Raw genomic sequence first — 49,078 nt, 5'->3', positions numbered from 1 at the left:
CCGCGCCGCGACATCCGCCACTTCAGCCGCCTTGCCCATTCCTATTTCCGTCAGGCGGTTTCCCGCCGCCTTGATGAGCCGCGCGGACAAGTCCTCCGACGGGTTGTCCAGCGTCCCTCCGATATTCACATTGGCCCATGCCAGATTGCCTCCCGCTCCCTGGCGGGAAACGGAAAACACATCGGAAAAACCCGGAAGAGCTTTCCACAGGCCGTCGGCCCGCAGCCCCACCTGCAGCCTTCCGGTCAGCGCCCCCCCTTTCCCGATTTCCAGCCAGCCTTCCACCCTCACCAGGTTTTCACTTTCCACCAGAATATTGGAAATATGCCAGGCGGATTCCTGATAGACGAACTGGGCGGACGCCTCGTGCAGGGGAAGATTCCGAAATCTGGAAGAACCGCAGAACAGAGCCAGCCGGTCTAAAACGGGAAGGCCGGTCAGCATGCCGCCCTGCAACCTGGCAAGTCCGGCCACATGGGTTACGCCGTCCCGTCCGCCGCGCAGGTCTATTCCGCCGCTCACGCTGCCATGGACATGCTTTCTCCAATGGTCTTCCAGGATGGAAGAGACAGGGACACCGTTCACCACCACATTCGCCGTCCAGGAGGAGGAAGAGCCGTCCCAGTCCCCCTTAATGTCCAAATAACCGCCGGCATCCGTAGTCAGGCGGCAGGACGGAATGTTCACCCTTCTGCTGGAATGGTTAAACTGCGCTGTACCGGACATCAGGGAAAACTCCGGGCATCCCTGGAAAGGAAGAAGCAGCTTTCCCCCGCGCACATCAAACCTGTACTGGCTGGAACCGGCGTCATAGGCGCTCTCCACGCGGGCCCCGTCCAAAACATACAGCCGGCCGGCCTCCCCATAGGAAACGGACAGGGAATCAATGCTCCCCTTTTCCAGACGGAACGTATCCGGAAGAATATTCTCTTCCGCCCAGCTCCTGGGCCCTTCCGGCTTTTCCCTGAAACGGAAAGACACGGGAGCGAGATGAAGCTTCAGCTCCGCAATATTGACGGAGGTAATGACAAAAGCGCGCTTCAGCAATTCCCAGCGGCTGAATTCCGTCTCAATATTCCTGGCCTGAAGGGAAGTCAAAAACTCATGCCCCTCCATTACTACGCCGCCGCACCGGATGCCGGAACCGTCCCAGTCAAGGGGATCTATCCTGGCTGTCTCCACATTCATATCATCAACGGCGGACTGTTCCAGCATGGCTAAAAAACCATCGCTCTTCAAGTAGGCCCTGACATACAGATAAGACCCCGCCACCGCAGCAGCAGCCAGAACAAGCAGCCCCAGCACGCCCCACAACAGCAGTTTTTTCCAGACGCTGCCGGTACGGGGCTTTTTCCTGCGTATCCTCCTTATTCTGGACATGATTTCAGCCTATATCAAATCCGGCTCCGGTCAAGCCTCCGGATTGCCTCCCAACTTGCCGCAGACTGCGGGAAACGGGCATCCGCGCAGTCCTTTCCGCGCCTATCGCGGACCGTGGTACACCTTATGCCTTCCGGACGCCATGGTGATGAAAAGCAGAAACAGGGCATAAGCCGCCAGAAACCCCATGGGAATGACCGCCCCATGTTCCCCCCGCCCCAGCGCTTCAATGGGCGCGGCCTGCTTCACCCAGATATTCTGCGCCAGCCAGGCCAGGAAAATCGCCAGCAGCAGCGTAGGCGTCACAAACTTCATGATGAAACGGTAAATTCTGGGAATGCGGATGACGGAACCGTCCTCCAGATCCTTCAACCCCCGGTCCACCCCCAGTTTCCAGGAAAACAGAATCATCATCACCATGGCGCTCACAAAGAAGCACAGCGTGCCCAGAAAGAAATCATAAGTATCCATCGCCAGCAGGTTGCCGCTGTACCAGGCAACGACAAACGTACCCGTAGCCGTAAAAAAGCCCTGCACCACCACAGCCATTTTGCGTTTCAGCCCCATGAATTCCTCAATAAAGGATAGGCCCACCTGCATCATGGAAATGGAGCTGGTCACCGCCGCCACCGTCAGAAGAAGGAAAAACAGGCTGCCGAATACCACGCTGGATCCCATTTTTGCAAAAGCCTGCGGAAGCACCATGAAACCCAGCGCGAAGGTCCCCTGCCCGGCGGCTCCGGCCACTCCCAGGAACGCCACGGCGGCGGGAACCGTCATCATGCCGGCAATGCCCACCTCGCACACTTCATTGGAGGCGGCGGCCGAAAAGCCGCTCAGCGCGATATCCTCCTTCTTTTTTACATAGCTGGCATACGTCAGAATCAGCCCCGTTCCTACGGAAAGGCTCAGGAAAACCTGTCCGGCAGCCGCAATCCAAAGCTCAATGTTTTTCAGGCCGTCCCACAGGGTCACCTCAGTCAGCCTCCGGGTTCCTCCGGACATTTCCACCTGCCGCACGGCTTCATCCATGGCTCCCGCCTGGGAGGCCGAGACCATGGAAACCGTCTTCCAGTCCCCGCTGTTCCGGTCCAGCTCCTCCACCAGCACCTTGCCGGGATTCCACATATACCCCAGCCCCTGTTCGATGCTGCGGTCCGGATAAGAAGGATCCGGCGTGCCGATGCACAAAATGCGCACCAGCAGCACCAGGGAAATCAGAAGCAGCAACGGCATGAACCAGCGCGAAAACATTTCGATGCCCCTGCTGATGCCCCGGTAAATAATCCCCAGGTTCAGAAGGATGACCCCGCTGACGATCCAGAGCAGCCCGTTGTCCGACAACAGGGCGCTCCCGTCGCCGTACATGCCCGTGAAACTGAAAAAAGTCTGCGCCGTCCCCTCCGCCGTGGCAAAAACCTCCGGGCAGGTGAGCATCTTCCAGAAATAGCCGCAGCACCACGCTTCCACCACCATGTAATAAAAGGCCACGGAAGAAGGCCCCAGAACCGCCAGCACACCCAGGAACTTCCACAGCCTGGACCCTTTGGTCAGGTACCAGAACACGCCGGGGGCGCAATGGGCGCCCATCTGGCCGCCGCGCCGCCCGATGGACCACTCCGCCCACGCCACGGGCACGCCCACCAGAACCAGCATGAGGCCGTAAGCCACCATGAAGGCGCCCCCTCCGTATTGGGCAGCCAGCCCCGGAAAGCGCAGAAAATTTCCCAGCCCGACGGCACTGCCGGCCACAGCGAGAATCACGCCTATTTTTCCGGACCACTCGTCTTGTTGCGCCTTTGAGGATGACATGGAGGGAATACTGACAAAAAAAGCTTCATTTTCAAGAGAAAACAGGCTCTTTTGGAACGAACGGGATATCATTGCCGCTTGACTTTCGTCCGTTTTTTGGAATCATTCTTTTAGAACCAAACCAAAAAACAACCATGCTTCTCATAGGAAAACCGGCACCTCATTTCAGCGCTAACGCAGTAGTAAACGGTACCATCGTACCGGATTTCAGCCTTGACCAGTTTAAGGGCAAAAAGTACGTAATCCTGTTCTTCTACCCGAAGGATTTTACCTTCGTGTGTCCTACCGAGCTAATCGGCTTCCAGGAAGCCCTGGGCGAATTCGAAAAGCGTGACGTGGCCGTCGTCGGCTGCTCCACAGACAGCGAATTCTCCCACTGGGCCTGGGTCAACACCCCCCGCAGCCAGGGCGGCATTCAGGGCGTGACCTACCCCATCGTCTCCGACATCAACAAGACCATTTCCGCCGATTACGGCGTGCTGGCCGGGGACGAGGAAATTGACGAAGACGGCAATGTGGAAGTCAACGGAGAACTGATCGCCTACCGCGGCCTCTTCCTGATTGACAAAGACGGCATCGTCCGCCACCAGCTCATCAATGACTTCCCGCTGGGCCGCTCCATTGATGAAGCCATCCGCGTGGTTGACGCCCTCCAGCACTTCGAACTGTACGGGGAAGTCTGCCCCCTTGGCTGGCACAAGGGAGACGCGGCCATGACCCCGTCCCACGAAGGCGTGGCCTCCTACCTCAGCAAGTAAGCAGCCCCCCGGCAATATTTCAAGGCCGCTCCCCTCTCCGGGGAACGGCCTTTTTTCATCCCCGCCTTCCCCTCTTCCCAACCAGGCGCCATATCCGGCCATGCATCCGCCGCCTTTCTTGCGCCGGAAACCGCTCCCCTTCTGCGGGATGAACCTGTGCGTCCGCCGCGCCTGAACACCGTGCCCTTTCCGCAGCCGGAGGAACTGTCATAAACCGGGGGGAATACGCGCGCGCCCCTTGAGCCGGGAAGAAGCGTCTGCTACATCCTTCATATGAATCTCATGGCAGACGCATCCTCCAGGGAAGATATCTGGACAAAAACCATGGACTTCCTGAACATGCCGGACTGGCTCAAGCTGGAAATGGTGCAGTCCGTGGGCGCCAAAATCCTGCATGTGGCGGTCTGGCTGGTGATCAGCTGGATACTCCTGAAACTGTTCTGCCAGGTGCTCCGGAAAATCACTGTGCTGAAAATGTCGCCCCAGGCCTCCCGCCTGACGGTAAAAATCGTCAAAAACGCCGGCTACATTATTATAGGCGTGGAGGCCTTTGCCCTGATGGGGTTCGATATCCTGACCCTGCTGGGAGCGGCCAGCATCATCGGCGTCGCCGTAGGCTTCGCCTCCCAGACTTCCCTGTCCAACATCATCAGCGGCCTCTTCCTGGTAGGGGAAAAGCAGATCAACCTGGGGGATATGATTGAAGTGAATGGAATCACCGGGAACGTGGACTCCATCAACCTGATGTCCGTCCAGCTCCGGCTGCCGAACAATACCATGGTGCGCATCCCCAATGAAATGATCATCAAGAATCCGGTCAGCAATATCACCCGTTTTTCCACACGCCGGTGCGACCTGAGCCTGGGCGTGGACTATAACTGCGACATTGAGCATGTCGTAAACGTCCTCCGGGAAGTGGTCAAACAAAACAAATTCTGTCTGGACGACCCCGCACCCCTCATCTCGTTTTCAGGGTTCCAGGACTCTTCCCTGGGCTTTACCGTAGGGGCCTGGTGCCAGAAAGACAATTTCCTGGACTGCCAGAAAACGCTCGCTCATGACATCAAGCGCCGCTTTGAGGAAGAAGGCATTTCCTTCCCCTTCCCCACCCGCAGCCTGGAGAGCAGAAGCCCCATCAAGGTGGAAATCTCCGGACCTCCGGAGAAAAATCAATAAGGAAGCTCTTTTTGCTTTCTTTTTGCCCCGTGAAATTTCAATCTTGTCTGCGTAAAATCCGCATCTATGTCTGACACATCCGCACCAGCCTATCGAAGAATCCTCCTGAAACTCAGTGGGGAAGCCTTGCGCAGCCCCGGCAGCATGGACAACATTTCCCCGGAAATCGTCGCCCGCATTGCTGAAGAAATCGCCCAAGCGCACCGCGCCGGCGTCCAAATAGGCCTGGTCGTGGGCGGCGGCAATTTCTGGCGCGGGGCGAAAGCCAGCGTGCGCGGCATGGACCGCGCCACGGCGGATTACGTGGGCATGCTCGCCACCGTGATGAACGCCCTGGCCCTTCAAAGCGCGCTGGAACGCGCGGGAGTCCCCTGCGTGGTGCAATCCGCCATTGAAATGAAAAATGTCGCGGAATCCTTCATCCGCCTGAAGGCCCGCTCGTATCTGGACAACAATAAAATCGTCATCTTCGCCGCCGGCACCGGCAACCCGTTCTTTTCCACGGACACCACGGCTGCCCTGCGCGCCAGCGAAATCAATGCGGAAGTGGTCATGAAGGCTACCTCCGTAGACGGGGTGTATGATGCGGACCCCAAAAAAGTCTCCGACGCCAAGCGATTCGACACCATCTCCTATCAGGAATGCCTGGAACGCCAGCTCAAAGTAATGGACTCCACGGCCTTCACCCTGTGCATGGACAACAAGAAGCCCATCATCGTATTCGACATGCATACGCCGGGCAACATCACGCGCGCGCTTCTCGGAGAACCGATCGGCACCACCATCAGCTGAACCCCGCATTCCTTTTCAACCCACCAAAAACACTTAGCACCCACCATCATCATGGACGCAGAAACATTATTATTGGAAACGGAGGAATCCATGCTTAAGGCCGTGGACTTCGCCAAACAGGAATTCTCCGGCGTACGCACGGGCAAAGCCTCCCCCGGCCTCGTGGAAAACCTGGACGTGCATGTCTCCAGCTACGGCTCCGTCATGAAACTGAAGGGCCTGGCCGTCATCAGCACGCCGGAACCCCGTCTCATCCTCATCCAGCCCTTTGATCCGAGCACCGTTCACGACATCGGCCGCGCCATCAATGAAAGCAAGCTGAACCTTAATCCCCTGGTGGAAGGCCGTTCCATCCGCCTGCCCATTCCCGCCCTCACGGAAGAACGCCGCAAAGACCTTGTGAAGCTTGTCAAATCCCAGGCGGAAGAAGCCCGCGTGCGCGTGCGCGGCGCCCGGAAAGCCGCCATGGATTCCGCCAAAAAGCTCAAGGCGGAAAACATCGTTACGGAAGACGGCCAGCGCGATCTGGAAACGCAGATCCAGAAGCTGACGGACAAATACGTGAAGGAAATTGACGAGCTGGTGGCCGTCAAGGAAAAGGATATCATGACCATTTAACCCCATCCCCAACCATTTTACGACAATGACAGACAACGTAACCAACTTCCTCGCCTCCGGCATCGAAATCAAGGGAACCATCCGTTTCCAGAATGACATGCACATCGACGGCAAAATCGAAGGCGAAATCATCTCCGACAAGGGAAAAGTCACCATCGGTGAAACCGCCCAAATCAAGGGAGACATCACTGCCGGAGACGTCCGCATCTACGGCAACGTGGAAGGCAAGGTCACCTCTGACCGCTGCGAACTCAAGCAGCAGGCCCGCGTCGTCGGGGACATGAAGACACGCAGCCTCGCCATGGAGGAAGGCGCCCACCTGCTGGGCCGCACGGAAATCGGCTAAAAAACAGCCGCCCTGTTCTTCCCTGGCGTGCCTTGTACGGGCCGCTTCTCCAAAAGCGTAAAAGCACGCCGGGGTTTCTCAGGGGGCGGCGAAAATGAAGAACGGAAAAAGGTACCGCCCTTTTTTCCAAATACCGTTCCCGCTCCGGAAGCGGAATTGCTGGGAGTTCCCGGATCATCTCCCGTTCTTCAGGAAGCGGACGGATGCCGTTTTACACAAATACCCTACGGCAGAAAAACCGCTTCTTTCTTCTGTCCGAACCATCGCCGGATACCGCGCAGGCGCATCGCCGCCTGCGTTTTTTATTGAGTCTCCACGCTCTCTCCCCGCCTCCGGCGAAACATCCGTAACCGGAGCAGGCGGAACTTGCCCTGGTGCAGAAAAGCCCCATCGGGCAAGCTCCCCAACTCCCGTAAACATGGAAAAACGTTTCCCCGGCAGCCACGGGAGCCTGTCTTCCGAAGCCATGCGGCAACAAAACTCTTCTGCCGCGAAACAGAAGATACGGGAATAAAAACGGAAAATGTCCCGGATTCTTGAAAGGCCGGCATCCATTGCCGCTCCGGCGCCGTTTCCGGAAATTTGCCTGGCCGCGCAAAAAGCCGTCCCTATCCCCCGCCTCTTTATCTGGAGCTTTATATTTGGGGCTTTACAAAAAACGAGCGAAGAGCTACATTCTTTTTGTCAAATATCAGACTATCAAATATCATACTTTACCCATCTCCGCCTATGAACAAAGAGAGCGTCAATATCCACGTAAACAACTACTGCCGGCTGCGGGACAAACAATATGCCGTCTATACGGAATACGCCAGAAAACACGGGTTAACCACCAAAGAGCTGTTTATTCTGGATATCATCTATTTCGCTCAAAGCGGCTGCACGCAGGCTGGGATTTGCGAACGCCTCTCCGCCACGAAGCAAACCGTCAGCGCCGCCATCAAAAAATTCTGGAAGCTGGGGTACCTTTCTTTTGAAGAATCCAAAACCGACCGGAGAATCAGGCTGGTACGCTTCACCGCAGCCGGAAAGGAATACGTGGAACGCATCATCCCCCCTGCCGCGCAGGCGGAAAACGACGCCATGGCGGAATTGAGCGGAGAACAGCAAGCGGAACTGGTCCGTTTAACCGACCTTTTTTCAGAACAAATGCGTCTGAAATTTCAATCCATCAACAAAAACACGCTATGATTATCAATACAGGAGGACGGACAGACACCGTCCAGTATTACACCCGCTGGCTGCTGAAGAGGTTTGAAGAAGGCTATGTCCTTTCCCGCAATCCCCTGTTCCAGCATAAGGTGACCCGTTATGAACTGACGCCGGACCAGGTGGACTGTGTTGTGTTCTGCTCTAAAAATTATGCTCCCATTCTTCCGCATATCAACAGCATCGCCGAGCGTTTCCATACCTACTTCCACTATACGATTACGGCCTACGGAAAGGAAATTGAACCGGGTGTTCCCGGCATTGATGAAAGCATGGCCACGCTGGCAAAACTTTCGGAAATTGTCGGAGCAAACCGCATCGCATGGCGGTATGACCCGGTATTGCTGACAAATGAATATACCGTCAGAAGGCATCTGGAGACCTTTGAACGCATGGCGTCCTTCTTATCCGGCCACATCGACCGCTGCATTTTCAGCTTTGTGGAAATGTACAGGAAGCTGCAAACCAACATGCCGGAACTAATCCCCCTCACGGAAAAAGACAAGGAGGAGCTGGCGGCCGGGCTGGGAGCAATCGCGGCCAAATATAAAATCCCCATTCAAACCTGCGGAACCAATGGCGATTACACGCGTTACGGCATTTCATCCTCCGGCTGCATGACCCTGAACATTCTGGGACAGGCCAACGGCGTTCAATTCCGCAACCTGAAACATCAAGGAATGCGGCAGGGCTGCCATTGCATTGAGAGCCGGGACATAGGAGCGTATGACACCTGCCTTAACGGCTGCAAATACTGCTATGCAAATACGAACCGGCAAAAGGCCCGTGAAAATTACAAACTCCATGACCCGGACTCTCCGTTGCTGCTGGGGCATCTGCGCCCTTCCGATACCGTGCAGCAGGGAATGCAAAGGAGCTTTTTAAAACCATGAACGCTGATGCAATCAAAGTAAGGGAAATTCAGGTAAAGAGCATCCTGTCAACGTCAAATCTGCCTGTGACCGATTACTCGGTCAATCCTTACGTGGGCTGCCCCCACGCCTGTAAATACTGCTACGCCTCGTTCATGAAACGGTTCACCGGTCATCCGGAACCATGGGGAACCTTTCTGGACGTCAAATACTGGCCGGAAATACGCAACCCCGGGAAATACGCGGGAAAACAGCTGTTTATCGGTTCCGTGACCGACCCTTACGGACCTCAGGAAGAAATCTACAAAAGAACAAGGGCGCTCCTGGAACAGCTTCAAGGCAGCGGCGCGGAAATCAGTATAGCTACAAAATCCGATTTGGTGCTGCGGGACCTGGATTTGATAAAAACATTTCCCCATGCCCGCGTTTCCTGGTCCGTCAACACGCTTGACGAGCGCTTTCAGGCAGATATGGACATGGCGGTGAGCATCTCGCGGAGGCTGGCCGCCATGAAGGCCTTCCATGAGGCAGGAATCCGCACCACCTGCTTCATCTCCCCCATTTTTCCGGGCATTACGGATATTCCGGCGATTGTGGAGCAGGCTGAAGACAAATGCAACCTGATCTGGCTGGAAAACCTGAATCTGCGGGGCAGCTACAAATCCGTAATTCTGGAGTACATCAACAAACGCTATCCGCACCTGGTGCCCCTCTATCGGGAAATTTACCAGAAAGGCAGCCGCGGCTACTGGGAAGGACTGGACGCAGCAATACGGCAGCTGGCGGAAAAACGGGGGTTGCCGTACCTGCGCAATGACGATTCCATGCACCGGCCGTTCAACGAACCGCCGGTTATCGTGAATTACTTTTACCATGAGCAGATCAAACGTTCCGGCATGAAAAGAGGGGCGCTTCCGAATCCGCCGCCTCCCGCGGCGGCCTCCAGCCGTTGATGTCAAAAACGCCTGATAACCCTGCATGGACTCCCAACAGCAACGCAGCCGGCCGGCACAGAATGAGTAACGACACTTCCCGCTCCAATGACGCAGCCTTTTCCTATCCTCACACCTGGCAGTAGAATGCTGCCGCCTCCAATCCATACCTGATCCTCAATTTCTATTGGCAGTGCATAGGTGCGGAAAAATGTTCCCTTACCTTTTTTCCACCCCGTCACAAGGCGTTCCTGGGGCAAGACCGGATGCGAAGCCGTATAAATCTGAACATTGGACGCAATCAACACCTGGCTGCCAATGCGGATGGGCACATTATCCACCAAAGTGCAGTTCATGTTGATGACCACGTTGTTCCCTAAAAAGATGTTTTTCCCGTAGTCGCAATGAAAGGGCGTATCTATCATCACGTTATCCCCAATCCCACCCAGTAATTCCCGGAGAATTTCACTTCTTCTCCGCGTATCACTATATGCGGAAAAATAATATTCCCTTGTCAATTCCCTCGCCCGGGCGATTTGCCTTAGCGCATCGGGATGCGCCGTTTCCAAAAAATCTTCCGCTTCATCACACATGGCTTTCCTCCTGGCGGAAACTGTTTTCAACGACGCCCGGCAGAAGCTCATAAATGGAACAGCCCGCTTTTTTCTCAAAGAACGCCTTGAGCTGCAGAATTTTTTTCCACCGGTCCACCGTAAACGGATGCACTCCATACCGGAGTGTCACATCTACAAACCGTTTTTCCAAAAGGCAGAAACCTGTCGGCATGGCCAAAGCGTCACATAACTGGACCAGGCGGTCGTAGTCGTCATAGACCGCGTTCTCTACAAAATTTTTCATGAACAGGTAATCCTCCCCACTCACGTCAAACGTGCCGATGGAAGTATTGATATCCTGTATCATAAACGCATGGGAAATACAAATCTGCGCCGCCTTTTTCCAGCCTCTTGCCGCACAATAGCGGTACCCGTCTATCAAATGCTTTTCGGAACTTACTCCGGCATACCGTCCAATATCATGCAACAGCCCCAGGACATAAGCTTTTTCACCGGATAACCCTTTACAGTGCGAGGCTATATTTTTACAGGCTTCCGCCACATAGCGGGAATGTTCCGCCCAGCCCCCCGGGTTGGATTTATACGCTTCCCTGATTGCCCGTTCCGCAGTTTTCCTGTCCGGCTCCATCTCAGTCATGGCTGCCACTATAGCGCATCACCACTAAAATAAAAATCACGATTCCGCTACACCCCTCCCCCAGCCTTCAGATGATGTAACGCAAAAATATTCCTTTTTATTTAATCCTGCCTTTTTCCCGGACAGGGAAAAAGGAAATGATTTTCCGGGGAATTACTCCCCGGCAGGCGAACGCACGATGGACCAGGAACGCGGCTGGGCGGGATCCAGCACCTTCCTGATAAAGGCGTTCATCCGGGCCAGATCCATATTCCTGATAGCGTCCGTCTGCTGTTCAAACGCTTCCAGAGGCAGACCGAACAGGATATCCAGCGCCAGCATCTGGCACAAAGTTCCATTCGACTGCATGGCCAGCAGACGGGAAGACAGGGCGGCCGCCCTGGTGCGTTCCAGTTCCTCCTCCGTCATGCCCTGTTCATCAATCATCTCCAGTGTTTTTTCCAGCCTCCGCCCGGCTTCCTCCAATTGTTCCGGGGAGGTGCCCAGATAGAAGCAGATGCCTCCGGCATCCATGCCGATGAACAGGGAAGAACTGGCATAATAGGCCAGTCCGGCCTCCTCCCGGATATTGGTGAAAACGGGACCGGCCATATCACTGCACCAGGACTGGAACAGCAGAGCCTGGGCCATCTCCGGGGAAGCCACGTCCACGCCCGGCACCCCCACTACCAGCACGGCCTGCTGTTTATCCAGAACGGCCACTTCCCGGCCGGCCCGCAGCGCGGGCGTGGGAGTCAGGGCTGGAGGCGTTCCCGCCCTCATGCCTCCCAGATGTTTTTCCAGAAGAGGCAGGACCTCCTCCTTCCTGACATCTCCGGAAATGCAAATCACGGCGTTGGAAGCGCAGATAATGCGTTCATACTGTTTTTTGATGTCCTGAACCGTCAATGAAGACAGGCTTTCCGGCGTGCCGGAAGGGGAATTCCCATAGGAAACATGCCCGTAAGCCACCTTCCGCTCCTGCCGGAACGCCACGGAAAGAGGGTCTTCCATATCCTCCTCCGCATCCGCCACAAAAGATTCCTTTTCCCTCAGAAAGGCGTCTTCCGGGAAAGACGGATTCATGACCACATCCGCCATCAGCTCCAATCCGGCGTCCAGGTCTTCCGCCAGAACCTGACATCCCACGCTCAGGGAATTGTTACCGGTGGACGTGTTGATGGCTCCCCCGATGTCCTCCAGAAAACGGGCTATATCCGCCGCGGAACGGGTGGAGGTTCCTTTCAGCAGGCACTCGGACATCAGGTCCGTCACCCCGGCGTCATGCTCATTCTCCGCACGGCATCCAGCCTTGAACGCCATGCAGGCATAGGCCAGCGGCAGGCGATGGTCTTCACGGATCACCACCTTCATGCCGTTGCCAAGAACATGCTCGCTCAGGGCCGTTCCCGCAGAGGCGGAGGCCCTTTCTTCATCCCCGGCGTTGCTGCCCGGGGGGTCCAGGCTGACTTCCGTCACATTCGGGGAAGACAGCCAGGTGGAACAAACGCGGTGCAAATCTTCCGTAGTCACCCGTTCAATAGCTTCCTGCCATTCGGAAGACAGGTTCAAATTGCGCGAGCCGAACCAGTCCGCCCCCATTTCCGAGGCCACCCCGGAAGCGGAACTCCTGCGGCGCAGGCGACTGACCCGGGTCTGTTTGCAAACTCTCTTCAGGTCCTCCGTAAAATCCTCTTCCGCCAGATTGCGAAGCTCCTGAAGCACCAGGTCCCGCACCTTGTCGCGCTGGGCGCGGTCCACGTCCATGCTGATGGTAAACGCCCCTTCATCCGTCTCAGACTGGTTGGAATGCACCTCAATGCTGTACACCAGGCCCAGGCGGTCATGGAACTTTTCATAAAAACGGGCGGAACGTCCGCCTCCCAGAATGCTGGACAGCGCGGAAAGGGCTGGCGTATCCGGATGGGCGGAACAGGGCAGGCGCCAGGCAAGGTGCAGCTTGGAGTAAGGCACGGCAAACTCCTTCCGCACCCTGCGGGAACCGAACTGGTGAGGTTCATGGGGAATGGGTTCCCGGTTCAGGGGACGGGATTTCAGGTCTTCCACCAGCAATTCCAGATGGGAAAGAATCTCCGCGGCATCCACGTCCCCCGCGATGGAAAGAACCACGTTGTTCGGGACATAACGGCTGGCATGGTAATCCAGCACGTCCTGCCGCGTCAGGCAGTCAAAGGCGGCGCGCTCACCCAGCACGGGCCAGCGGCGGGGATGCTTAAGATACAGCGTCTGCATCAGAAGCTGGTAGGCCACGGAATCGGGATCATCCGCATACATGGCCATTTCCCGGTGCACCACCTCCTTCTCCCGCTCCATCTCGTCTTCCGGGAACGTGGGAAAAAATACAAGCTCCGTCAGAAGATTCAGGAAAATCTGCCAGGACTCCGCAGGGCCGTCTATATAGTACACGGTGCGGTTCACGCTGGTGTACGCATTCCAGTGGCCGCCGCGTTCCTGCACCTTGCGGGCCAGTTCCTGCCCGGAGAAATGCGCCGTTCCCTTAAACACCAGATGCTCCAGCAAATGGGAAAGTCCGCTCCCCTGCCAGTGCCCCTCATTCATGGACCCCGTGCCTACCCAGTACTGGAGGGACACTACGGGATGAGACTTGTCCTCCTTAATCAAAACCGTCAAACCATTTCCAAAACGGCGCGTCACAGGTTCCTTGGCTGAACTCATGTTCCCTACCGTGCCTCAAGAAGGCGCCCCATGCAAGCCGGCGCTCCGTACGTGCCCCCGGACTGTCAAACTTACCCCGGAGGCCAAAAGCGCGTCCTCATCAAAAAAACCGCCCTAAAAAGAATCCTCTCCGCGTATTTTTTTGAACAAAAATCACTCCCTGCCGCTCTATCTGTCGTAGAACGGCAGCTCTTCTGCCGCTGCATTACCAACACCACACAACCTCACATATCATTATATGAAAAAAATCCTCGCTGTAGCAGCCTTTGCTTTCGCCTTCAGTGTCAACGGTTACGCTCAGGAAGCCGCCGCTCCGGCGGAGTCCCCCGCCCCCGCTGCCCAGAAGTGCTGCAAGAAAGACAAAAAGTGCCCCAAGAAATGCGCCAAGGAAGGCAAATGCCCAGAAAAATGCGGCCAGCCTTGCAGCAAAGGGGAAAAGCCCTGCGACTGCCCCAAAAAGGGAGAAGCCCCCAAGGCCTGACCCAACGGACCGTTAACATAAATAAGAACCCTTGCCGGAACCTTCCGGCAAGGGTTTTCTCCGCCGGAAGAGGGCAGCCGCACCCCTTCCGTTGACTGCGAAATTACTTGATCTTAACCTTCAACCCATTTTATAAATCGTCATCATGAAAACAGCTTCCATTCTTACCATCGGCTGTGCAGCCATGGCGCTGTCCATTACTTCCTGCACCAACTTCGGTTCCCCGAACACCTATAACCTGAACGAAATCGGCGGAGCCCAGGAAACCTATACCGGCACGGTCACCAGCGTGGAAAACGTCAAGATCCAGGCCAATAACGCCAACACCGGCACCGGAATCGGCGCCGTGGCGGGCGGGTTGACCGGCGCCATGTTCGGGGGCGGCAACGCCAAATTCGCGACGGCGGCGGGCGGCGCCATTCTAGGCGGCATTGCCGGCAACCAGATTGACAAGGCCGTCAACAACACGACCGGGGAACGCATCACCGTGCGTCTGGACCAGAAGAGGAACGGCACCCGCAACTACACGGTCGTCCAGGTCGCCAGCAGGAACAACCCGATTCAGGTCGGGCAGCGCGTGCGCGTGATCATCGGCAACAACGGTTCCCGCGTGCTGGCCTATTAATTGGACATCCACTACTGACCAAGCTATATACCGGCATGATCTTCGGCACCTTACCCGGCGGCGCACCTGTAGAATTGTTTGAACTGTCTTCCGACAAGCTGACGGTACGCATCAGCAACTACGGGGGGCGCATCATCTCCGTCGTCAAGGACGGCATGGACATGATCGTAGGGCCCAAGCACTTTGAAGACATGCTGAAAGACACCTGTTATTGCGGTGCGATTTGCGGCCGTGTCGCGAATCGCATCGCAAAAGGCAGGTTCTCCATTGACGGGGATTCCCGCACCGTGGCCGTCAACAACGGCCCCAACCACCTGCACGGCGGCATCCAGGGGTTCGACAGCAAAGTCTGGCAGGTGCAGGAAGCCGGGCGCAATACGCTGGTGCTGACCCTGCACTCCGCAGACGGTGAGGAAAATTACCCCGGCAACCTGGAAGTGGTAGCCACCTACACCGTGGTGGAAGAAACCCTTCATCTACGCCTGGAAGCGTATGCGGACGCGGCCACAATCGTCAACCTCACCAACCACGCTTACTGGAACCTGTCCGGCAAACCCACCATTGATTCCATGACCCTGGAGGTACGGGCCTCCGCCTATACTCCGGTGGACGCGACCAATATCCCCGACGGCCGTATTCTTCCCGTGGAAGGAACGGACTTTGACCTGCGGAAAGCAGCCCTGCTGGGGGAACGCAACTCCGCCGCCCACCCGGACACCGCCGCCGGACTGGACCACAACTACGTGCTGGATTCCGAACCGGGCGACAAAATCGCCGCCATCCTTCTTGACCCGGAATCCCGGCACCGCCTGATTGTGGCGACGGATGCTCCCGGCCTCCAGGTATATACCGGGGAATACCTGCCCCAGGCGCGCCAGGGAATAGCGCTGGAAGCCCAGGGCTTCCCCAATGCCGTCAATACCCCCCACTTCCCCAGCGTCATTCTGCGTCCCGGCCAATCCGCCACGCGCAGCATTACCTGGACTGTCAGATAGGCGGCATGCCTGAATCCCGTTTCCGAACAAAAAACGGCGCTTCAACAACGCCCGCTGCGGGCTTTCCTGTGCAGGCACGCGGCATCAGGAGGCCGCGTAAAGCCCTTCCGCCGCTACCTTTTGGAGCCCTTCCGCGATGCGTTCCAGGGAACGGCTTACAAAAACCAGATCCGCAACGGAAACCAGATTGTCCTGATATTGCTCAGGCAAGCAGGCAAATGCCTCCGTCAGGGACGCCGCATGCTCCGCCAAATCCTCCAGCGCAGGGACAAGCTCCGCCAGAGCCTCCCCGTCCCAGGAGGAAACAGCCTTATTCACAGCCCTGAACCGCTCCGCCATTTCCCGATAGACAGGATCCGCCAAGGCAGCCTCCCGGATGCGCGGGCGCTTATTCAGCCTGTTGGCCCTTTTGGCGATGGTCACGGCCTCATCACCAATCCGTTCATACATGGAGGACATGCGCAGGGAAGCCAGCACCACTTTGAGGTCGGAAGCCACCGGACTGAAAAAAGCCAGCAGATGCAGCCCTTCCCTGTCCACCGTCATTTCCAGCTCGTCCAATTCTTCGTCATCAGCAATAACCCGGTTGGCGGAAGACTCATTCTGCTGCAAAAGGCTGGCGACGGCCAAATCAAGGGCGCTCTGCGCCTTATAGGCCATCTGGAGCAAATACGTATTCAGGGAGGAAAGGGCGGCGTCAAACTCCCTCAGGGTGTGCGCGTCGTGATTCATGATTCGGAATATTGGCTTGATGATTGGATAAGGTTTTGCCGGCATGATAAAAAAGATGCTGCCTGCGCAGGCTGTTCTTTCTGGCGGCACTGGCAGCCAGCCTCCGTCCAGAGCCGGGAAAATGGGGAACACGCCCGGTTCCATTTTTGGAAATATTCTTTGAAAAAATCATAATCGTCTCTCTGTTAACTGAATCTTCCCGTAATGTAATCCTCCGTTTCTTTCAGGGAGGGATTGGAAAAAATCTTCTCCGTAGCATCAAATTCCACCAGCCTGCCCAACATGAAAAAACCGGTCAGGTCCGAAACGCGCGTGGCCTGCTGCATATTATGGGTAACCACAATGATGGTAAACTTGTCCTTGAGACGGTGCATCAACTCTTCCACCCTCACCGTCGCAATGGGGTCCAGGGCGGAACAGGGTTCGTCCATCAGCAGGATGCGCGGCTTCACGGCAATGGAACGGGCAATGCACAGCCGCTGCTGCTGGCCGCCGGAAAGACCATTGGCGGAAGCATGGAGACGGTCCTTTACCTCATCCCAAAGAGCGGCATGCCGCAGGCTTTCCTCCACAGCCTCGTCCAGAATGCCGCGTTTTTTTACCCCCGCCAGCTTCAATCCGTAGGCTACATTCTCATAAATGCTCATCGGGAAAGGGTTGGACTTCTGGAAAACCATGCCCACCTCCCGGCGCAGACGAATGGTATCCAGGGAAGGAGAAGTCACGTCCACCCCATCAATGCGGATGGAGCCTCCCGTAACGCGCGCCTCCGGAATACGGTCATTCATCCGGTTGATACAGCGCAGCAGCGTGGACTTCCCGCACCCGGAAGGGCCGATGAACGCTGTCACCCTGTTCCTGGGGACTTTCATGGTGACGTTGAACAGGGATTGCTTGCTCCCATAACAAAAATCCAGGGAATCCACCTCTACGGCGGTCTGGTCGGCTGCTGCTGGATGCGGAGTCATGTTCTTCTAATGGCGCGTCCTGCGCCTCTGGACGCATGGTATCCCAAAAACAGGGCTCCCTGGCTACTCCGGGTTTGTGACGATTTCTTAACCAGGATTCTCTTCCTCACCATGGGGGCGGGAGGGTATCACTACCCCGTCTTCCGCCATGAACGGCCCCGCCGGACGGAAACGGAAGACGCAACACACCAAAAAAGACGCCATGAAATTTGTCGCCAAAATCCTGACCATCGCCGCCGCCCTCAGCTCCCTGAGCATGGGCGCCAACCAAGTGACCGTTGACAGCAGCATCAAGCCGTATGCGCCCACCAGCGGCGTTTCCGGCAACCTGAACGCCGTCGGCTCCGATACGCTGAACAACCTGATGACCCTCTGGGCGGAAGGATTCAGCAAAAAATATCCCAGCGTCAAAGTCGGCGTTGAAGGCAAAGGCTCTTCCACTGCGCCGCCCGCCCTCACGGCAGGCACGGCCCAGCTCGCCCCCATGAGCCGCCAGATGAAGCGGGAGGAAATCGCCGCCTTTGAAGCCAAATACGGCTACAAGCCGACGGAAATCAAAGTGGCCCTGGACGCCGTGGCCTTCTTTGTCAACAAGAACAATCCCATCCAGGCCCTTACCCTGGCGCAGATCGACTCCATTTTCTCCTCCACTTTCAAGCGCGGCGGCTCCAACATCACCGACTGGGGCGATGCGGGAGTGCCCTCCATGAAAGGGAAAGCCATCTCCATCTACGGCAGAAACAGCGCCTCCGGCACGAACGGGTTCGTGAAGGAAATAGCCCTGAAAAAAGGGGATTATAAAAACTCCGTGAAGGAACAGCCCGGTTCCTCCGCCGTCGTGCAGGGCATCAGTTCCGACGAACAGGGAATCGGCTATTCCGGCATCGGATACGTCACCTCCGGCGTAAAAACCCTCTCCCTGGCGGAAAAAAGCGGAAAGGCGGCGGTACAGCCTTCCTACGATAACTGCATCAACGGAACATACCCGCTCTCCCGTTACCTGCTGATTTACGTCAACAAGAAACCGGGAGAACCCCTGGACACCCTGACCAGGGAATTCATCAAATTCATCGTATCCAAAGACGGCCAGGAAATCGTGACCAAGGACGGTTATTACCCGATTCCCGCCAAAGTCAGCGCAGAAGTGCTCAAGAGCATTGAATAAACACTCCCTTCCCGTGCCGTAAACACATGCCGGGGCAGGACTCCGGCCCGCCCGCCGGAGTCCTGCCCTCCAACTTCTCCTCTCTGCCGTCATGAGTTCCAATGCTCCCTCCCCCACACCTTCCAGAAAGCCCAAACCCGTTCCGGAACGCTTTCAGGTGGCAAAAACCACGCTGTGGTTTGACCGCATCATGACCAAAACCATCATCGGCGGAGGATTCACCGTCATTGTAGCCGTTTTCGGCATTCTTTTCTTCCTGCTGGCCGTTACGATTCCTCTCTTCCAGAGCGCGGACGTGGAAGAACGGCAGCACCCCGCGCCCTCCTCTCCGGTTCCGGGAACCTGGGGCCTGGACCCTTCCGGCACGCTTCCCTTTGTCTACGGCAACGGGAAAAACATCTTCTTCCTGGACAAAACTACCGGGAACCTGTCCTCCGTTCCCGTTTCCCTGCCGGACGGCGAAACCGTCTGCGCCCATTCCTATGACACATCCCTTACCGCCTACCCCATCGCCACGGAATCCGGCAAGGTGGGCCTCATCCATGTTCATTCCGGACTCAACGTCCACGGCCGGACGAATGCCCACGGCCCGGACAAAGCCGGAGCGGAGGCCGGCCCTCTCTACCCCCTGACGGAAAACGGCTCCGTCCCCGGCAAAATATCCGGCATAGCCTATGCGGACGCGGGAGAACGGAAAATATTTACCGCAACCGTGGAGACGGAACAGGGCACGCGCCTCCTGCTGATGACGCTGGAAGAATCCCGCTCCCTGCTTCATGAGGGAGAACTGGCGCCTTCCGGATTCCATGACCTGACGGACCAGCTGGAAGGCCGCCCCACGGCCATGCTGCCCGGAGCCTCCGGAGACAGCCTCGTCATCGCTACGGACGCGGACAAACTTCTTTACTTCTCCTATGATGAAGATGGGGAAACATGGGTCAGACGCCAGATGATTCCGACCCCGCTGGGGAAAGGGGAAAAAATGACTTCCGTCAACTGGCTTTTCGGAGACATGTCCCTGGTCATAGGAGGCGACAGGGGAAGCCTTAAGATTTTCAGCCTTTATCCCCATTCCCGCCCGGACGGCACTTCCCTGCGCCTCTTCGGCCAGACCAGGCAATTCTCTCCCATGGACGGTCCGGTGCAGCATTACGCGGCATCCGGCATCAACCGTTCCTTCCTGGTCTCCACTCCGCGGGAACTCAGGCTCTGCTACGGAACCACGGCCGACATCCGCTGGAACAGCGGACCTCTGGAATTCGTTCCGGTCCAACTGGCCGCCAATACGGAATTCAACGCCGCCATTGCCGTGGACCCATCAGGAAACATCCATTTCTTCTCTCTGGAAGACAAACACCCGGAAGCCGGCGCCAAAGCCCTGGTCGGGAAAATATGGTATGAGGGGTACGATTCTCCCAAATGGCTCTGGCAATCCGTGGGCGGCACGGATGATTATGAATCCAAGCTGTCCCTGATGCCCCTGGTCTTCGGCACGCTGAAAGGCACCCTGTACGCCCTTGTCTTCGCCGTCCCGGTAGCAGTCACGGCCGCCATTTACACGGCCCACTTCATGGCCCCTGCCGTCAAACGGGTGGTAAAACCCGTCATGGAAATCATGGCCTCCCTTCCTTCCGTAGTACTGGGCTTCTTCGGCGCCCTTTACCTGGCCCCCAGAATGGAAGACAAAGTCCCCGCACTGCTCTGCATGGCCGTCCTCATTCCCGGCCTGGCGGCCCTCATCGCATGGTTCTGGACCACCCGGCCCGCAGCCTGGCGCAACAAATTCAGCCGCGGTGTGGAATACATCGTCATGACCCCCGTCATCCTGCTCTGCGCCTGGTTCTGCTGGGAATACCTGGGCTACTGGCTGGAACAGCCCCTCATCAGCCTCTGCCGCAGCGTCATGGGCCTGTGGGGAGACGGGGACTTCCAGGCCGCCAGTTTCGCAGACCTGTGGCGCAACGGCTTCGGCATGCCCTATGAACAGCGCAACTCCCTGGTGGTTGGATTCATCATGGGCTTTGCCGTCATCCCTGTCATCTTCACCATTTCCGAGGACGCCCTGAGCAACGTCCCCCCTTCCCTCATCGCCGCCTCGGAGGCTCTGGGGGCCAGCCGCTGGCAGATGGTCCGCACCGTTGTTCTTCCGGTGGCTTCCGCAGGCATTTTCTCCGCCCTGATGATAGGTCTGGGCCGAGCCGTGGGGGAAACCATGATCGTACTGATGGCCACGGGAAACACCCCCATCATGGACTGGAATATCTTCAACGGCATGCGCACCCTCTCCGCCAACATCGCCACGGAACTGCCGGAGGCGGCGCAGGACTCCACCCACTACCGGGTCCTCTTCCTGGGCGGCCTTATCCTCTTCTCCATGACATTCATTCTGAACACTCTGGCGGAAATAGTGCGCCAGCGTCTCCGCAAACGCTTCAACGTCGTGTGAACCATCCATCCCTTTCCCTCCCATCCATCCACCTTCCATGAAACAGGACTTCAGCCTTCCGCCCGCCCCCAAACGCCCCCTGGGGGAAGTCAATATCTGGCTCGCCTCCATCGGGCTCTCCCTGGGCCTCATCATGATTTTCGGCCTGCTGGGCATCATCGTCTTCAACGGTCTGGAGGCCTTCTGGCCCAAAACTATCCATGAACTGACGCTCGCCCCTTCTTCAAAAGAAGAACAACCGCTTGTCCTGTACGCCGGCATCACAAAGGACCAGACGCGCCACGTCCCCGCAGACCCCGCCCATCCCGGCTCCACAGCCAAAGACGTGCGGGAATACCAGCTTTTCACCGGCAGCAAGGAATCCTATGGACAATCCTACCGCTATGTGGACGCGCACAATGTCACTGCCTCCGCCACCCCCAAAGGCCTTCTGTGCCTGGAACGCATGGAGGGAGGGAAAGCCCTGGTCAAACCTCTGGAACTCAAGCTGGCCTCCGGAGAAACCATCCCCGCCGCCTCACCGGAATTCATGGAGGCTTTCCGCCGCGTGCTGGACCGGGAAACAGACCTGAGGGACAGGGTCAAAACCATTGACACCAGGGACATCGGCTCCGTCAATACCCGTCTGGCGGACGCCAGACGGGATATCAAGGCCATAGAACGTTCCTACGACATCCGGAAAGAAAATGGACAGCGTACGGCCGTCCCCAGGAAAAACCCCATTCTCACGGATATGGACGACCCGGCCGGTGAACTGGACCGGCTCCGCGCCAAAGAGGAACAGCTCAATGCCGAATACGCCCGGTACACCGCGGAAGCAGCCAGACTGAGGGCTCAACAGGGCCGAGACTCTCTTGTGTATGCCCTGGGAGACGGGGAAAAGAAAGAAATCCGCATGGATAAAATCGTTTACGGCTACCAGCCGAATGACCTGGGATTCTTCGGAAAATGCGGCATCTTCCTCCACAGCCTGTACCATTTCATCACGGATGATCCACGGGAGGCCAACACGGAGGGCGGCATCTTCCCCGCCATTTTCGGCACCTTCATCATGACTTTGCTCATGAGTGTGCTGGTCACGCCCGTGGGGGTCATCGGAGCCATCTACCTGAGGGAATACGCCAGACAGGGGACTCTGGTTCAGGCCGTGCGCATCTGCGTGAACAACCTGGCGGGCGTGCCTTCCATCGTCTTCGGCGTTTTCGGCCTCGGCTTCTTCGTTTACTATCTGGGAGGGAGCATCGACGAACTTTTCTACTGGAAAAAGCTGGCTGTGGACAACACGCCCACTTTCGGGACCTCCGGCATCCTGTGGGCATCCCTCACACTGGCCCTGATGACGCTGCCCGTAGTCATCGTCTCCACGGAGGAGGCACTCTCCGCCGTCCCCCGCGGGCTGCGGGAGGCGGCCCTGGCCTGCGGGGCCTCCAAATGGCAGATGATTAAACGCATCATCCTCCCCAGCGCCCTGCCGGGCGTCATGACCGGCCTCATTCTGGCCATGGCCCGTGGCGCCGGAGAGGTAGCCCCACTCATGGTCACGGGAGTGGTCAAGCTGGCCCCCTCCCTGCCCATTGACGGGGAAGGCCCCTTCATCCACCTGGAACGCAAATTCATGCATCTGGGCTTTCATATCTACGACGTGGGCTTCCAGTCTCCGGACTCGGACGCCGCCCAGCCCATGGTTTTCGCCACCACGCTGCTCCTCATCCTGCTGGTGGTGGTCATGAACCTCACGGCCATCCTCATCCGCAACCGCCTGCGCAAAAAATACGCGGCCTCCAGCTTCTAACCCCATTCTCCTTCATCATCCCATGACTGAACCAGCCTCCGCAGACGACGAGCCTATCATTGAAGTGGAAGACTTCTCCTTCTTTTACGGGAGCAAACAGGTTCTCTTCAACATCGGCATGACCTTTGAAACCAACCGGGTAACCGCCCTCATCGGGCCCTCCGGCTGCGGAAAATCCACGCTGCTCCGCAACATCAACCGCATGAACGACCTGGTCCCGGACGTGCGCCACCAGGGGGATATCCGCATTGACGGCACCAGCCTGTATGACCCGCGCGTGGAAGTCATCTCCCTGCGCAAGCGCGTAGGCATGGTCTTCCAGAAATACAACCCTTTCCCTAAAAGCATTTACGAAAACATCGTCTTTCCCCTCCGTGTGGCCGGCCGCAACAGGCGCGCGGAACTGGACGAAACCGTGGAACGAAGCCTGAAGGGAGCCGCCCTGTGGGATGAAGTGAAAGACAAGCTGCATGAAAGCGCCTACGGCCTTTCCGGCGGCCAGCAGCAGCGGCTGTGCATCGCGCGCGCCATTGCCAACCGCCCCCAGATCCTGCTGATGGATGAACCCTGCGCCGCCCTGGACCCTATCGCCACCTTAAAAATAGAGGACCTGATGGAAGACCTGAAAAAAGAACTCACCATTGTCATCGTCACCCATAACATGCAGCAGGCCACACGCATCGCGGACCGGACCGCCTTCATGTACATGGGCCGCCTGGTGGAATACGGGGAAACGTCCCAAATCTTCACCAATCCTACGGAAAAAGAAACGGAAGCCTACATTACGGGCCGTTTCAGCTAAAAGCCCATTCCAAACCATTCTCCTCATGACATCCCCCGGCAATCACATCCTCCCCCACTACGACGCGGCCCTGAACGCTATCCGCCTCCGCGTCAATGCCATCTGCGGAAGCCTGCTGAAATACATGGACATTCTGGAACGGGTCATTTCCGGCCCGGACAGCGACGGGGCCAACAGCATCATTGCGGACAGCGACCCGCTGCAGGAAGAAACCCGGCAGGTTCTCTCCCTCTGCTCCTCCGTACTCACCCAGTTCCATCCGCTGGGACGCGACCTGAGGCTCGTCATCACCTTCTCCCGATGCGGAGACAAGCTCCAGGAATGCATGGAGGAAATAACGGGTATCGCCAAGCATGCCAAGGCCTCCATCAGGCATCAGGAATCCCTCTCCCCGGATATTGTGCTCCCTCTGCTGGAAATGGCCGTATCCGAATTCAGAGACGCCGCCCGGTGTCTGGAAACGCAGGATGTGGACGCCGCCAGGGAAATACGCCTGCGCGACAAAAAACTGGACAAAGCCCATCGCAAAGCGCTGGCCCTTCTGGTCTGCCCCGAACGGGCGGGAGCCCCTGCCCTCAACGTCAATCTTCTCTTCATTATCCGTTCTCTGGAACGTATCGGAGACATTGCCAAAACCATCGCCGCCACCGTCGTCTTCCTGAAGGAAGCCACGGACATCCGCCACGGAAAAGAAAAATAAAACAATTCCTGCCCGCACGGCGATTCCCTGTTGCCCATACAAAGATCATGATGAACAGCATGATCCGAATTTCGTGCGTCAGAGGCTTCCCCCATAAGTCCTAACGGCTCATCTTCTCAACAGCTGTGTTTTTGCACACCATCCTTCAAATAATCACAACTGCCAAATTATCAGCATACAGGCAATAAACATTCCAGGGATATGCGGCAAAGGATGGAATGGGGCAAAACAAACAGTTTTCCCAGCGCCACAATTACTCTCCGGGAAAAGGAATAATTCATAACGTCAACCGGAGAGACTCAATACAACTGCATGCTCCAGGAAGGCAAGGAAACAAGGCATCTGCCCCTCGCACGCATCCTTTCACCTTCACGGCCAATAGCTTGAAAACGGAGAAAACCGGCCTTTTACTCTCAATCTCTGAAATTTTACAGCCGTCCATTCCCAGCTCTTCTACCATTTTTATTTACATAAAAACACAAATAATAAAATAATATTTCATATTCTTTGATTCATATTGACACTTCCGGAGGATAAGAGTAACTAATCCCTATTATTCCTATCGGAATACAAAAGAAATCTAAATCTATCCCTGTAAAGCACGTCACGATGAACATTTACACCTCCATATCGGAACTGGTCGGGAAAACACCTCTTCTGGAGCCAAGGAATTATGCCCAGGCACATCGTCTGAATGCCCGGCTCCTGCTCAAGCTGGATCACCTGAATCCAGCAGGAAGCATGAAAGACCGTATCGCACTCGCCATGATCAACGAGGCAGAAGCATCGGGCCAGCTCCAATCGGGTTCCGTCATCATTGAACCAACCAGCGGCAACACGGGCATTGGCCTGGCGGCTATTGCCGCTTCCCGGGGATACCGCATCATTCTTACCATGCCGGAAAGCATGAGCGTTGAACGACGAAATATTCTAAAAGCCTACGGAGCCGATATTGTCCTGACAGAAGACAGCCAAGGGATGAAAGGAGCCATCGCCAAAGCCCAGGATCTGGCGGCCGCCACTCCGGGCTCCTTCATTCCCAGTCAATTCACCAACCCGACCAATCCCAGAGCCCATTATGAAACAACAGGTGTTGAAATATGGGAAGATACGGACGGAGAAGTAGATATCGTCGTAGCCGGAGTAGGCACCGGGGGAACAATAACCGGCATAGGCAGACTGCTCAAGGAACGCAAACCCGGAGGAATCACCGTCATTGCCGTGGAACCGGCAGATTCCCCCGTATTATCCGCCGGCCAGGCCGGAAGCCATCAAATTCAGGGAATAGGAGCCGGCTTTATCCCAGAAACCCTGGATACGGATATCTATGATGAAGTCATCACAGTTTCCAACGAAGATGCCTTTTCCACAGCTAAAGAATTGGGTGTCAGAGAAGGCATTCTGACTGGGATTTCCAGCGGAGCTGCCCTATGGGCGGCCGTCCAGGTTGCTAAAAGAAAAGAGAACACAGGGAAAAATGTAGTAGTGATCCTCCCCGATTCAGCGGATCGGTACTACTCAACTCCTCTGTTCATTTGACATCCCGTTCTTTTCTACCGGATACGGCTATCCACCTCCAACCAGCTCCAACATTCATGAACGCTCATTCCCCAACCGCTACAGACACGTTGCGACAAGCCGCAGCGCAATACGAAGGAAACCTTGTTTTTGCTACATCATTCGGGGCAGAAGACCAAGTGCTCACCCATATGATCTCCCATCTTGGTCTGAATATTCCTCTGGCGACTCTGGACACGGGGCGCTTGTTTCCGGAAACCTATGAACTCTGGGCAAGAACGGAGGAAATATACGGCATTCGCATTATTCCTTATTTTCCGGTAGCGGAAGAAGTGGAAAACATGATTCTGGACAAAGGCGTCAATCTGTTCCGCAACAGTATGGAATACCGTCACGAATGCTGCAATATCCGTAAACTGCGCCCTCTGGAAAGACTACTTGCCGGGAAAAAAGCGTGGATCTGCGGCTTACGCTCCACTCAGTCCATCACCCGGAAAGGGCTTCATATCACAGAAAACGATGAGGCGAACGGCATCATCAAAATCAACCCACTGGCCAACTGGTCAGAAGAAGATGTCTGGAACTATATCCGCGCCTACGGCGTTCCCTACAATCCTCTTCACGATGCAGGATTCCCCAGTATCGGGTGCGCCTGCTGCACAAGATCTGTCAAGAGGACGGAAGATGTACGCGACGGACGATGGTGGTGGGAAAAAAAAGAACACAGGGAGTGCGGTTTACATCGCAAACCAAGACATTGATAACCAAAAACATATAAAATGAACAGCATTTACAGACTCAGCCAGCTAAAGCAGTTGGAGGCAGAAAGCATTCACATTTTCCGGGATGCCATCAGCCAGTTTGAAAATCCCGTACTTCTTTATTCCATCGGGAAAGATTCCTCTGTACTGGTCCACTTAGCCAAAAAGGCATTCTATCCGGGCAGACTCCCATTCAAGCTTCTTCATATAGACTCCACATTCAAATTTCGCGAGATGATAGAATTCCGGGACAGATTCGTTCAGGAAAATGATCTGGATCTGATTGTCCACAGTAACCAGGAGGGCATTGCCGCCGGCGTTAATCCTTTTACTTACGGCAGCCGCAAATACACGGATATTATGAAAACACAGGCATTGATTCAGGCGTTGACCGCAGGAAAATATGATGCCGTATTCGGAGGCGCCCGCCGCGACGAAGAAAAATCACGGGCCAAGGAACGAATCTTCTCTTTCCGGGATAAATTCAACCAATGGGACCCAAAAAATCAACGGCCGGAATTATGGAACATTTATAACGGTCGTATCAATCCGGGAGAAAGCGTCCGTATCTTTCCTCTGTCCAACTGGACGGAACTGGATATCTGGCAATACATCCGCCTGGAAAAAATACAGGTTGTAGACCTGTATTTTTCCAAACCCCGTCCCATTGTGGAACGTGACGGATCCCTGATTATGGCGGACGACAACCGCCTGCCTTTGAAGCCGGGGGAAACACCGCAAATGAGAACCGTCCGTTTCCGCACACTGGGCTGTTACCCTTTAACCGGAGCCATAGAATCTACAGCCCGCACAGTAGAAGAGATTGTGGCGGAAATGCTGGAAACCAGGCTGAGCGAGCGTTCTTCCCGTATCATTGACCACGACGGAGATGCCTCCATGGAACAGAAAAAACGAGAAGGATATTTTTAACCCCTATTATGAACCATTCTGACGACACCTCTTATTTTTACCATTATGGACATCGACTCATACCTGAACGAACACGAAAATAAAAGCCTGCTGCGCGTACTTACCTGCGGTTCCGTGGACGACGGGAAATCTACACTCATCGGACGCCTCCTTTATGACAGCAAACTGATTTTTGACGACCAGCTGGCAGAGCTGCGCAAAGCCAGTGAAAAAAATGGAACCGCTGGGGCAGGTAAAATTGATTACGCCCTGTTGCTGGACGGCCTTAAAGCGGAACGGGAACAGGGAATAACCATTGATGTAGCCTATCGGTACTTCACCACCCCCCGCCGCAAATTCATCATTGCCGACTGCCCCGGACATGAACAATACACCCGAAACATGGCCACCGGAGCTTCCACGGCGGACGCGGCCATCATTCTGATTGATGCTCGCCACGGAGTACTCACACAGACGAAACGGCATGCGTTCATCGCCTCCCTTCTGAAAATACGGCACCTCATCGTAGCCGTCAACAAGATGGATCTTTTGGATTACTCTGAAGAAAAATTCCGGAAGATTGAAGAAGAATTCGGAAGCTTCACGCAACAGTTGAATATCCCGGATGTTCGTTTCGTTCCCATTTCCGCCATTGAAGGGGAAAATGTGACGCAAACAACAGGAAAAACGCCCTGGTACCAAGGCGATCATCTGCTTTCCATCCTGGAAACGCTGGATGCCAGCGACAGCAGGAATCTCCGGGATTTCCGCTTTCCGGTACAGACAGTCATACGCCCCAATCTCGATTTCCGGGGGTTCGCCGGCTCCATTACTTCCGGCTCCATCCGCCGGGGGGACCCTATCGTGACGCTGCCTTCGTTTCAAAACAGCCGGATCAGAAGGATTGTTACTCCGGACGGAGACCTGGAAGAAGCATTCTCTCCCCAGTCCGTCGTATTGGAACTTGAGGATGAAATAGATATCAGCAGCGGTGACATGATCGTCAAAAAAGGGAATCTCCCCCATATCGAGGATCGGCTGGAAGCCCGTGTCATCTGGATGTCTGAAAAACCCCTTCTTCCCGGAGGCAAATACATTATACGCCATGCGGGCAGAAATATCCAGGGGCGGATAGCAGAACTCCAGTACGACATAGACGTCAATACACTGGAAAGCCGCCATGCAACGCAGCTTCCTCTGAACCATGTCGGCCGCATCGTTCTGGAAACCGCTTCTCCCCTGTTCTATGATTATTACCGGGATAACCGCTCCGGAGGAGCTTTCATCCTGATTGACCCGCTGAATAACGTCACGGCGGGAGCAGGAATGCTCCGTCCCTCTCACATAGATAAGGTTCCTGAAAAAGAACAGGAACAACTCCCGACATTCGTCTCAAGCGATGAACGCATGGAAACTTTCGGGCATGGCGGAAAACAAATTTACGTAGCGGGAGAAGACAGCGACCTAGCACGCAGCTTCGCCAAACAGCTGGAACGGGAACTCCACCGGCTCAAGGCTCATACCTACGGTCTGGATTTTAAGGCGGAAGGCGTATGGGGCAGATCCGCCAGAGAAATCGTCAATGCCTCAGGCCTGCTGGCCGAAGCGGGGCTCATGAGCATTGCAGCGCTGCCGGGCCTTCCCGTCCTGCCCAGAAAAGCAAAGGGAGCCTACTGCATCTGGCTTGGGAATGTCGTCTCCGCGCCAGAAACGGCAGACCGCATCCTTCCCCCCGCAGAAGCGAATGAAAATACTGCGTCTCTTCTGGCGCGCACTCTCTATGTGGAATTTTAATTTTATCCCATCCAAACACCTGCTCCCTCATTTCATGAAGATTTTGCCTCTTGCAGTAAACACGCTGCTCTGCGTTGGCGCCCTCCTGTCCCCTGCCTTTCTGGCATCCTGTCGGGAAGCATCCGAACGGCAGGATCAAATACGCTTTGGCCTTTTCCCCAACGTAACCCATGTCCAGGGGTTGGTTGCCAGGCATTTCAGCCGAACGAGGGAGGGATGGTTTGAAAAACGCATCTTTGAACGGACGGGGAAAAACATCTCCATTCTATGGTATGCTTACAACGCCGGCCCCAGTGCCATGGAAGCCATGTTCGCCAATTCCCTGGATTTTACCTACGTTGGTCCGGGCCCTGCCATTAATGCGTATTCCAAATCCAACGGAACTCTCCTGCAAATAGTAGCGGGAGCCGTACAGGGAGGGGCCGGACTGGTCGTTCCTCCCCATTCCGGAGCATGGACACAAAAAGACTTTCAAGGAAAAATCATCGCTACCCCCCAATTGGGCAATACTCAGGATATAGCCTGCCGGACATGGTTGGCCCTGGGAGGCGTAGCAGTCACTCAATCCGGAGGAGACGCAAGCATACTTCCTACCCCCAATCCGGAACAGATATCTCTCTTTCGTCAAGGCAAACTGGACGGCTCCTGGACTGTAGAACCATGGATTAGCCGCCTGGAAAAAGAAGCCGGAGGCAAGCTCCTGTTTCTTGAAACGGATGCCGTAACTACTGTTCTGACAGCCCAAAAGAGGATTCTGGAAAAACAGCCGGACGTGGCGCAGGCCATTATTGAAGCTCACAGAGAACTCACTCTCTGGATCATCGAACATCCCCAGGAAGCTCAAAAAATTGTCGTAGAAGAACTGAAGGAACTCACCCGTTCCAGCATTGATCCCTCTTTAATTCTCCATGCATGGCCCAGGTTAGTTTTCACGAATAAAATATCCGAAGAAAAGCTCCAAGTATTTGCCAAGGATACGGTACGGACTGGATTTTACAAGGAACTTCCCCGTGTCGAAGGCATCATCCGGAATGATAAAAATAATCCCAGCCATGAGTAGATTATCCATACGAAACGTTTCCAAAAGTTATTTTTCCAGAAAAAAATCGCTTCTGGCGCTTTCTTCCGCCAATCTGGACATAGGGGAAGGAGAATTCATCTGCCTGGTAGGTCCAAGCGGTTGTGGCAAAACAACTCTGCTGAATATGATCGCCGGTCTGATCAAATCGGATACGGGAAGCATCTCCTATGATGGAGAAATAATCTCAGGTCCTGGTCCGGACAGGACAGTCGTTTTTCAGGATTTCGCCCTGTTCCCGTGGTTAAACGTGCTGCACAACGTAGAATTCGGTCTCCGATTTACCGGAATTCCCCGCGCAAAACGCTTCCAAATAGCTTTGGAAAACCTGAAATCAGTAGGCTTGGACAACTTTACTCATGCCCGTATCCATGAACTCTCCGGAGGAATGAAACAGCGCGTAGCCATAGCCCGGGCCCTTGCATTGCGTCCCAGGGTTCTCCTGATGGATGAGCCCTTCGCCGCATTGGATGCCATGACCAGGGATCAACTTTATGCGGATCTCCAGGCCATTTGTGCCGGGCATGGAATTACCGTCGTCTTTGTCACTCATAATGTACGGGAAGCCGTATGCCTGGGAGACAGAGTCATCTTATTTTCATCCCACCCTGGACGTATTTGCGGAGAATTCTGCATTCGTTTGCCGCGCCCGCGCCAAATCAATGATCCGGGAGTGGCCCGTCTATCTTCAAACATCACACGGGCATTAAAATCGATTTCCAGAACCGCAGAAGAAAAACAAGACGCACAAACATCATGCACCCTTCCATAAAAAATATTCTCCAATCCTCAGTATTCATCTTGCTGGCCTTGGCTATATGGGAATACGGTTCTCTATCCGGCTGGTGGAGGCCTTTCCTATTCCCGGCGCCTTCCGCCATAAGCGGCTATCTTGAAGAAGCAATCAGGGACAACTCTCTCTGGGCCGCTACGGTCGTTACTATCCGGAGACTGCTCCTGGGGTACCTGGCCGGAATCTCCATCGGAATTCCGGCAGGACTTTTATCTGCCCGCTTCCAGCTAATGAGAAACACCATCGGAGTTCTGGCATTGGGATTTCAAGGGCTTCCCAGCGTTTGCTGGGTCCCTCTGGCTATCCTGTGGTTCGGCCAGGAAGAAGCGGCCATCCTGTTCGTCGTTGTCATGGGCACCGTCTGGTCGGTCATACTGGCCACAGAAAATGGACTTGCCAACGTCCCTCCGATTTATGCCCGCGCAGCACGGACAATGGGAGCCGGCTCTGCCTACACGCTGCTCTTTGTCACGCTTCCGGCCTCTGCTCCATTCATCGTCAGCGGCATGAAGCAGGGCTGGGCCTTTTCCTGGCGCTCCCTGATGTCCGCAGAAATTTTTGTTCCCATCCTGACAGGACTGGGATTGGGACAGCTCCTGCACTTCGGAAGAGAACTCAATTCCATGGAGCAGGTCATGGGCATCATGTTCGTTATTATTCTCATAGGCCTGCTCTCAGACAAACTCATCTTCTCCCCCCTGGAACAAGCCATCTACAGACGCTGGGGGACTAATTTAGCTTAACCAACAGAAAATATCATGACTAAAGAAGGATACACATCCAACGAACGAATCAAGGAGGAAAGCGATTTCCTCAGAGGAAACATCTCTGACCTCCTCCATGACGACAGCATTACCCATTTCCCGTCCGAAGAAGAATTTCTTTTGAAATTTCACGGGATTACCCAGCAGGATAACCGGGATGAACGGCTTATCCGGAAGAAAAACGGACAGGAAAGAAACTGGTTATTCATGTTGAGGCTGCGCCTCCCCGGGGGCCGCATGACGCCCAGCCAATGGCTGGCCGCGGAAACGCTAAGCGACCAATTCGGCAACGGCACCCTTAAACTTACGACACGCCAGGCCATTCAAATCCACGGAGTCGTCAAACAGGACTTGAAACAGACCATGAAAGATATCCACCACGCGGCCATCACCACGATTGCCGCCAGTGGGGACGCCACGCGCAATGTCATGGTTTCTCTGCACCCGGAAGATTCCGGCATCCATGAGACAGTCTTCAATCAAGCCCGGGAACTCTCCCGAAAACTGGAACCGCAGACGCACGCCTATCATGAAATATGGCTGGATGCCAAACGGATCTACTCGGGCGCGGAAGAAGAGCCTTTGTACGGTCCCGGCTATTTGCCGCGCAAATTTAAAATCGCTTTTACGCTTCCCCCGGAAAATGATGTGGATGTGTACGCCCAGGACCTGAGCTTCGTGGCTATTGAAAAAGAGGGAAAACTCCTGGGATATGACATCCTGGCCGGCGGAGGAATGGGCTATGCTTACGGCAATCCCGGTTCTTTCCCCCGCCTTGCGGATATTATCGGATTCTGTTTCCCGGAGCAGGTGGAGGAAGTAGCCCGGCAGGTGCTTTTGATCCATAAAGAATTCAGCACCCGCTGCAACAGAAAAACATCCCGGCTCAGGTACACCATTGCCGGCAAAGGGCTGGACTGGTTCACTAACGAACTTGCAACACGCCTTCCATTTCCGCTTCAAGCGGCCAGACCTTTTTCATTATCTACGAACGGAGACGCCGCAGATGTTCCTGGCCGCCAGACCATTGAAATTGAAGGAGGCCGCATCCAGAATTCAAACAGGCAACAGCTCAAAACCGCTTTTCATGAAATAGCTTCCATTCATCAAGGAGATTTTTTCATCACAGGTAATCAGAATCTGGTCATTGACGGCATCACACCGGATACTGCCGAGCAAATCAAATCCATCATTGGGAAGTACAATCTTCTCCCCAACGATTCGGGGCTCAGGCGCAATTCCTCCGCCTGTACCAGCCTGCCATTTTGCCCGCAGGCCCTTACAGACTCCGAAAGGCTGCTTCCAAAACTGGTGGATGAACTGGAACCGCAGTTAAAAGAACTGGGGCTATGGGACGAAGACATTTCCATCCGCATGACCGGGTGTCCCAACGGATGCTCCAGACCATATCTGGCAGAACTGGCTTTCGTCGGCAGAGGTCCGGGCAAGTACAATATCTGGATGGGCGGTTCCAGAAGAGGAGACAGGCTGGGCTTCATCTATCAGGAATCTGTACCCGTAAAGGAAATCGCAGACGTGCTCCGACCAGTATTTGCACGTTTTGCGGCGGAACGCAACCAGGGGGAAGGATTCGGTGACTGGAGCATCCGCGCATTACATCCGCAATCTTTATAAAAGCATAAACACCCGGAGCCGTTTTTGCCGCGGACGGCTCCGGGGCAAATCCTGCTATCTTTGAAAATCAAAAAGATACGCCAAAAATAAAATTATGAAGACTCTTCTCCCCCCCCAGGAAAAACATCCCTCCGTCGCCGCCAGGAACTCTCATTCCACCCTGCTAACGCTGAAACAATACACGGCGGGGTTAATCAGGGCCAGGGGAAGATAAAACACGGCAAAGGAAAGCGAGCCGCCATACAAAACCAGGCACAGGATGGACATGACAAACAGCACGCTGATTTTCAAACTCCGCGCCCAGTCCAGACGATGCACCAGCCAGACCAGGACGGCGCACACAAAACCGATCACCGCGCACAACACGCCGCCCAGGGCCAGAAACTGCACGTAGCTGGAACAGAACTGCTCCAGCCACCGCACATTATCCGGACTCGGCGGATTACCTTCCCAGGCAAAAACGCCCGGCGGCAACAACACCCACAACAGCACGGAAAGAAATACCAGACGGTCCGTATTAAGGCGATAGGTCATGCGCTTTCATGATACCATTTCCGTGCATAGGATAACAAGGGAAATCGCCCGCGCGCCGCGGTTCCTGGAACGGCAGAATTTACAATGGGGCAAAGGCAGGTTCTCCGGCTCCATTGACGGCTATTCCGTCTATTTCCACCAGCCAGCCGGGGCGGCAGACAGGGGCTTTCAGCATCACATGCGGCACCGCAGCCAACGGAGAGTCCATCAGTCGGTTCCGAACCGTTTCCCGGTCCGCCCAGTCGCGCAGGTACACTACGGCCTGCTTCAGGTCAGACAGGCTTCCCCCGCTCCTTTCCATCAGGGCGCTCATGTTTTCCAGGGTGCGGGCCGTCTGGCCCACCACGTCCCCCGGATGGACAATGTTTCCCTCCGCGTCAATACTGGCGGTGCCGGAAAGGAAATAATGGGAGCGGTCTCCGTACACGATGCGGACGCCTCGCTCAAAGGCCACCCGGTACACATGCGTGGGGGACAGGTAGTCCGGCGCTTCCATGTACCGGACCTGCCCAAGCTCCAGCCCCGCGATGCCCAGACTGTCCATATGCAGCAGGCGGCCCGGCAGATCCGTACAGCCTTCAATACCGGTACTGGCGATGAAATGGCTCTCCGGCGTCAGCCCGTAACGGTCAAAGCATCCGTTGCGGCCTTCCACCAATCCCCGGTAGTTGTTGTCAATATCCCGGCAATAAATCCAGGTGCGGTGAACCAAATCCGGCACGGCTCCCCCCTGTAAGGCGGCAATCCGGTCCAGCCAGCGGAATTCCTCTCGCATCTGGCCGCAGCTGTCCGGGGCGGAGAATTCCCCTTTGCCCGCCAGAAACAGCCGGTAATGCGTGCGGAGGGCTTCCACGACCGTTCCGCCCTGCTCCGCCCTACGCCTTTTTCCCAGCATTCCGCCGATGTGCCAGGCTTCCAGAGCCACGCGGGCCCCGTTCGCAGGGGGCTGTCCAACTATGGAAACATAAGAATTCCGTTCTCCTGTTATCCTCCGCAGCGGAGCCGACTGGCGCACCGGGTCGCTGACATGGAAACGCAGCAGGAATTCATCTTCTTCCCCGCCCCCCAGATTGCGGTACCTGGCCATCAGGGAACGCAGTTCTTCCTCAAAACTCGCGCCCGGCTCCGCCGTCATGCAGAAAAAGCGTTCTTCCGCCCCGTTTGTTCCGGACCATTCCAGTCGTTCAGGTACCTTCGCCGTCATGATGACCTCCCGCCCCTTTACAGGGACTGCACGTAATTGATCAAATCCTCCAGTTCACGGTTATTCAGGGAACTCGTCTTCCCGCGGAGATCCCCCGGATTGCATGTCGTGATGGCTTCCCGTATCGTCTTCGCACGGCCGTCGTGCAGGTAAGGGGCGGTCCGCCACACTTCCACCAGGGAAGGCACCAGAACGCTTTTACCTTCATCCAGCCCCGTGGCCGTCCCCGTGGCCACCAGTTCCTTGTTAGTGAAGTAAGGATGGGGGTGGCACCGCACGCACCCGGCTGTTTTAAACACTTCCCTGCCCCTCCGGGCAGATTCGGACAAAGCCCCCCGTTCCACGCCGGGAGCATGGCACTGGGCGCACCCCTCCCCCCCTGTCTGCTGTTTGGAAGGGAGATGAGCCACCAGGAACGGGCTGGGAACTTCCTTCATGTTTTTCAGGTATGCATTCACGCATTCCGCCAATTCACCGGAAGGTTCCAGAAACTGGATGTGCACAAAACCCGCCGTCACGGCCACTTCCGCAGAGGCGCGGACGCCCAGCGTCATCACCGGGCTCGTCCGGTGGGAAAGGAACATGGTGCGCGTATTTTTCGGGTTGCCCATGCCGTCATTCAGCAGATCCCAGTTCAGGCCGTCCACCCGGCCGTCCGGGTGGCAGGTGGCGCAGCTCTGCCACCCCTGGAAGCAATGGGAAGCGTCATTAAAATACCGTTCCCCCAGTTTTTCCCGGGAAGGCCGGAATGGGGCATTCAGGGGAATTGCCCTGGATTTGCGGGCATCCTTCAGGGAGATTTCCGCCAGAGAATCAGAAAAATAGCCGGCCACATAAACGTTTTTCCCATCGGAGGCCACGGAGCGCGGGCCGTTCAAGGGCAGAGCGATCCGGGCGCGGAGACCGTGCAGGAAACCAAGCCTTTCGGAAACCGGCTCATTGCTCCGGTCTTCCCGCTTCATGCGCTCCAGCAGGGCCGGGAAATCAATTACGGAGAGTTCATGCGTCCCCGCATGCGTCACGAACAGTTTTCCGCCATCTCCGGAAAAAGAAACGCCCCACGGGTTGGCCGCCCCCGCATCCGGGTCATCCAGCAGAACGGGATGAGGCTTGTCCGGCTCGTCCGTATTGATAACCGTCACGGCATTCGTATTCATCCAGCCGCGGTCCAGCTGCGTGGTAGGCGCCTGGTACCGGCTCAATACATGCGCCACGGCCAGATAACGTCCATCCGGGCTTATCGCCATGCCGCGCACGCCCTGCGTCCCGTTGGAAAGCGGGAAATGGACAGCTTTTCCGTCTTCCACCAGAGTCAGCGCGGCAGCCGTGAAATCCCCGTCCGCAGCCCCGGCCGGCAAATGGCCGGCAGCCCAGATTTTCCTGCCGTCCGGAGAAACGGCCAGCACTACGGGTTCACGGGGGACATTCCAGGAATTCAGCACGGTTCCGGCAGCGGCGTCCATTTCCAGCACGCGGGAATCAAACCGGCAGGCCACATACAGCTTCCCTTCCCGCAGCACAGGAGACATGGGCGTATGCCCGGCAGGAAAAGAACGCTTCAATTCCCCGCTTTCCAGGTCCACTACTTCCACCACTCCGCGCGCTCCCCCCTCCGCCACATAAACCGTCGCGCCATCCACGGCCATGCCGTTGGGAGGCTGGGCCAGCCGGATGCTTTTCACCTTTTCCCCGGAAGCAGGGTCCACCAGTTCCAGCACGCGGCTCTCATGCCCCAGCACAGCAACCAGGTGATTAACGACCTTCACATCCACCGGAGCCAGAGGGCTGGAAGCGGCATCCTCCCCCTGCCTGCATGAAATGAGGACCAGCAGACAGCCAAGAACAGTCGCAGAGACGCGGAACATTTTTGTCAGTTTCATGGCAATTTCAACAATCAGTCTTCTATGATCACCCGGAACCCCACGTTGTACACCGGACGCCAGCCGGGATATCCCCAGCGCCAGGAGGATGTGGCCCGTCTGGGACGGTCATACCAGGAACCGCCGCGCACCGCACGGGGAACACGGGAATCCAGGCTTTCATTGCGTCCGTCCCCTTCCTTCCAGGGATAGGGCCTGTATTCGGAACGGGTCCATTCCGCGGCATTGCCGATCATGTCGTACAATCCGTAGGCATTCGGCTTGTAACTCTTGACGGGGGCCAGGTGAAGCTTTCCGTCATTGTATGTTTCATCCCTCGGCACGAAGTCCCAGAAACGGTTGGGATTTTTAATCGGCTTGGGATCCACGCCGGAAACGGCCAGCTCCTTCAGCGTCACGTCCCCCAGGTTGGCATACGCGGAAAAATCCGCATCCCGTTCCCCGAAGAAGAAATCCGTATCCGCGCCCCCCCTGGCCGCGTATTCCCACTGCGCTTCCGTAGGCAAGGTCACTTTTTTCCCGGTTTTCCCGGAAAGCCAGCGGCAAAATTCCATGGCCCGGGCCCAAGGCACCCGGATGACGGGAAAACGCGGATCGGCATCCATGTCGTAGCCGGGCTTCACCTGATCCTTGTAATGCATGTCATACCATCCGTTAGCATACTCCGGGTCGAAGCGGCGGTATTGTTCCAGCGTCACTTCCGCCTCTCCCATCCAGAACGGCCTTTCAATCCCCACCGTGGAAACAGGACGTTCCGCCGGTGTTTCCCGTTCATTCCCCATCCTGAACTTCCCTGCGGGAATGCGGCGGAACGTCATGTTCACGCCGTCCCCCAAATCCACAGTCAGCGTTTCATTTCGCGGTTCCGGAACGGGAACGCTCTTTTCTCCGGCGCGGGTAATGGAGTTCCCGGCGTCAGGGATGGAACCGCCGCCGCTTCTCCGGAACAGGGAATCCTTCATCGTCACGTAATTACGTTCCGCTCTTGAAAATCTGCCGTGCAGGTCATAACGGCGTTTCAGCAGCCCTTCATTGCGCTCTCCCGGCCATTCGCCCAGATAAGGGGCGTTCATGTCCATCCACGTGACCAGGCGGTTCCAGTCCTCCTGCGGCATGTCCACGCCATGGTGGCCTTTTTTAAGGAGCTGGTAAAGCTCCGACGTATCCGCGAAAAACTCCGTGGGGGCCAGCCCCAGATAGTTCCCCTCCGGGCCATTGCGGCGCACATAGGGGTGCAGGTTCCAATAAGAGACGGAACCGGGGGCGGGAGCCCCCTTGACGGCCTCCAATGTCATGAAATCCGGCACTCCTCCACGGGCCTTGCTTTCCGCTGTGTGGCAGCGTATGCAATGGCGATCCAGTACGGGCTGCACTTCATTCATGAAGGAGAAAGTGCGCGCCGGACCGTACCATGGAACGATAGGAGCGGGTTTCTGGCGGGAAGCCATGACGGTCCTGGCGGGGGGAGCGCAGTTCTGCCGTTCATGGCAGCCGATGCAGCTGAGCGTTTCCCCCGGCATGGCGGTAAACCAGCTCCGCATCAGCGCCAGGGCGCGCCCCTCCCCGTCCAGCACCTGAAGCGTCAGAGGCTGACAGGCGGGAGCCGTGAAGATGGCGGAACCGTCAGGATTCACGGGCACGGTGCCGTACAGCACTTTCAAGTCCCAGTTGCTTTCCATGCCCATGGCATAGTGGCTTCCCGTATTGCGGGGGCTGTACTCGGACATAAACACGCGCAGGGCCCTGGCTTCCCCTCTGGGCACTCCGGCCATGGCGCGGCCCCGGTACACGTCGGAAATATAAACCGTAGCCGTCTTGCTTTCCGTCTTCACCCGGTCATGCAGCACGGGCGGTTTTTTGCGTGGCCCCAGGGGCGCGGGGTCTGCATAGACGAAGTAGGAGGAGGCCGTGAGAGGAACGATGTTATCGTATATGTCGCACCAGACCACATTGGTCACGCCCTGGTCGCCGGAAGGGGAGGAAACGGCCAGAAAACACTCGTCATTCAAAGGATAAGGTCCTGCGAAATAAGGAGTCTTCAATCCCTGCACCAGCTGATCTTTGGTCACGTTCTCCACAGGCTTTCCATACCCCGGAATCTTCTGAACGGCACCCTCCGTGGCGGTGCGCCCCCTGTTCACGTCAAAGAGGACCAGTTCCCCCAATCTCTTGACTCCATGATGCCCGCTGACAATGCCCGCAAACATGCCCGGCCTGCCGGGGAGGGGCCGTGCGTTGAACAAGCTGTTGGGCCAGTAGGAGTTGGAACCATAGTATTCCTTCTGGTCGCTGCCGTCCGGATTCATGTGCATCAGCACACGGCTGAAATAGTGGGCGCTTTCCGTGTACTCCCAGCGCAGGAACATCACCCTGCCGTCCGGCAGCATGGTGGGGAACCAGTTATTGTCCTGGTCAAAGGTAAGCCGGCGGGTCGTTTTCTTTTCCCGGTCGTAAAGGTGGAGGTTGCCCACGTAATCCACCCCGGCCACGCAGGGCACCCCCTGCATGCCGGAAGTATTGACGAAAATAATCCGGCCGTCCGGCAGGTAGCAGGAATTATAGCTGTCCGTATCCGCCGGCATATGCGCGGTAAGGGATTCCTTTTTCCCGGTTTTCAAATCCAGCTCAAACACGTCCCATGGCCTGTTTTCCTTCTTTCCGAATCCGTTCCCGGTGAACATGAGCTTCTCCCCGGAAAAATCAACATCCAGATGCCCGACCCAGCGGTCGTCCGCCAGCAGCTGCTCCACAGGGGAAGAAGAGGAAACCCCGTTAAATTTCACAATGCCGCTGCGGTATTTGCGCCCGGGCCCCGGCATGCTGGAAATACCCTGCCAGTTCGCCGGACGGTCATGATTGAAAGAACTTTTCCCGGACGGATTGAAACGCCGCACGCTCACCCATGCCTTCAGGCCGTTCTGTTCCGGCAGGGCATCAATCAGGGCTTTTCTCCGCAGATCCACCATCTCCCGCAGCAGGGCCGCCTGTCCCGGCCCGGCCTGCTCCACCCACCGGTCCAGAGGCCCCAGCTCCTTCTCCCACTCATCCAGCCGCGCCAGGAAACCTTCCGCACCGGCGTACCGTTCCCCGTACTTGTCCCGGTTTCTCTTCACCGCGCGGCGGATGGCCGCAGAGTCATAATAGGACGCCAGCTTCTTCAGCCTGAGGAAACGGACTCGTTCCTGAATGGCTTCCTGATGCTTAACCAGGTCATCCCAGGAAGAAACGGCTCCAATACTCTCTGCCGGAACGGAAAGAATTTCCGCCAGCGCGGCGCCGGCTGCCTTCCCGTCGGGCCACGCCTGAAATACGGGAACCAGCAAAACCATCGCATCCCCGCAATCGTCAGCGGCAGCAGGCTCGGAAAGGGAAGCAGCATACTCCGCCGTCCGCGTCCACACCTGCCGCATCCATGCATCCTTTTCTTTCGCGGAAGGCGCAGGAGGGATTACGGCCAGCTCCCGCAACCAGGGCTGCAAACCGGAAGCGTGGAGCATTCCTGCGCCCAGCAAGGCGCAGGAACATGAAAAAAGACGCAGAAAGGAAATATAATCAGGCATGGCATACGGTTTTAAAATAATACGCCAGGGAAATTCTTTTTCATTCAATAGGAAGACTACTTTACGGCATTTTCTCTCAAACGTCAGACAATGAATGAATAACTTAATTGATTCGGATTTCTAGACCGGAAGCCAAACGTGAATTTCAAAAGACCCCGGCTGAAATCATCGCGGGAGTGGAAGAGGAACCGGGAGGAATGAAACTCCATGAAGTGGTCCGTCTGATCAACGACATCGCCGCCCGTTATGAAGTGGCAGCCCTCACGATAGCCGAGCCGATGCCGCGCCTGACGATCAAGATCAGAAACATGCTCAGCCAGCTCCCCCTGCTGAAGCCGGACGCCCCGCCGGCCCAGCCGGGCAGGAAACGGCAAAATTAAAATCATCCTGCCGTCGATTCCCGGTCTTTGGAAAAGGCAGGCAGAGGAAGAAAGGGACAACCGGACATTCAGGCATCCTCCAGCATCCGGGGGCGCAGCAGGTACACCTTGTCCCGGCGGCGCACCTGTTCGGGAACCGCCAGATAGACGGTTTCTCCCTTTTGAGCGGCTTTTACGGGCTCCATGCCCTCTGCCGTCTCCCTCCGCATGGCTGCCACTTCCATGCGGACGGCTCCCGTAGTGGGGCCTGTTATGAGGATGGTCTGCCCCGCGGACAGGCCGCCGGCTTCCAGGAACAGGGCCGCCACCCCGTTCTTCTTATAAAAGTTCTCTACCCTGGCAATGTGGATCTTCAACAGGACAGCGCGGCTGTTGGCGGAACCGCTCCATTCCCCCCACTTCACGCCCAGGTAATAGCCGCCTTGCCAGAATCCCCGGTTGAAAACGGATTCCAGCCGTTTCATCCACGCTTCCGCCCTGTCCGCGGAAAAGGTTCCGTCCTGGCATGCCCGCGCGGCTTCCCGGTACACGGAGGTAACCGTCCTGACGTAATCCGAGGAACGGCCGCGCCCTTCCAGCTTCAGCACGGAAACGCCCGCGTCCAGAAGCTGGTCCAGCACCGGAATGGTGCACAGGTCCTTGGGAGACATCACGTATTTGTTGTCTATCACCAGTTCATTGCCCGTTTCCTCATCCGTCACGCGGTAGGCGCGGCGGCAGTTCTGGAAGCAGGCCCCCCGGTTGGCGGAGGAGTTGTAGGCCGCCAGGCTCATGTGGCATTTGCCGGACACGGCCACGCATAACGCCCCATGGGCGAAAATTTCCACCCGCAGCAGCTCCCCGGAGGGGCCTTTCACGCCCTCCTTCCGGATGGATTCAATAATATGCCTGATTTGCGCCAGGGTGAGTTCCCGGGCCAGCACCACCACATCCGCGTACTGCGCGTAAAATTTGACGGAGGCCATGTTGCAGACATTGGCCTGCACGGACATATGGACTTCCAGCCCAATGGAACGCGCATAAGAAATCACCGCCAGGTCGGAAGCGATGACGGCATCCACACCGGCTTTCCGGGCGGCGTCGCACAGGGCATGCACCGCCTCCAGCTCTTCATCGTACACAATGATATTCAGTGTCAGATAAGCTTTGGCGCCCGCCTCATGGCAGCGCTCGACGATTTCCGGCAAATCTTCTTCCGAAAAATTGACTGTGGCGCGGGAACGCATGTTCAGCTTTCCTACTCCGAAGTACACGGAGTCCGCTCCGCCCTGCAAGGCGGCCTCCAGAGATTCAAACGACCCCGCCGGGGCCATGATTTCTATCCGGTTTTGAAAAGGCATGGGTCAAAGTCCTCCGGGTTCTTCCATCAGAATGACGGAAATTCTTCCCTTGGGAAAGCATTTAACAATGGACATGTGAATATTGCACAGGCGGTCCGGGGAATTACAATCCGCGCAGATTCCGGTGTGCATGCAGGGAGTCCTGAACCCTTCATGCCGCCTGGCGTTCAGGGGCGCAATGCGGCGGATGCGTTCCCGGGCCTCTGCCGGCGTGGCCACCAGCTTGTTGGAACCGGCCAGCAAAATGACACGCCGGGGTCCGAATGCCACCGGAGCCACACGGTTGCCCACCATGTCCACCCAGTGCAGGGTCCCTTCCATGCTGACGGCATTGACGCCGGTTAAAAACAGGTCCGCCGTCATGCCCTGGCGGCGGATTTCCCATTTCTCCTCCCGCACCATGCCCGGAACAAAGCCGTCATAGAACTGAATGTCCGGATTGGAGTGCAGGTCATCAAGAATGCCCGCAGCCTTCAGGGTCATGGAATCCCCATAGGAAGCGGACGACGGCCTGAACTCCCGCACCAGGCCGCGCATCACCTCCGCAGCCTCCCTCAGGCCCGGCACTACAAAACTCCGAAATCCACGCCGTTCCAGACGTCCGGCACATTGCTCCAATGAAAGGGGGTCTTCCATAAAAACGGCCCATGAAGCCCCCTGCTCCGGCATGACGCCGGAGCAGGAAAACCTGGATGTTACTCTTCCGCCGGAGCTTCCATTTCACCGGACACTTCCCCGACTCCCGCGTCTTCCGTTTCCGCCGGGGCTTCTTCATCTTCATCATCGGGAATGACGATGGAAATGTCCTGGATGGATTCGCCCTCATTCAGCGTCATGAGCTTCACGCCCTGGGTGGCGCGACCCGTTTCACGCACGGTCGCCACCTTGATGCGGACGGATTGTCCGGCCGTGGTCATCAGCATCAGTTCGTCCTCGTCGGACACGACCGTGGCGGAAACCACCTTGCCGGTCTTATCCGTGCAGTTCATGGTCTTGATGCCGGTGCCGCCGCGGCCCTGCGTGCGGTATTCATCAAAGGAAGTGCGCTTGCCGAGGCCGTTTTCAGAAGCCACCAGCAGGGTTTTCTGCGGGTCCACAATGGCCAGGGCCACAACGTAGTCCCCCGCCCGCGGGCGGATGCCGCGAACGCCGATGGTGTTGCGGCCCTGCGTACGCAGATCTTCTTCCGGGAAGCGGATGCTCATGCCGTCATGCGTGACGAGCACGATTTCATCGGCCCCGCTGGTAAGTTCCGCGTTCACCAGACTGTTGCCTTCCTCCAGATTAATGGCAATGATGCCGGCCTTGCGATAGTTGGCGAAATCGTTCAGGCTGGTTTTCTTCACCGTGCCGTCCTTCGTGGCGAAAACAACATTGCCGCTGCCTTCCGCAAAGGTAATGTCATTGCCTTTTTCATCCACCCGGCGTTCCAGGCGCAGGATGGCAGCGATGGCTTCTTCCGGCTGGAGATCCAGCAGGTTCTTGATATTGCGGCCCTGCGCGCTGCGCGCCGCTTCGTCAATCTCATACACGCGGTCCACGTACACGCGCCCGGTGTTCGTAAAGAACATCAGGTAGTCGTGGTTCTGGGCGGCGAACAGGTGTTCGATAAAGTCCGCTTCCGCATCCTTTTTGGCTCCCCTGGTAGTGGCAGCCTTCACGCCCTTGCCCCCGCGCGCCTGCACGCGGTATTCCGCGGAGTTGGTGCGCTTGATGTAGCCGCTGTGCGTGATGGTGACGATCATCGTGTCATTCGGGATGAGATCCTCAATGGCCATATCCCCGGAGAAGGGAATGATGCGCGTGACGCGCGGCGTGGCGTACTTGTCCTTAATCGCCTTCAGTTCGTCCTTTACAATGCCCAGCACGCGGGATTCGTTCGCCAGAATATCCAGGTAGTCCTTGATGCGGACCAGCAGTTCCGCGTATTCCCCGGAAATCTTGTCGTTTTCCAAGGCGGTCAACTGGTACAGGCGCAGATCCAGGATGGAGTTCACCTGACGTTCCGTGAAGACGTAGCGGTCCCCCTGGATGGAGGCCTGGGAACGGATCAGGATGCCCAGGCTTTCCGCCGTCTGCGTGGAGAATGTGTAATTCTGCAGGCGTTCACGGGCTTCATCCCGGTTTTTGGAATCCCGGATAATGGAAATGAAGTCATCCATGTGGTGCAGGGCCAGCAGGAAGGCTTCCAGGCGCTCGGCATCCTTCTCCGCATCCCCCAGCAGATAGCGCGTGCGGCGCACGACCACCTCGCGGCGGTGCTCGATATAGAAGTTGATGGCGTCCATCATGGCGAGCGTCTTGGGGCGGTTGTCATGAATCGCCAGCATATTCACCGCAAAGGAAGTTTCCATGGAGGTGAGCTTGTAAAGCTGGTTCATGACCACCTGCGGGCGGGCATCCCGCTTCAGCTCGATTTCAATGCAGGTTTTCTCATCGGAAAGGTCACGGATGCCGGAAATATCCGTCAGGATTTTATCCTTGTACAGTTCCGCAATGCGTTCCTGAAGGGCGGCGCGGTTCACGCCATACGGCACTTCCCGGATGATGAGAAGATCCTTGCCGGAATCCGTTACTTCCATATCTATCTTGCCGCGGATGCGCACGGAGCCGCGCCCGGTGCGGAAGTAGTTGTCAATGCCTGAAAAGCCCAGCACGTCGCCCCCGGTGGGAAAATCCGGCCCCTTGATGTACTGGCGCAGCTCTTCCACAGTCATGTGGGGATTGTCAATCACGGCGCAAATGCCGTCCACCACTTCCCCCAGGTTGTGCGGAGGCATGTTGGTGGCCATCCCCACGGCAATCCCCGTGCCGCCGTTCACCAGAAGGTTTGGGAAAGCGGAGGGGAACACGGTGGGTTCCGTGTGTTCATTGTCGTATGTGGGAACAAAATCCACGGTGTCCTTGTCCAAATCCGCCATCAGGGCCACGCCCATACCGGAGAGCTTGGCTTCCGTGTATCGGGCAGCGGCGGGGGGGTCTCCGTCCGGCGTGCCGAAGTTGCCCTGGCCGATCACGAGAATATCCCGCATGGACCAGTCCTGCGCCATGTTCACCAGGGTGCCGTAAATGGCGGCATCCCCGTGAGGGTGGTAGTTACCCATCGTGTCGCCCACGATTTTGGAGCATTTGCGGGTCTTGCCCCCAGGGGACAGATTGAGTTCCTTCATGGCGTACAGGATGCGCCGCTGGGAAGGTTTGAGGCCGTCTCTCACGTCCGGCAGGGCGCGGGAGATGATGACGGACATGGAGTAGTCCAGGAAAGAAGTGGAGAGCTCACTGGCTACATCCACCGGTTTGATTCTATTATTTTCCATGGTGCTGAAAGAGAGTGCGGGGGTTAAATGTCAAGGTTGCGGACATTGAGGGCATGGTCCACGATGTAATTCTTGCGGGGTTCCACCACATCCCCCATCAGGATGGTGAACATTTCATCGGCCCTGACGGCGTTGTCATCGTTCAGGATGACGCGGAGCAGCTCGCGCCGTTCAGGGTCCATCGTCGTCTTGAACAGGTCCTTGGCATCCATTTCACCCAACCCTTTGAATCGCGTGATTTCCACCCCGCGCTTGCCGATGGAGATGACGGATTCCAGAATGTCCATGACGGAGAACAGGGGAGTTACTTTTTCCTTGTCCCCCTCACCCTCCACTAGTTCAAACAGGGGCGTGTCCATGGAGACAATCATATTCCCCGGAATGCCCAGTTCCGCCAGCCGGGCCAGGGCCCGCGTGATGGCTTTGGCTTCATGCAGTTCATGGGTGATGGAACGGCGGCTGGGCCCCTCCCGTTCCGGAAGCGGATTTTCCAGCAGCTCCTCTTCCGAGGGCATGCCGAAGATGAAAAGGTCCCTGTTTTCCTCGGAAAAGGCGGTCAGGGCCTCCATGTCATGGAAGAAGAGTATTTCCTCTTCATTGCCGCAGCGCACCTTCACCAGGAATTCCGGGAATTCCCCGTTGGCCTCCCGGTGGCTGAGCAGGTCTTCCAGGGAACCGCCCTGCGCCTGCATGGATTCCGTATAACGCTGGAGGTTGACCAGCGTTTCCAGAATGGCGGAGAGCTCTTCGGGAGAGAAGGAACGGGAACCGTCCGCGAAACGCAGGGTCACGTCATTGACGGCCAGTTCAATCAGTTTGCGGTTCAGGGCCACGTCATCCTGCACGTACTCTTCCTTTTTCCTGCGGATGATGCGGTACAGGGGCGCCTGGGCGATGTACAGATACCCGGCGCGCACCAGCTGCGGCATGTGGCGGCAGAAGAAAGTGAGAAGAAGGGTGCGGATGTGGGCGCCGTCCACGTCAGCATCAGTCATGATGATGATTTTGTGGTAGCGCACGCGGTCCAGTTTGAAGGAGGCTTCATCGTCCCCTTCCCCGATTCCGGCGCCGATGGCCGTAATCATGTTCTGGATTTCCTTGCTTCCCAGGGCTTTGTCCAGGCGGGCCTTTTCCACGTTCAGCACTTTCCCGCGCAGGGGCAGGATAGCCTGCGTGCGGCGGTCGCGCCCCATCTTGGCGGAACCGCCTGCGGAGTCACCTTCCACAATGAACAGCTCGCACTTCGCGGGATCCCGGTCGGAACAGTCTGCCAGTTTGCCGGGCAGACCGCCGATGGAGAGGGCGCTCTTGCGGACTGTTTCGCGCGCCTTGCGGGCGGCTTCCCGGGCACGAGCGGCCGTGATGCTCTTCTCAATGATCTTCTTGGCCATCGCCGGGTTTTCTTCAAAGTACGTCTTGATTTCCTCGTACACGACGTTGCCCACCACGCCTTCAATCTCCGTATTCACCAGCTTGTCCTTCGTCTGGGAGGAGAAACGCGGGTTGGGCATCTTGACGGAAATGACCGCCACCAGGCCTTCACGAACATCTTCGCCGCTCAGGGAGGGATCTTTTTCCTTCAGCAGGCCGTTGGCCTTCGCGTAACCGTTGATGACGCGCGTCAGGGCGCCGCGGAACCCGGAAAGGTGCGTTCCCCCGTCCCCGTTGTAAATGGAGTTGGCAAAGCAAAGGATGTTCGTTTCATACGTGTTGTTGTACTGAAACACAACGTCCACCAGAACATCGTCCTCCATCTTCTTGCCGTCGTACTCCACTTCCACCTTCCGGACGCCGGAAATGGAAATGGGGTCCTCGTTGATCACTTCCTTGTTCGTGCCCAGCTGACGAACGAACTCCACAATGCCGTCCTTATAGAAGAACGTTTCCCGGCGCGCCGGAGCTTCACGCTCGTCAATCAGTTCAATGACTAGGCCGGGATTCAGGAAAGCCAGTTCCCGCAGGCGCGTCGTCAGGCGGTCAAACTTGAACTCCGTGGTATCCGTGAAAATGGTGGCGTCCGGGAAAAACGTGATCGTGGTTCCCGTGACTTCACAGGCACAGGAACCTACAGTGCGGAGGGGTTCCACCGTCTTGCCTCGCTCAAATTTGATCTGATAGCGCTTGCCGTCCCGGCGCACTTCCGCCTTGAACCAGTCGGACAGGGCATTCACGCATTTGGCGCCCACACCGTGCAGGCCGCCGGAGTACTTGTACGCACCCTGACCGAATTTGCCGCCCGCGTGCAGGTTGGTCAGAACCAGCTCCACGGCGGGAATGCCGAACTTCGGGTGGATATCCACCGGAATGCCGCGCCCGTTATCTACGATGGAAATGGAACCGTCCACATGAATGACAATGTCAATCTTGCTGCAATAGCCGGCCAGATGCTCGTCAATGGAGTTGTCCAGCACTTCAAATACGCAATGGTGCAAGCCTCGTTCGTCAGGGTCCCCGATGTACATGCCGGGCCGCTTCCGCACGGCCTCCAGGCCTTCCAGTTTGTCAATCTGCGCGGCGCCGTATTCATGCTGCGCCGTCGTGGAAACGGTGGTTTCAACAACCTCGTTGGTATCTTCGGACATAACCGAAATATACTACGCTTATCTTAATTTTTTGCAAGGCTAATATTATAAAACGCGTGCGCGCGCGTAGGGCCTAGCCTTGCAAAATTCCGCTGAAATCGCATAAAAAAGGCCCTATTGCTCGCGTTCCGTTCTTTTCCGGCTCCGGACAGCGGAGAGGGCTTTCGGAAACATTTGGCGCGTTTTTACAGATTTGAGGAGAGGATGAGGCGTTTCACGGGAGGGGACGAGGGGAAGAAGGGCCATGGTTTCCGTGGGGACGGCGTATTCTTTTTTCTTGCCGCTGTTTTGTTTTTGGCCCATCCGGGCGACCCCAGAGGCTTTCCTCAGGCAACAGAGCCGTTCCGGAGTTGTTCCGGAACGGCTCTGGAGGGCCAGGAGGAAGGCTTTTCGGGGGTGGGTGGGGTGCCTTCTCCTTGGGTTTTCTTTCTTTTAGAAGTCGTAGCGGTAGCCGACGCTTCCGTTGACCGAGCTGGACCCGTCACGGATGTCCGCGTTCCCGTTCACGTAGATGGTTCCCTTCGTTCCCACCGGCACGCT

General features: G+C 56.5%; 39 protein-coding genes and 1 pseudogene. 25 read left to right on the top strand and 15 right to left on the bottom strand.

What is annotated here, in order from left to right:
- Together WW58_RS03500 and WW58_RS03495 are read right to left on the bottom strand one after the other, a co-directional pair.
- A partial coding sequence (locus WW58_RS03500; protein ID WP_046435427.1) for a hypothetical protein occupies positions 1 to 1,380 on the bottom strand: 1,380 nt, incomplete at its 3' end.
- A 102-nt stretch (positions 1,381 to 1,482) separates the two neighbouring features.
- A complete protein-coding gene (locus WW58_RS03495) occupies positions 1,483 to 3,192 on the bottom strand; it encodes a sodium:calcium symporter (protein WP_180971956.1) in 1,710 nt (569 codons plus the stop codon).
- 134 nt (positions 3,193 to 3,326) lie between these two features.
- Here WW58_RS03495 and WW58_RS03490 point away from each other — a divergent pair, with 134 nt between their 5' ends.
- The 8 genes from WW58_RS03490 to WW58_RS03440 all read left to right on the top strand — a co-directional run bounded on the left by WW58_RS03490 (position 3,327) and on the right by WW58_RS03440 (position 9,916).
- Positions 3,327 to 3,950 carry a peroxiredoxin gene (locus WW58_RS03490; RefSeq protein ID WP_046435424.1) on the top strand — a complete coding sequence of 208 codons (624 nt, stop codon included), beginning with the start codon at positions 3,327 to 3,329 and terminating at the stop codon, positions 3,948 to 3,950.
- A 282-nt stretch (positions 3,951 to 4,232) separates the two neighbouring features.
- Entirely contained in the window at positions 4,233 to 5,126 is an 894-nt protein-coding gene (locus tag WW58_RS03480) for a mechanosensitive ion channel family protein (RefSeq protein ID WP_161994160.1), read from the top strand.
- Positions 5,127 to 5,192: 66 nt separating this feature from the next.
- On the top strand, positions 5,193 to 5,918 hold the full coding sequence (pyrH, locus tag WW58_RS03475; protein ID WP_046435420.1) for a UMP kinase: 726 nt from the start codon (positions 5,193 to 5,195) through the stop codon (positions 5,916 to 5,918).
- Between the two features lie 51 nt (positions 5,919 to 5,969).
- Complete coding sequence (frr, locus tag WW58_RS03470) at positions 5,970 to 6,536, top strand: ribosome recycling factor (protein WP_012420357.1); 567 nt, start codon at positions 5,970 to 5,972, stop codon at positions 6,534 to 6,536.
- A 25-nt stretch (positions 6,537 to 6,561) separates the two neighbouring features.
- Positions 6,562 to 6,882 carry a bactofilin family protein gene (locus WW58_RS03465; protein WP_012420356.1) on the top strand — a complete coding sequence of 107 codons (321 nt, stop codon included), beginning with the start codon at positions 6,562 to 6,564 and terminating at the stop codon, positions 6,880 to 6,882.
- 729 nt (positions 6,883 to 7,611) lie between these two features.
- A complete protein-coding gene (locus WW58_RS03450) occupies positions 7,612 to 8,073 on the top strand; it encodes a MarR family winged helix-turn-helix transcriptional regulator (protein WP_022198875.1) in 462 nt (153 codons plus the stop codon).
- On the top strand, positions 8,070 to 8,984 hold the full coding sequence (locus WW58_RS03445; RefSeq protein WP_046435413.1) for a DUF1848 domain-containing protein: 915 nt from the start codon (positions 8,070 to 8,072) through the stop codon (positions 8,982 to 8,984). The genes WW58_RS03450 and WW58_RS03445 overlap by 4 nt, the downstream gene beginning before the upstream one ends.
- The gene (locus WW58_RS03440) at positions 8,981 to 9,916 is read left to right on the top strand and encodes a radical SAM mobile pair protein B (protein WP_046435410.1); all 936 of its coding nucleotides are present in this window, start codon (positions 8,981 to 8,983) and stop codon (positions 9,914 to 9,916) included. The genes WW58_RS03445 and WW58_RS03440 overlap by 4 nt, the downstream gene beginning before the upstream one ends.
- Positions 9,917 to 9,918: 2 nt before the next feature.
- On the opposite strand, the gene WW58_RS03435 is transcribed toward WW58_RS03440, so the two are convergent.
- The 3 genes from WW58_RS03435 to WW58_RS03425 form a co-directional block, all read right to left on the bottom strand.
- Complete coding sequence (locus WW58_RS03435; RefSeq protein ID WP_046435409.1) at positions 9,919 to 10,488, bottom strand: sugar O-acetyltransferase; 570 nt, start codon at positions 10,486 to 10,488, stop codon at positions 9,919 to 9,921.
- Positions 10,481 to 11,098, bottom strand: a complete 618-nt coding sequence (locus tag WW58_RS03430; protein ID WP_046435407.1) for an HD domain-containing protein — start codon at positions 11,096 to 11,098, stop codon at positions 10,481 to 10,483. Before WW58_RS03430 ends, WW58_RS03435 begins: the two co-directional genes overlap by 8 nt.
- A gap of 162 nt (positions 11,099 to 11,260) precedes the next feature.
- On the bottom strand, positions 11,261 to 13,783 hold the full coding sequence (locus tag WW58_RS03425; RefSeq protein WP_046435405.1) for a M16 family metallopeptidase: 2,523 nt from the start codon (positions 13,781 to 13,783) through the stop codon (positions 11,261 to 11,263).
- A gap of 238 nt (positions 13,784 to 14,021) precedes the next feature.
- On the opposite strand from WW58_RS03425, the gene WW58_RS03420 reads away from it, so the two are divergent.
- The 3 genes from WW58_RS03420 to WW58_RS03410 all read left to right on the top strand — a co-directional run bounded on the left by WW58_RS03420 (position 14,022) and on the right by WW58_RS03410 (position 15,884).
- A complete protein-coding gene (locus tag WW58_RS03420; protein ID WP_046435403.1) occupies positions 14,022 to 14,264 on the top strand; it encodes a hypothetical protein in 243 nt (80 codons plus the stop codon).
- Between the two features lie 145 nt (positions 14,265 to 14,409).
- Entirely contained in the window at positions 14,410 to 14,889 is a 480-nt protein-coding gene (locus tag WW58_RS03415) for a glycine zipper 2TM domain-containing protein (RefSeq protein ID WP_012420349.1), read from the top strand.
- Positions 14,890 to 14,924: 35 nt separating this feature from the next.
- Positions 14,925 to 15,884, top strand: a complete 960-nt coding sequence (locus WW58_RS03410) for an aldose epimerase family protein (RefSeq protein WP_031930924.1) — start codon at positions 14,925 to 14,927, stop codon at positions 15,882 to 15,884.
- 84 nt (positions 15,885 to 15,968) lie between these two features.
- Here WW58_RS03410 and WW58_RS03405 read toward each other — a convergent pair whose 3' ends face one another.
- Complete coding sequence (locus WW58_RS03405) at positions 15,969 to 16,616, bottom strand: phosphate signaling complex PhoU family protein (RefSeq protein WP_182915982.1); 648 nt, start codon at positions 16,614 to 16,616, stop codon at positions 15,969 to 15,971.
- 185 nt (positions 16,617 to 16,801) lie between these two features.
- The gene (gene pstB, locus WW58_RS03400; protein ID WP_046435399.1) at positions 16,802 to 17,584 is read right to left on the bottom strand and encodes a phosphate ABC transporter ATP-binding protein PstB; all 783 of its coding nucleotides are present in this window, start codon (positions 17,582 to 17,584) and stop codon (positions 16,802 to 16,804) included.
- A 202-nt stretch (positions 17,585 to 17,786) separates the two neighbouring features.
- Between pstB (WW58_RS03400) and WW58_RS03395 the strand changes: the two genes are divergently transcribed.
- The 13 genes from WW58_RS03395 (at position 17,787) to WW58_RS03335 (ending at position 33,741) form a co-directional block, all read left to right on the top strand.
- Positions 17,787 to 18,749, top strand: coding sequence for a PstS family phosphate ABC transporter substrate-binding protein (locus WW58_RS03395; RefSeq protein ID WP_031930921.1), 963 nt, complete (start codon positions 17,787 to 17,789; stop codon positions 18,747 to 18,749).
- A 91-nt stretch (positions 18,750 to 18,840) separates the two neighbouring features.
- Complete coding sequence (locus WW58_RS03390; protein WP_046435397.1) at positions 18,841 to 21,195, top strand: ABC transporter permease subunit; 2,355 nt, start codon at positions 18,841 to 18,843, stop codon at positions 21,193 to 21,195.
- Between the two features lie 37 nt (positions 21,196 to 21,232).
- On the top strand, positions 21,233 to 22,987 hold the full coding sequence (pstA, locus tag WW58_RS03385; protein WP_046435395.1) for a phosphate ABC transporter permease PstA: 1,755 nt from the start codon (positions 21,233 to 21,235) through the stop codon (positions 22,985 to 22,987).
- A gap of 22 nt (positions 22,988 to 23,009) precedes the next feature.
- Entirely contained in the window at positions 23,010 to 23,789 is a 780-nt protein-coding gene (gene pstB / locus WW58_RS03380) for a phosphate ABC transporter ATP-binding protein PstB (protein WP_022198888.1), read from the top strand.
- 25 nt (positions 23,790 to 23,814) lie between these two features.
- Complete coding sequence (locus WW58_RS03375; protein WP_046435391.1) at positions 23,815 to 24,489, top strand: phosphate signaling complex PhoU family protein; 675 nt, start codon at positions 23,815 to 23,817, stop codon at positions 24,487 to 24,489.
- Positions 24,490 to 25,098: 609 nt separating this feature from the next.
- Positions 25,099 to 26,028, top strand: coding sequence for a cysteine synthase A (cysK, locus tag WW58_RS03370; RefSeq protein WP_046435389.1), 930 nt, complete (start codon positions 25,099 to 25,101; stop codon positions 26,026 to 26,028).
- 56 nt (positions 26,029 to 26,084) lie between these two features.
- Positions 26,085 to 26,768 (top strand): phosphoadenylyl-sulfate reductase, encoded by a 684-nt coding sequence (locus WW58_RS03365; RefSeq protein ID WP_046435388.1) that lies wholly within the window; start codon positions 26,085 to 26,087, stop codon positions 26,766 to 26,768.
- An 18-nt stretch (positions 26,769 to 26,786) separates the two neighbouring features.
- Positions 26,787 to 27,698 (top strand): sulfate adenylyltransferase subunit CysD, encoded by a 912-nt coding sequence (gene cysD, locus WW58_RS03360; RefSeq protein ID WP_046435387.1) that lies wholly within the window; start codon positions 26,787 to 26,789, stop codon positions 27,696 to 27,698.
- 45 nt (positions 27,699 to 27,743) lie between these two features.
- A complete protein-coding gene (gene cysN, locus WW58_RS03355) occupies positions 27,744 to 29,471 on the top strand; it encodes a sulfate adenylyltransferase subunit CysN (protein WP_046435386.1) in 1,728 nt (575 codons plus the stop codon).
- 34 nt (positions 29,472 to 29,505) lie between these two features.
- A complete protein-coding gene (locus tag WW58_RS03350; protein WP_232051394.1) occupies positions 29,506 to 30,531 on the top strand; it encodes an ABC transporter substrate-binding protein in 1,026 nt (341 codons plus the stop codon).
- Entirely contained in the window at positions 30,524 to 31,321 is a 798-nt protein-coding gene (locus tag WW58_RS03345) for an ABC transporter ATP-binding protein (RefSeq protein ID WP_102734126.1), read from the top strand. The genes WW58_RS03350 and WW58_RS03345 overlap by 8 nt, the downstream gene beginning before the upstream one ends.
- Complete coding sequence (locus tag WW58_RS03340) at positions 31,306 to 32,085, top strand: ABC transporter permease (protein WP_022198896.1); 780 nt, start codon at positions 31,306 to 31,308, stop codon at positions 32,083 to 32,085. The genes WW58_RS03345 and WW58_RS03340 overlap by 16 nt, the downstream gene beginning before the upstream one ends.
- 15 nt (positions 32,086 to 32,100) lie before the next feature.
- Complete coding sequence (locus WW58_RS03335; protein WP_046435381.1) at positions 32,101 to 33,741, top strand: NADPH-dependent assimilatory sulfite reductase hemoprotein subunit; 1,641 nt, start codon at positions 32,101 to 32,103, stop codon at positions 33,739 to 33,741.
- Between the two features lie 150 nt (positions 33,742 to 33,891).
- On the opposite strand, the gene WW58_RS03330 is transcribed toward WW58_RS03335, so the two are convergent.
- The 4 genes from WW58_RS03330 to WW58_RS03315 all read right to left on the bottom strand — a co-directional run bounded on the left by WW58_RS03330 (position 33,892) and on the right by WW58_RS03315 (position 40,919).
- A complete protein-coding gene (locus WW58_RS03330; protein ID WP_046435379.1) occupies positions 33,892 to 34,275 on the bottom strand; it encodes a hypothetical protein in 384 nt (127 codons plus the stop codon).
- Positions 34,276 to 34,354: 79 nt separating this feature from the next.
- Positions 34,355 to 35,479: a Rid family hydrolase gene (locus WW58_RS03325; RefSeq protein ID WP_215833406.1), complete on the bottom strand. Its 1,125-nt coding sequence runs from the start codon at positions 35,477 to 35,479 to the stop codon at positions 34,355 to 34,357.
- Between the two features lie 17 nt (positions 35,480 to 35,496).
- Positions 35,497 to 37,359: a PQQ-binding-like beta-propeller repeat protein gene (locus tag WW58_RS03320; RefSeq protein ID WP_102758928.1), complete on the bottom strand. Its 1,863-nt coding sequence runs from the start codon at positions 37,357 to 37,359 to the stop codon at positions 35,497 to 35,499.
- 14 nt (positions 37,360 to 37,373) lie between these two features.
- Complete coding sequence (locus WW58_RS03315; protein ID WP_146023980.1) at positions 37,374 to 40,919, bottom strand: SUMF1/EgtB/PvdO family nonheme iron enzyme; 3,546 nt, start codon at positions 40,917 to 40,919, stop codon at positions 37,374 to 37,376.
- A gap of 155 nt (positions 40,920 to 41,074) precedes the next feature.
- On the opposite strand from WW58_RS03315, the pseudogene WW58_RS03300 reads away from it, so the two are divergent.
- Positions 41,075 to 41,299, top strand: a pseudogene (locus WW58_RS03300) (hypothetical protein); the annotation flags it as partial.
- A gap of 68 nt (positions 41,300 to 41,367) precedes the next feature.
- Here WW58_RS03300 and WW58_RS03295 read toward each other — a convergent pair.
- Genes WW58_RS03295 through gyrB form a run of 4 tightly spaced genes read right to left on the bottom strand, consistent with a single transcriptional unit; the run spans position 41,368 to position 48,538 of the window.
- Positions 41,368 to 42,639 (bottom strand): peptidase U32 family protein, encoded by a 1,272-nt coding sequence (locus WW58_RS03295; protein WP_046435372.1) that lies wholly within the window; start codon positions 42,637 to 42,639, stop codon positions 41,368 to 41,370.
- Between the two features lie 3 nt (positions 42,640 to 42,642).
- Positions 42,643 to 43,275: a lactate utilization protein gene (locus tag WW58_RS03290; protein WP_046435481.1), complete on the bottom strand. Its 633-nt coding sequence runs from the start codon at positions 43,273 to 43,275 to the stop codon at positions 42,643 to 42,645.
- 59 nt (positions 43,276 to 43,334) lie between these two features.
- Entirely contained in the window at positions 43,335 to 45,956 is a 2,622-nt protein-coding gene (gene gyrA / locus WW58_RS03285) for a DNA gyrase subunit A (RefSeq protein ID WP_046435370.1), read from the bottom strand.
- A gap of 23 nt (positions 45,957 to 45,979) precedes the next feature.
- Entirely contained in the window at positions 45,980 to 48,538 is a 2,559-nt protein-coding gene (gene gyrB / locus WW58_RS03280; protein WP_046435368.1) for a DNA topoisomerase (ATP-hydrolyzing) subunit B, read from the bottom strand.
- Positions 48,539 to 49,078 lie beyond the last annotated feature (540 nt).

Origin of the sequence: Akkermansia sp. UNK.MGS-1 (genome assembly GCF_000980515.1) — a bacterium.
In the GTDB taxonomy this organism is placed as follows: domain Bacteria; phylum Verrucomicrobiota; class Verrucomicrobiia; order Verrucomicrobiales; family Akkermansiaceae; genus Akkermansia; species Akkermansia muciniphila.
This window is presented reverse-complemented; position numbering and strand designations above follow the sequence as displayed.

What these genes read in the sequence shown, in the direction of transcription:
- WW58_RS03495 (WP_180971956.1), bottom strand. Translation starts at nt 3,192, where the DNA reads ATGTCATCCTCAAAGGCGCAACAAGACGAGTGGTCCGGAAAAATAGGC.
- WW58_RS03490 (WP_046435424.1), top strand. Translation starts at nt 3,327, where the DNA reads ATGCTTCTCATAGGAAAACCGGCACCTCATTTCAGCGCTAACGCAGTA.
- WW58_RS03480 (WP_161994160.1), top strand. Translation starts at nt 4,233, where the DNA reads ATGGCAGACGCATCCTCCAGGGAAGATATCTGGACAAAAACCATGGAC.
- pyrH (WP_046435420.1), top strand. Translation starts at nt 5,193, where the DNA reads ATGTCTGACACATCCGCACCAGCCTATCGAAGAATCCTCCTGAAACTC.
- frr (WP_012420357.1), top strand. Translation starts at nt 5,970, where the DNA reads ATGGACGCAGAAACATTATTATTGGAAACGGAGGAATCCATGCTTAAG.
- WW58_RS03465 (WP_012420356.1), top strand. Translation starts at nt 6,562, where the DNA reads ATGACAGACAACGTAACCAACTTCCTCGCCTCCGGCATCGAAATCAAG.
- WW58_RS03450 (WP_022198875.1), top strand. Translation starts at nt 7,612, where the DNA reads ATGAACAAAGAGAGCGTCAATATCCACGTAAACAACTACTGCCGGCTG.
- WW58_RS03445 (WP_046435413.1), top strand. Translation starts at nt 8,070, where the DNA reads ATGATTATCAATACAGGAGGACGGACAGACACCGTCCAGTATTACACC.
- WW58_RS03440 (WP_046435410.1), top strand. Translation starts at nt 8,981, where the DNA reads ATGAACGCTGATGCAATCAAAGTAAGGGAAATTCAGGTAAAGAGCATC.
- WW58_RS03435 (WP_046435409.1), bottom strand. Translation starts at nt 10,488, where the DNA reads ATGTGTGATGAAGCGGAAGATTTTTTGGAAACGGCGCATCCCGATGCG.
- WW58_RS03430 (WP_046435407.1), bottom strand. Translation starts at nt 11,098, where the DNA reads ATGGAGCCGGACAGGAAAACTGCGGAACGGGCAATCAGGGAAGCGTAT.
- WW58_RS03425 (WP_046435405.1), bottom strand. Translation starts at nt 13,783, where the DNA reads ATGAGTTCAGCCAAGGAACCTGTGACGCGCCGTTTTGGAAATGGTTTG.
- WW58_RS03420 (WP_046435403.1), top strand. Translation starts at nt 14,022, where the DNA reads ATGAAAAAAATCCTCGCTGTAGCAGCCTTTGCTTTCGCCTTCAGTGTC.
- WW58_RS03415 (WP_012420349.1), top strand. Translation starts at nt 14,410, where the DNA reads ATGAAAACAGCTTCCATTCTTACCATCGGCTGTGCAGCCATGGCGCTG.
- WW58_RS03410 (WP_031930924.1), top strand. Translation starts at nt 14,925, where the DNA reads ATGATCTTCGGCACCTTACCCGGCGGCGCACCTGTAGAATTGTTTGAA.
- WW58_RS03405 (WP_182915982.1), bottom strand. Translation starts at nt 16,616, where the DNA reads ATGAATCACGACGCGCACACCCTGAGGGAGTTTGACGCCGCCCTTTCC.
- pstB (WP_046435399.1), bottom strand. Translation starts at nt 17,584, where the DNA reads ATGACTCCGCATCCAGCAGCAGCCGACCAGACCGCCGTAGAGGTGGAT.
- WW58_RS03395 (WP_031930921.1), top strand. Translation starts at nt 17,787, where the DNA reads ATGAAATTTGTCGCCAAAATCCTGACCATCGCCGCCGCCCTCAGCTCC.
- WW58_RS03390 (WP_046435397.1), top strand. Translation starts at nt 18,841, where the DNA reads ATGAGTTCCAATGCTCCCTCCCCCACACCTTCCAGAAAGCCCAAACCC.
- pstA (WP_046435395.1), top strand. Translation starts at nt 21,233, where the DNA reads ATGAAACAGGACTTCAGCCTTCCGCCCGCCCCCAAACGCCCCCTGGGG.
- pstB (WP_022198888.1), top strand. Translation starts at nt 23,010, where the DNA reads ATGACTGAACCAGCCTCCGCAGACGACGAGCCTATCATTGAAGTGGAA.
- WW58_RS03375 (WP_046435391.1), top strand. Translation starts at nt 23,815, where the DNA reads ATGACATCCCCCGGCAATCACATCCTCCCCCACTACGACGCGGCCCTG.
- cysK (WP_046435389.1), top strand. Translation starts at nt 25,099, where the DNA reads ATGAACATTTACACCTCCATATCGGAACTGGTCGGGAAAACACCTCTT.
- WW58_RS03365 (WP_046435388.1), top strand. Translation starts at nt 26,085, where the DNA reads ATGAACGCTCATTCCCCAACCGCTACAGACACGTTGCGACAAGCCGCA.
- cysD (WP_046435387.1), top strand. Translation starts at nt 26,787, where the DNA reads ATGAACAGCATTTACAGACTCAGCCAGCTAAAGCAGTTGGAGGCAGAA.
- cysN (WP_046435386.1), top strand. Translation starts at nt 27,744, where the DNA reads ATGGACATCGACTCATACCTGAACGAACACGAAAATAAAAGCCTGCTG.
- WW58_RS03350 (WP_232051394.1), top strand. Translation starts at nt 29,506, where the DNA reads ATGAAGATTTTGCCTCTTGCAGTAAACACGCTGCTCTGCGTTGGCGCC.
- WW58_RS03345 (WP_102734126.1), top strand. Translation starts at nt 30,524, where the DNA reads ATGAGTAGATTATCCATACGAAACGTTTCCAAAAGTTATTTTTCCAGA.
- WW58_RS03340 (WP_022198896.1), top strand. Translation starts at nt 31,306, where the DNA reads ATGCACCCTTCCATAAAAAATATTCTCCAATCCTCAGTATTCATCTTG.
- WW58_RS03335 (WP_046435381.1), top strand. Translation starts at nt 32,101, where the DNA reads ATGACTAAAGAAGGATACACATCCAACGAACGAATCAAGGAGGAAAGC.
- WW58_RS03330 (WP_046435379.1), bottom strand. Translation starts at nt 34,275, where the DNA reads ATGACCTATCGCCTTAATACGGACCGTCTGGTATTTCTTTCCGTGCTG.
- WW58_RS03325 (WP_215833406.1), bottom strand. Translation starts at nt 35,479, where the DNA reads ATGACGGCGAAGGTACCTGAACGACTGGAATGGTCCGGAACAAACGGG.
- WW58_RS03320 (WP_102758928.1), bottom strand. Translation starts at nt 37,359, where the DNA reads ATGAAACTGACAAAAATGTTCCGCGTCTCTGCGACTGTTCTTGGCTGT.
- WW58_RS03315 (WP_146023980.1), bottom strand. Translation starts at nt 40,919, where the DNA reads ATGCCTGATTATATTTCCTTTCTGCGTCTTTTTTCATGTTCCTGCGCC.
- WW58_RS03295 (WP_046435372.1), bottom strand. Translation starts at nt 42,639, where the DNA reads ATGCCTTTTCAAAACCGGATAGAAATCATGGCCCCGGCGGGGTCGTTT.
- WW58_RS03290 (WP_046435481.1), bottom strand. Translation starts at nt 43,275, where the DNA reads ATGGAAGACCCCCTTTCATTGGAGCAATGTGCCGGACGTCTGGAACGG.
- gyrA (WP_046435370.1), bottom strand. Translation starts at nt 45,956, where the DNA reads ATGGAAAATAATAGAATCAAACCGGTGGATGTAGCCAGTGAGCTCTCC.
- gyrB (WP_046435368.1), bottom strand. Translation starts at nt 48,538, where the DNA reads ATGTCCGAAGATACCAACGAGGTTGTTGAAACCACCGTTTCCACGACG.